The 57,671-nt window shown below is 63.5% G+C and carries 52 protein-coding genes (2 of these 52 cut by a window edge); 32 read left to right on the top strand and 20 right to left on the bottom strand.

Going from position 1 to position 57,671, the window contains the following annotated elements; all coding sequences use genetic code 11:
* Positions 1-331, top strand: partial view of a UxaA family hydrolase gene (locus DXH78_RS16070; RefSeq protein WP_115518234.1) — the final stretch only. Its footprint begins 1,187 nt before the window's first position; only the last 331 of its 1,518 coding nucleotides appear in the window; its start codon lies beyond the left edge, outside the window; its stop codon occupies positions 329-331.
* 9 nt (positions 332-340) lie between these two features.
* Here the strand turns inward: DXH78_RS16070 and upp are convergent, their stop codons facing one another.
* The 4 genes from upp to DXH78_RS16050 form a co-directional block, all read right to left on the bottom strand.
* A complete protein-coding gene (gene upp / locus DXH78_RS16065) occupies positions 341-970 on the bottom strand; it encodes a uracil phosphoribosyltransferase (RefSeq protein ID WP_115518233.1) in 630 nt (209 codons plus the stop codon).
* A gap of 12 nt (positions 971-982) precedes the next feature.
* Positions 983-2,215, bottom strand: a complete 1,233-nt coding sequence (locus tag DXH78_RS16060; RefSeq protein WP_115518232.1) for a URC4/urg3 family protein — start codon at positions 2,213-2,215, stop codon at positions 983-985.
* A gap of 38 nt (positions 2,216-2,253) precedes the next feature.
* Positions 2,254-3,510: a GTP cyclohydrolase II gene (locus DXH78_RS16055; protein WP_115518231.1), complete on the bottom strand. Its 1,257-nt coding sequence runs from the start codon at positions 3,508-3,510 to the stop codon at positions 2,254-2,256.
* Between the two features lie 252 nt (positions 3,511-3,762).
* Entirely contained in the window at positions 3,763-4,701 is a 939-nt protein-coding gene (locus DXH78_RS16050) for a LysR family transcriptional regulator (RefSeq protein WP_210209597.1), read from the bottom strand.
* Between the two features lie 253 nt (positions 4,702-4,954).
* Here DXH78_RS16050 and DXH78_RS16045 point away from each other — a divergent pair, with 253 nt between their 5' ends.
* The 8 genes from DXH78_RS16045 to atzD all read left to right on the top strand — a co-directional run bounded on the left by DXH78_RS16045 (position 4,955) and on the right by atzD (position 13,582).
* Positions 4,955-5,995: an ABC transporter substrate-binding protein gene (locus DXH78_RS16045; protein ID WP_245416905.1), complete on the top strand. Its 1,041-nt coding sequence runs from the start codon at positions 4,955-4,957 to the stop codon at positions 5,993-5,995.
* A 94-nt stretch (positions 5,996-6,089) separates the two neighbouring features.
* Entirely contained in the window at positions 6,090-6,884 is a 795-nt protein-coding gene (locus DXH78_RS16040) for an SDR family NAD(P)-dependent oxidoreductase (protein ID WP_115518229.1), read from the top strand.
* Positions 6,885-6,891: 7 nt separating this feature from the next.
* A complete protein-coding gene (locus tag DXH78_RS16035) occupies positions 6,892-8,319 on the top strand; it encodes a dihydroorotase (protein ID WP_115518228.1) in 1,428 nt (475 codons plus the stop codon).
* Between the two features lie 12 nt (positions 8,320-8,331).
* Positions 8,332-9,174, top strand: coding sequence for an ABC transporter ATP-binding protein (locus DXH78_RS16030; RefSeq protein WP_115518227.1), 843 nt, complete (start codon positions 8,332-8,334; stop codon positions 9,172-9,174).
* A complete protein-coding gene (locus DXH78_RS16025; RefSeq protein WP_115518226.1) occupies positions 9,174-9,947 on the top strand; it encodes an ABC transporter permease in 774 nt (257 codons plus the stop codon). The genes DXH78_RS16030 and DXH78_RS16025 overlap by 1 nt, the downstream gene beginning before the upstream one ends.
* Before the next feature lie 52 nt (positions 9,948-9,999).
* Positions 10,000-11,028, top strand: a complete 1,029-nt coding sequence (locus tag DXH78_RS16020) for an ABC transporter substrate-binding protein (RefSeq protein WP_115518225.1) — start codon at positions 10,000-10,002, stop codon at positions 11,026-11,028.
* A gap of 18 nt (positions 11,029-11,046) precedes the next feature.
* Positions 11,047-12,483 (top strand): amidohydrolase family protein, encoded by a 1,437-nt coding sequence (locus tag DXH78_RS16015; RefSeq protein WP_115518224.1) that lies wholly within the window; start codon positions 11,047-11,049, stop codon positions 12,481-12,483.
* A gap of 4 nt (positions 12,484-12,487) precedes the next feature.
* Positions 12,488-13,582, top strand: coding sequence for a cyanuric acid amidohydrolase (gene atzD / locus DXH78_RS16010; RefSeq protein ID WP_115518223.1), 1,095 nt, complete (start codon positions 12,488-12,490; stop codon positions 13,580-13,582).
* A gap of 111 nt (positions 13,583-13,693) precedes the next feature.
* On the opposite strand, the gene DXH78_RS16005 is transcribed toward atzD, so the two are convergent.
* Entirely contained in the window at positions 13,694-14,641 is a 948-nt protein-coding gene (locus tag DXH78_RS16005) for an acetamidase/formamidase family protein (protein WP_115518222.1), read from the bottom strand.
* Positions 14,638-16,182, bottom strand: coding sequence for a sigma-54 interaction domain-containing protein (locus DXH78_RS16000; protein ID WP_245416904.1), 1,545 nt, complete (start codon positions 16,180-16,182; stop codon positions 14,638-14,640). The genes DXH78_RS16005 and DXH78_RS16000 overlap by 4 nt, the downstream gene beginning before the upstream one ends.
* Before the next feature lie 200 nt (positions 16,183-16,382).
* On the opposite strand from DXH78_RS16000, the gene DXH78_RS15995 reads away from it, so the two are divergent.
* From DXH78_RS15995 to cynS, 4 genes are all read left to right on the top strand, one after another.
* The gene (locus DXH78_RS15995; protein WP_115518220.1) at positions 16,383-17,774 is read left to right on the top strand and encodes a CmpA/NrtA family ABC transporter substrate-binding protein; all 1,392 of its coding nucleotides are present in this window, start codon (positions 16,383-16,385) and stop codon (positions 17,772-17,774) included.
* Entirely contained in the window at positions 17,771-18,610 is an 840-nt protein-coding gene (gene ntrB, locus DXH78_RS15990; RefSeq protein WP_115518219.1) for a nitrate ABC transporter permease, read from the top strand. Before DXH78_RS15995 ends, ntrB begins: the two co-directional genes overlap by 4 nt.
* Positions 18,607-19,518, top strand: a complete 912-nt coding sequence (locus DXH78_RS15985) for an ABC transporter ATP-binding protein (protein WP_115518218.1) — start codon at positions 18,607-18,609, stop codon at positions 19,516-19,518. Before ntrB ends, DXH78_RS15985 begins: the two co-directional genes overlap by 4 nt.
* An 80-nt stretch (positions 19,519-19,598) precedes the next feature.
* A complete protein-coding gene (cynS, locus tag DXH78_RS15980; protein ID WP_115518217.1) occupies positions 19,599-20,087 on the top strand; it encodes a cyanase in 489 nt (162 codons plus the stop codon).
* 147 nt (positions 20,088-20,234) lie between these two features.
* On the opposite strand, the gene DXH78_RS20280 is transcribed toward cynS, so the two are convergent.
* On the bottom strand, positions 20,235-20,363 hold the full coding sequence (locus DXH78_RS20280; protein ID WP_283805642.1) for a hypothetical protein: 129 nt from the start codon (positions 20,361-20,363) through the stop codon (positions 20,235-20,237).
* 489 nt (positions 20,364-20,852) lie between these two features.
* Here DXH78_RS20280 and DXH78_RS15975 point away from each other — a divergent pair, with 489 nt between their 5' ends.
* Both DXH78_RS15975 and DXH78_RS15970 read left to right on the top strand, forming a co-directional pair.
* Positions 20,853-22,361 (top strand): Eco57I restriction-modification methylase domain-containing protein, encoded by a 1,509-nt coding sequence (locus tag DXH78_RS15975; protein ID WP_210209596.1) that lies wholly within the window; start codon positions 20,853-20,855, stop codon positions 22,359-22,361.
* A complete protein-coding gene (locus DXH78_RS15970) occupies positions 22,318-23,256 on the top strand; it encodes a BsuBI/PstI family type II restriction endonuclease (RefSeq protein ID WP_115518215.1) in 939 nt (312 codons plus the stop codon). Before DXH78_RS15975 ends, DXH78_RS15970 begins: the two co-directional genes overlap by 44 nt.
* A 50-nt stretch (positions 23,257-23,306) precedes the next feature.
* Here the strand turns inward: DXH78_RS15970 and DXH78_RS15965 are convergent, their stop codons facing one another.
* A complete protein-coding gene (locus DXH78_RS15965) occupies positions 23,307-23,972 on the bottom strand; it encodes a helix-turn-helix domain-containing protein (protein WP_115518214.1) in 666 nt (221 codons plus the stop codon).
* Positions 23,973-24,213: 241 nt separating this feature from the next.
* On the opposite strand from DXH78_RS15965, the gene DXH78_RS15960 reads away from it, so the two are divergent.
* Entirely contained in the window at positions 24,214-25,242 is a 1,029-nt protein-coding gene (locus DXH78_RS15960) for an LLM class flavin-dependent oxidoreductase (RefSeq protein WP_115518213.1), read from the top strand.
* 68 nt (positions 25,243-25,310) lie between these two features.
* On the opposite strand, the gene DXH78_RS15955 is transcribed toward DXH78_RS15960, so the two are convergent.
* Both DXH78_RS15955 and DXH78_RS15950 read right to left on the bottom strand, forming a co-directional pair.
* Positions 25,311-28,499 carry an efflux RND transporter permease subunit gene (locus DXH78_RS15955; RefSeq protein ID WP_115518212.1) on the bottom strand — a complete coding sequence of 1,063 codons (3,189 nt, stop codon included), beginning with the start codon at positions 28,497-28,499 and terminating at the stop codon, positions 25,311-25,313.
* 54 nt (positions 28,500-28,553) lie between these two features.
* Positions 28,554-29,753, bottom strand: a complete 1,200-nt coding sequence (locus DXH78_RS15950; RefSeq protein ID WP_115518211.1) for an efflux RND transporter periplasmic adaptor subunit — start codon at positions 29,751-29,753, stop codon at positions 28,554-28,556.
* Positions 29,754-29,947: 194 nt separating this feature from the next.
* Between DXH78_RS15950 and DXH78_RS15945 the strand changes: the two genes are divergently transcribed.
* Positions 29,948-30,490, top strand: coding sequence for a TetR/AcrR family transcriptional regulator (locus DXH78_RS15945; protein WP_245416903.1), 543 nt, complete (start codon positions 29,948-29,950; stop codon positions 30,488-30,490).
* Between the two features lie 4 nt (positions 30,491-30,494).
* Here DXH78_RS15945 and DXH78_RS15940 read toward each other — a convergent pair whose 3' ends face one another.
* The 5 genes from DXH78_RS15940 to DXH78_RS15920 form a co-directional block, all read right to left on the bottom strand.
* On the bottom strand, positions 30,495-31,490 hold the full coding sequence (locus DXH78_RS15940; RefSeq protein ID WP_245416902.1) for a sensor histidine kinase: 996 nt from the start codon (positions 31,488-31,490) through the stop codon (positions 30,495-30,497).
* Positions 31,491-31,665: 175 nt separating this feature from the next.
* Complete coding sequence (locus DXH78_RS15935; RefSeq protein WP_115518209.1) at positions 31,666-33,246, bottom strand: pyruvate, phosphate dikinase; 1,581 nt, start codon at positions 33,244-33,246, stop codon at positions 31,666-31,668.
* Between the two features lie 16 nt (positions 33,247-33,262).
* A complete protein-coding gene (locus DXH78_RS15930) occupies positions 33,263-35,191 on the bottom strand; it encodes a hypothetical protein (protein ID WP_115518208.1) in 1,929 nt (642 codons plus the stop codon).
* A 76-nt stretch (positions 35,192-35,267) separates the two neighbouring features.
* Entirely contained in the window at positions 35,268-35,900 is a 633-nt protein-coding gene (locus DXH78_RS15925) for an alpha/beta hydrolase (protein ID WP_115518207.1), read from the bottom strand.
* Positions 35,897-36,835: a ring-cleaving dioxygenase gene (locus DXH78_RS15920; protein ID WP_115518206.1), complete on the bottom strand. Its 939-nt coding sequence runs from the start codon at positions 36,833-36,835 to the stop codon at positions 35,897-35,899. Before DXH78_RS15920 ends, DXH78_RS15925 begins: the two co-directional genes overlap by 4 nt.
* Positions 36,836-36,977: 142 nt before the next feature.
* Between DXH78_RS15920 and DXH78_RS15915 the strand changes: the two genes are divergently transcribed.
* Entirely contained in the window at positions 36,978-37,862 is an 885-nt protein-coding gene (locus tag DXH78_RS15915) for a LysR family transcriptional regulator (protein WP_115518205.1), read from the top strand.
* A gap of 81 nt (positions 37,863-37,943) precedes the next feature.
* Entirely contained in the window at positions 37,944-38,333 is a 390-nt protein-coding gene (locus tag DXH78_RS15910; protein ID WP_115518204.1) for a RidA family protein, read from the top strand.
* 9 nt (positions 38,334-38,342) lie between these two features.
* On the opposite strand, the gene DXH78_RS15905 is transcribed toward DXH78_RS15910, so the two are convergent.
* From DXH78_RS15905 to DXH78_RS15895, 3 genes are read right to left on the bottom strand one after another with little or no spacing between them, the layout of a single operon-like run.
* The gene (locus DXH78_RS15905) at positions 38,343-39,437 is read right to left on the bottom strand and encodes a D-TA family PLP-dependent enzyme (RefSeq protein ID WP_115518203.1); all 1,095 of its coding nucleotides are present in this window, start codon (positions 39,435-39,437) and stop codon (positions 38,343-38,345) included.
* Between the two features lie 31 nt (positions 39,438-39,468).
* Positions 39,469-40,617 carry an amidohydrolase/deacetylase family metallohydrolase gene (locus tag DXH78_RS15900; RefSeq protein WP_115518202.1) on the bottom strand — a complete coding sequence of 383 codons (1,149 nt, stop codon included), beginning with the start codon at positions 40,615-40,617 and terminating at the stop codon, positions 39,469-39,471.
* Positions 40,618-40,664: 47 nt separating this feature from the next.
* A complete protein-coding gene (locus DXH78_RS15895) occupies positions 40,665-41,627 on the bottom strand; it encodes a MurR/RpiR family transcriptional regulator (RefSeq protein WP_115518201.1) in 963 nt (320 codons plus the stop codon).
* A 267-nt stretch (positions 41,628-41,894) separates the two neighbouring features.
* Between DXH78_RS15895 and DXH78_RS15890 the strand changes: the two genes are divergently transcribed.
* From DXH78_RS15890 to DXH78_RS15870, 5 genes are all read left to right on the top strand, one after another.
* A complete protein-coding gene (locus tag DXH78_RS15890) occupies positions 41,895-43,436 on the top strand; it encodes an ABC transporter substrate-binding protein (RefSeq protein WP_115518525.1) in 1,542 nt (513 codons plus the stop codon).
* Between the two features lie 92 nt (positions 43,437-43,528).
* The gene (locus DXH78_RS15885) at positions 43,529-44,473 is read left to right on the top strand and encodes an ABC transporter permease (protein ID WP_115518200.1); all 945 of its coding nucleotides are present in this window, start codon (positions 43,529-43,531) and stop codon (positions 44,471-44,473) included.
* On the top strand, positions 44,470-45,330 hold the full coding sequence (locus tag DXH78_RS15880) for an ABC transporter permease (protein ID WP_115518199.1): 861 nt from the start codon (positions 44,470-44,472) through the stop codon (positions 45,328-45,330). Before DXH78_RS15885 ends, DXH78_RS15880 begins: the two co-directional genes overlap by 4 nt.
* 3 nt (positions 45,331-45,333) lie before the next feature.
* Positions 45,334-46,308, top strand: a complete 975-nt coding sequence (locus DXH78_RS15875) for an ABC transporter ATP-binding protein (RefSeq protein WP_115518198.1) — start codon at positions 45,334-45,336, stop codon at positions 46,306-46,308.
* The gene (locus DXH78_RS15870; protein WP_115518197.1) at positions 46,305-47,267 is read left to right on the top strand and encodes an ABC transporter ATP-binding protein; all 963 of its coding nucleotides are present in this window, start codon (positions 46,305-46,307) and stop codon (positions 47,265-47,267) included. Before DXH78_RS15875 ends, DXH78_RS15870 begins: the two co-directional genes overlap by 4 nt.
* A gap of 70 nt (positions 47,268-47,337) precedes the next feature.
* Here the strand turns inward: DXH78_RS15870 and DXH78_RS15865 are convergent, their stop codons facing one another.
* Positions 47,338-49,251: a DEAD/DEAH box helicase gene (locus tag DXH78_RS15865; RefSeq protein ID WP_115518196.1), complete on the bottom strand. Its 1,914-nt coding sequence runs from the start codon at positions 49,249-49,251 to the stop codon at positions 47,338-47,340.
* Positions 49,252-49,534: 283 nt separating this feature from the next.
* Between DXH78_RS15865 and DXH78_RS15860 the strand changes: the two genes are divergently transcribed.
* Positions 49,535-50,896, top strand: a complete 1,362-nt coding sequence (locus tag DXH78_RS15860; protein WP_245416901.1) for a c-type cytochrome — start codon at positions 49,535-49,537, stop codon at positions 50,894-50,896.
* 7 nt (positions 50,897-50,903) lie between these two features.
* Here DXH78_RS15860 and DXH78_RS15855 read toward each other — a convergent pair whose 3' ends face one another.
* Positions 50,904-52,886: a 4Fe-4S dicluster domain-containing protein gene (locus DXH78_RS15855; protein WP_115518524.1), complete on the bottom strand. Its 1,983-nt coding sequence runs from the start codon at positions 52,884-52,886 to the stop codon at positions 50,904-50,906.
* Positions 52,887-53,069: 183 nt separating this feature from the next.
* Between DXH78_RS15855 and DXH78_RS15850 the strand changes: the two genes are divergently transcribed.
* From DXH78_RS15850 to DXH78_RS15820, 7 genes are all read left to right on the top strand, one after another.
* A complete protein-coding gene (locus DXH78_RS15850; protein ID WP_115518194.1) occupies positions 53,070-53,831 on the top strand; it encodes a biotin/lipoate--protein ligase family protein in 762 nt (253 codons plus the stop codon).
* Entirely contained in the window at positions 53,828-54,370 is a 543-nt protein-coding gene (locus DXH78_RS15845) for a DUF6505 family protein (RefSeq protein WP_115518193.1), read from the top strand. Before DXH78_RS15850 ends, DXH78_RS15845 begins: the two co-directional genes overlap by 4 nt.
* Positions 54,367-55,374 carry a DUF6352 family protein gene (locus DXH78_RS15840; protein WP_115518192.1) on the top strand — a complete coding sequence of 336 codons (1,008 nt, stop codon included), beginning with the start codon at positions 54,367-54,369 and terminating at the stop codon, positions 55,372-55,374. The genes DXH78_RS15845 and DXH78_RS15840 overlap by 4 nt, the downstream gene beginning before the upstream one ends.
* Positions 55,371-55,883: a DUF3305 domain-containing protein gene (locus DXH78_RS15835; RefSeq protein WP_115518191.1), complete on the top strand. Its 513-nt coding sequence runs from the start codon at positions 55,371-55,373 to the stop codon at positions 55,881-55,883. The genes DXH78_RS15840 and DXH78_RS15835 overlap by 4 nt, the downstream gene beginning before the upstream one ends.
* On the top strand, positions 55,880-56,569 hold the full coding sequence (locus DXH78_RS15830) for a DUF3306 domain-containing protein (RefSeq protein WP_115518190.1): 690 nt from the start codon (positions 55,880-55,882) through the stop codon (positions 56,567-56,569). The genes DXH78_RS15835 and DXH78_RS15830 overlap by 4 nt, the downstream gene beginning before the upstream one ends.
* 82 nt (positions 56,570-56,651) lie before the next feature.
* Positions 56,652-57,428: a Cro/CI family transcriptional regulator gene (locus DXH78_RS15825; RefSeq protein ID WP_115518189.1), complete on the top strand. Its 777-nt coding sequence runs from the start codon at positions 56,652-56,654 to the stop codon at positions 57,426-57,428.
* Between the two features lie 48 nt (positions 57,429-57,476).
* Positions 57,477-57,671, top strand: partial view of a twin-arginine translocation signal domain-containing protein gene (locus tag DXH78_RS15820; protein ID WP_115518523.1) — the 5' portion only. Its footprint extends 15 nt past the window's final position; only the first 195 of its 210 coding nucleotides appear in the window; the start codon lies at positions 57,477-57,479; its stop codon lies off the right edge, out of view.

Below are 57,671 nucleotides of genomic sequence, written 5' to 3'. Positions count from 1 at the left end.
GGACACGCCGGGCTATGACCCGGTCGGCGCCACCGGGCAGGTGGCCGGCGGTTGCAACGTGATGTGCTTCACCACCGGCCGCGGCTCGGCCTTTGGTTGCAAGCCGACGCCCTCCATCAAGCTGGCCACCAATCACTATGTCTACGAAACCATGATCGACGACATGGATATCAATTGCGGCGATGTCCTCGATGGCGTCTCGCTCGAAGCGAAGGGGCAGGAAATCTTCGACAAGGTGCTCAAGGTCGCCTCCGGCGAGCACACCAAGTCGGAGGAAATGGGTTACGGCGATCTTGAATTCGTGCCTTGGCAGATCGGCGCGACAATGTAGCGGGTTCGGTCAGCGCGTGCCGTAGGCCCGGTCGCCGGCATCGCCGAGACCGGGGACGATGAAGGCGTCGTCATTGAGGCCTTCGTCGATGGCCGCCGTCCAGACGTGGACGTCCGGATGGATGCCGCGGATACGTTCGAGGCCTTCCGGCGCGCTGACCAGGCAGACAAGGCGGATATCCTTGGCACCACGCTCTTTCAGACGGTCAACGGCGGCCACGGCCGTATTGGCGGTCGCGAGCACCGGAACGACGACGATGACGAGACGCTCGTCGAGATCGTGCGGCGTCTTCAGATAGTACTCGACCGCCGAACGGCTCTCCGGCTCGCGATACATGCCGATATGAGCAACGCGCGCCGCCGGCAGCAAGTCGAGCATGCCCTCGGCGAAAGTGAGGCCGGCGCGCAGGATCGGCGCGATCACCAGCTTCTTCCCGGCCAGCACGGGCGATTTCATCTTCGCCAGCGGCGTTTCGATGTCGATCATCTCCAGCGGCAGGTCGCGGGTGACCTCGTAGCCGATCAGCATGCCGACTTCGTTCAGCAGCTCGCGGAAGGATTTGGTCGATCGTTCCTTGTCACGGATCAGCGTCAGCTTGTGCTGCACCAGCGGGTGGTTGACGACGGTAACGCCTTCCATGACTTCATCTCCTTAGAATACTGTGCCGTCGCTGATGACGGTGATCGGCGGCGCGCCATCGACGCGCTTCTCGCGGGCGATGGCGCGGCCGGCAGCCCAGGTGCCGCCTTCAAGAATCTTGGCGAGAGGCAGCGTCTCGGCATCCATGCCGAGACGGGCACGAATGACCTCAGCCAGCTTGTCGAGCAGGGCGACGGTGAGGCTGCGCCATTCGACGACGAGCTCGGACGAGACATCGTGCGCTTCGAGAATCCGCAACGGCTCATGCAGTTCGAGCACGGCGGCATCGACGAACAGGCCGCCGTTTCGGTACTCGGCCAGCCCGGTGAGACCGTCGATATTGGAAACGGTGACGCCGGCGCGCTGCAGCGGCTCGATCAGCGAGTAGGACAGCCACTGCGACAGCTTGTGCAACGGGACCAGGCCGTTGGTTGCATCGGCGGTGACCAGCATACGGTGGCGCCAGCAATCGCCGAGCGGCACGTCGCCGAGCGACAGCCGCGACGGCCAGATCGGTCCGAGTTCACGGAGCAAAGCGACAAGGATGTCCGGCGCGGCGAGCGCCTTGCCATGGTCTGCGAGGAGATGATCGAACAGTCCGCCGGGGCGGGCGCTGTCGTTGCGCGCGAAGACGTCAGGTTTCGACAGCGCCAGGTCGCCGAGGCGTCGCAAAAGGGCAGCGCGGCCATCGAGACCGACAAGGGGATTGTCAGGCGCGACCTGAAAGCCGCGCGCCAGATCATCGCTCGTCAGAGCCGCCAGTTTGCCGGCATCGACGCGCAGCGGGTCCTTGGCATTCGCCGAGAAAGCGCCGGCTGCGAACATATCGAGGCTGGCCAGCGCCAGCCCTTCGGAACGGCCGACGGGCTCGCCGGTCTTCGGATCGGTGTAGTGCCACTGCGCGCCGGCACCGGCATCGAGGAAGACGCTGACGATGGCGAGATCGAATTCGGCGCGGGCGCGCGCCGCGGCATCCTTCCACGAAGCCTTCGCCACGAGCGTGGCGAAGCGGTCGTCGCCCTTGTAGACGAAATGGCGCCAGCGCGAATGAAACGGCACGTCGAGTGACGGATAGGCGGCGCGAGTCAGGGTGATGACGCGATCGGCCACCTTGTCGAGTCTCGCCAGATCGACGCGGAAATGCGGCAACCGGCCGTCAAGGCCGAGGGCCAGCAGCCGGTGCGCCCGTGCGCGCACCGCTTCGGCGGAAAGAAGAGAAATAGCGGCGTTGGTCTCCGAAGTCATCGGGTCCCTATGCTGTCAGGAGAAGGGGGAAAGCCCGCTCAGTATTTGTTGAGCGCACGGCCGACCGTATCGGTCAGGTCGTCGGGATTCACTGCATCGGGCGAGAAGTAGCCGGCCGCCTTCTTGGCCGCGATCTCGACATGGGCATCGGCCGGAATCATCTCGTCCGGGATCGACACGCGTTCGACAATCTCGACGCCTTGCGACACCAGCGCGTCGTGCTTCATGTCGCTCATCGAGATGAAGCGGTCGAGGCGCTTGACGCCGAGCCAGTGAATGATGTCCGGCATCAGTTGCTGGAAGCGCGCGTCCTGCACGCCGGCAACGCACTCGGTGCGCTCGAAATAGGCAGCCGCAGCATCGCCACCTTCCTGGCGTTTGCGCGCATTGTAGACCAGAAACTTGGTGACCTCGCCAAGGGCGCGGCCTTCCTTGCGGTTATAGACGATGACGCCGAGGCCGCCTTCCTGCGCGCCGCGCACGCATTCCTCGATGCCGTGAATAAGATAGGGGCGGCAGGTGCAGATGTCGGAGCCGAACACGTCGGAGCCATTGCATTCGTCATGCACGCGGCAGGTGATTTTCGTCGCCGGCTTGTTCAGCTTCGACACGTCGCCGAACAGATAGACGGTGATGCCGCCGATTGGCGGCAGGAACACCTGCAGGTCGGGCCGCGTCACCAGTTCGGGAAACATGCCGGCGGTCTGCTCGAACAGCACGCGGCGCAGCGCGCCTTCGTTGGTGCCGAAGCGCTCGGCAATGCCGGGCAGATACCACACCGGATCGACGGCGATCTTGGTGACGCCGACGCTGCCGTTCTCGCGCACCAGTTCGCCATCGGCTTTCAGGCGACCGGCGCGCAGCGCGTCCTGCATCTCGATGAGGTCGAGGCGCGCTTTGGTGATAGCGATGCTGGGGCGGATGTCGACGCCCTCCGCGATCTCGTCCTTGAAATCGTCGGCGACGCGATGGCCGAAGGGGTCGAGCGACACGATGCGCTTGGCGTCGGCCCATTGCGTGAAGGGGCCGATGTCCTCGGCCGGATGCGTGTTGGTGAGATCCGGGCGACGGATCGGGTCGAGTGCGCCGGACGATACGGCGAGTGCGCGGTAGAGCGAATAGGAGCCGCCATGCGTGCCGATGACGTTGCGGTCGCCGGGCCGCGACACGGTGCCGATGATCGGGCCGCGTTCGCGCGCTGTTGCCGCGCCCCAGTGAATCGGAAAGCGCGGCTTGCCGCCGGGAACGGGATGCGAGGTAAGGCGGATGTGGTCGGGTCGATTGGAGCGCGTCATGGGTCAAAACCGGGTTGTCGTCGCCTGATTGCAGAAGGCATCGAATCCAGAAGCACACGAATCCAAAATGCATTTGGCCCGCCTTCGACGACGGGCCAGCACATTCGGTTGCTTACTCGGTTTTAAAGGCCACCTCGGTTCTCCCGCCAGATCGAGCGATCCGGTCGTTGAGGACGTCCCTTAAAAGACAAATATAACGCCGATTTTAAATTCCGCAATCACCTTCGCGCATGTCTCTCATTCGGAAACTTGTCATGAAGGCTTAATCAATGCCTTCAAACGCTTGTTTATATGTTCGGCAAACACCGCTGTAGCAACTGGAAGGTTGCGCTCGCGCAACTGGCCGAACACCAGTTTAGCGGTCGGCATATCGCGGCCGTCGATTTCTTTGGCGACCAGGCCGAGCTTGTTGCCCTGTGGCATGGCGCCGATGGCGATCTGAAATGATACCAGGTTGGCGTGGAGCACCAGCCCGCGGAGCAATTCAAAGGAGTTGGATTCGGCCGCGACATTGAATTTCAATCCGGTGCGCGCCATCGCCTCCTCAAGCAGTTGACGGCCGCCGATCGAGCGTTCGGCCAGCGCAACCGGATAGTTCGCGCAGTCGCGCAGACGAACCTTGGCCATCTTCGCAAGCGGGTGGGTCCTGGTCATCACCGCGATCAGGTTCTGCTCCAACGTCATCAAGGGCTGGAAGTTCGCCAGAAAGGGCGGGCGGAATACAAGCACAAGATCGACCTCGAAAGCAGACAATGCCGCCATGGCGTATTCATGGTCGACTACCTTGACGTCGAACTCCACCTTGGAGTGGACCTTGCGGAAGTCGGCGATGGCGCGAGGTAGAAAATCGAGCGCCAGCGCCTGACTGCACGCGATCCTCACCGTACCGCGACGCAGTCCTTTCAGATCCTCAATCTGCGATTTCATTCGCTCGGCTTCGCCGCCTTGCTTGCGCAGGTAGTTGACGAAAACCTCGCCGGCGGCCGTCAGGCGAACGCCGCGCGGCTGTCGTTCGAACAGGATGGCGCCCAGCTCTTCCTCAAGATCGGCGATGCGGCGGTTGACCGCGGAGGCGGTGACGTTGAGGTGCTCGGCCGCCTTGCGGATCGAGCGGGCGCGGGCGACCTCGTCGACATAGTCCAGAATTCTTAGATGTTTCATACGGTTATCCCGATGCGGTGCGATCGCCACCTTGGCCCAAGCGGCACAGCCACGCGACGAGTGATGCCTTTTCAGCACCACTCTAGCAAAAAATCAGCAGCAGAAGGCAACGCTTGCCCGCGCTAGCTTCGGCATCGCGCTTGCATGGTTCGACGCATGGTCCGCGCCGAACGCTTCAACGAGATGAGTTCAGACGAAGAGCTTCGACGCATTCCGAAACGACAGCGGACGGTATGCCGGAACCGGGACCGCTTCTCGCCACCCTCCTGACAGGAGTTCGATCATGATGTTTTCGCCTCGCTCGTTCCTGGTCGCCGCCGCCGCGGTGATCGGATTGACTGCTCCACTGCTCGCGCCGGCGCCGGCCGCCGCGCAAACCAAGCTCAAGATGGTGCTGAACTGGAAGTATCAGGGCCCGCAGGGCTGGTTCTTCCTCGCCGAGGATCGCGGCTACTTCAAGAAAGCCGGCATCGACATTCAGATGGACCAAGGCAACGGCTCGGGCGCTCCGATTCCGCTCGTTGCCAACGGCACCTATGATGTCGGCTTTGGCGACATCAACGCGCTCATCCAGTTCGCCGCCACCAAGCCGGCCGAAGCACCGATCGCGGTTTATGTGATGTACAACCAGCCGCCGTTCACGGTGGCGGTGCGGGCTGACAGCCCGATCAAGTCGCCCAAGGACTTCGAAGGCAAGAAACTCGGCGGCGCCGCCGGCGACGGCGCGCTCAAATTGTTTCCGGCCCTCTGCAAGATCGCCAAGATCGACTGCACCAAGATCGAGGTCACCAACATGCAGCCGAATCTGCGCGAGCAGATGCTGATGAACAAGCAGGTGGACGGCGTGTTCGGCTACGTCAACACCATCCGCTTCTCTGCCAAGCTGATGGGCGTTGCCGACAAGGACATCCGCTACATCAACTTCGGCGACTACGGCATGAACCTCTATTCGAACGCCATCATCGTTTCGAAGAAACTGGTCGCCGAGAAGCCGGAGGTGGTGAAGGGCCTGATCGCCGCCATCAATCAGGGTCTCCAGGATGCGCTGAAGGATCCGGATGCCGCGATTGCCGCGGTTGCCAAGCGCGAGCCGCTCATCAAGCCGGATGTCGAGAAGGACCGCTTCATGGCAACCCTTCATGACGAGATGAACGCGCCGGAAATCGCCAAGATCGGTCTCGGTAACGTCGACAAGGAACGTCTGAAGAAGTCGATCGACATTCTGGTCGAAGCCAATGGTCTGACGCGCACGCCGACCGTGGATGAAATCTTTACCGACAAGTTCATTCCGCCGGTCGCCGACCTGCCGAAGAAACTGTTCTAACGACGACCCGCCGACTTGCCGTTCCTCCGTAAAAAGGGGAACGGCACCCTTCGGCCCGCGGGACCGATGCGGGCTGCGCTATTCAGGTGTCACGATGGATTTGAAGCTTGCCGGCCGCGTCGCCATGATCACAGGCCCGGCCAAGGGGATGGGTGCGGCCATTACCAAGGCCTTCGCGGACGAAGGCGCGAAGCTTTCGCTGCTCGGACGCGATACTGCGGCCATCGAGCCGGTTGCGGAGGAAGTGCGCCGTGCGGGTGGCGAAGCCATTATCGTTGCTTGCGACCTCACTGATGCCGCCCAGTGCGAAGCCGCGGCGCAGAAGACGCGCGAAGCCTATGCCGGCCGCATCGACATTCTCGTCAACGTCGCCGGCGGCTCGGGGCCTGTCGGCAAATCCGGCGTCGAGACCACGCCGGAGGAGTTCGACGAAATCATCACGCTCAATATGAACGGCTGCTTTCATACGATGCGCAGCGTTCTGCCCACCATGACGGCGCAGCGTTACGGCAAGATCGTCAATGTCGGCGGCACTTTCGGCATGCGCGGCCGGGCAGGGCGCATGTCTTATTCGGCCTCGAAGTGGGGCCTGCGCGGCATCACCAAGAGTTTTGCCCTGGAAGTCGGGCAGTACAACATTAACGTCAACTACGTTGCGCCGGGCATGGTCGATGGCCCGCGGTTCCGTGAAAAGGTGTGCGCCGACATGGCCAGGCGCCTCCACATCACCGTTGAGCAGGCGATGGAGCGGCACGCCCAGGAATATGCGCTGCGGCGTGTCACCGTCGACGCCGATGTGGCCAATGCCTGCCTGTTCTTCGCCAGCGACGTGTCGCGTCAGATCACCGGTGCCGACCTGCCGGTCGACGGCGGCTGGGCGGCATTGTGAGGTCAGTATGAGCGCAACGACAGCGGATCTCGTCATCGCCAACGGCAGGATCGTAACGCCGGACGGCGTGTTTGAGGGATCGATCGCCATCAAGGACGGCAAGGTGCTCGCGGTGGGCGACGCGCAGGCGATGCCGCTTGCCACCGAACTGTTCGATGCCGGCGGCCTCTATATCCTGCCGGGAGCCATCGACGATCACGTGCATTTCCGCGACCCGGGCTATCCGCACAAGGAAGACTGGGAAAGCGGTACGGCAGCGGCGGCCTTCGGCGGCGTCACCTGCGTGTTCGATATGCCGAACACAATCCCGCCGACCGCCAATGGCGAGATACTGGCAGCAAAGCACGCCATCGCCGCGTCGAAGGCCCACGTCGACTACGGCCTTTACGGGCTGCTGGGCGACAACACGATCGCGACGGTGCCCGAACTGATCGACGGCGGCATCATCGGTTTCAAGCTCTATATGGGCAATACCTTCGGCAAGATCCCGTCGCCAGACACCGGTGCCACGCTCGAATGCTTCGAAGTGGCGGCGGCGACCGGCAAACGCGTATCGCTCCATGCCGAGAACAACGAGATCATGGAGCGCCGCCAGAAGCGGCTGATGGCCGCCGGCAAGAAGGATCAGTGGGCGCATCTGGCGGCACGGCCCAATGTTGTTGCCGTCGAAGCCGTAAGTCGTGCCGCGATTCTGGCCGAATGGACGGGCGCGCGCATTCATGTGCTGCACATCTCGACCGCCGAAGAGCTGCGGCCGCTGCGCGAAGCCAAGGCGCGCGGCGTCGATATCACCGGCGAGACCTGTCCGCATTATTTCCTGCTGTCGACCGACGACTATGCGCGCGTGCCCGGCATTATCGCGGTCAATCCGCCGGTGCGCGAAAGGCAGAACCAGCAACCGATCTTCGACGCGCTGGTGGACGGCACGATCGACGTCATTGCCACCGACCACGCACCGCATGCTTATGAAGAAAAGACGCGCAACGACATCTGGACCGTCGATTGCGGGTTTCCGGGTGTTGAGACGCAGATGTCGCTGATGCTCACGCAGGTGAACGCCGGCCGCATGACGATCTCCGATTATGTGCGCATGAGCGCCTACAATCCCGCCCGGATATGGGGCCTGTTCCCGCGCAAGGGTGCCTTGCTGCCGGGCTCGGATGCCGACATCGCCATCGTGGATCTCGACCGCGACCACATTATCCGCGATGCCGAGACGCAATCGCGCTCCAAGGTGTCGCCGTGGGATGGCTACAAGGTAAAAGGCCTGCCCATTCACACACTGGTGCGCGGCCGCTTTGTCATGAAGGACCGCAAGCTTGTCCCAGCCACCAAGGGTTGGGGCCGCTCCGTTCACACGATCCAGGCGATGCCGGCGCCGGTCGTCAGGAACACGGAACACTCGATGCAAGCCATCACACAGGGCGCAGCCTGAAGGGGAAGGGCTATGAGTTTGGCGACGACCGGCGACAACCAACCGCGTACCGACGAAACCTTCGTCGAACTTGAAAAAGTCACGCTGGCCTACGGCCGCGGTGACAAGAAGATTGTGGCGCTTGGCGAGACCAGCCTGCGGGTGGACCAGGGCGATTTTGTCGCGCTCGTTGGCCCCTCCGGGTGCGGCAAGTCCACGATCCTCAAGCTCGTTACGGGGCTGATCAACGCGACCAATGGTTACGTCTATGTGGCAGGGCGCGAGGTTGGTGCCGCACCGGTGCGCGTCGGTATGGCGTTCCAGAACCCGACCATGCTGCCGTGGCTCACGGTGCGCGACAACGTCATGATGCCGCTGAAGATCGTGCCGCCGTTCCGGCAGGAATATCAGAGCAAGAAAAAGACGGAGTTTCGCGATCGCGCTGACGCGCTGCTCAAGGAAGTTGGCCTCGCCGGGTTCGGCGACAAGCATCCCTGGCAGCTGTCCGGCGGCATGTTGCAGCGCGCCTCGCTGTGCCGTGCGCTCATCCACGAGCCGCAGCTTCTGATGCTGGATGAACCGTTCGGTGCACTCGATCAGTTCACGCGCGAGGAGCTCTGGGCGGTCATGCAGGATCTGTGGCTGAAACTGCGCCCGACGGTGCTCCTGGTCACTCACGACCTGAAGGAGGCGGGTTATCTCGCCAACCGTATTTGCGTCATGCGCTCGCGGCCGGGTCAGATCATCGACGATGCCCCGGTGCCGTTCGCGCGGCCTCGCACCATCGATATGTCCTATACGCCCGAATTCGTTTCCATGACGCAGCGCCTGCGCGAGTTGATCGTGTCGGCCCGTCCCGTGAAGGAGACCGTGTGATGGATCCGCAATTGCGTCGTCGGTTCTGGTCGGTTCTTCTGATCATCGGTTTCTTCGTCGCGTGGGAGGCGTTCTGCTGGCTGTTCCACATCAGCGATATCGTCCTGCCGAAGCCGAGCCAGATCATTGTGACTCTGGTTCAGCGCTTTCCGGCGCTGTGGCCTCATGCGGTGCAGACGCTTTACACCACGCTCGTCGGCTTCGCGTTCGGCATCGTTGCTGGCGTGTTGCTCGGCGTCATGATCGGGTCGTCGCGCCTGGCCTATGACGTGGCCTATCCGCTGCTCATCGGGTTTGCATCGATCCCGAAAGTCGCTGTGGTTCCGATTTTCGTGCTGTGGTTCGGATCCGGCGCAGTGCCGGCGATCCTCACCGCGATGATCATGAGCTTGTTCCCGATCGTGGTGAATGTGGCGACCGGTCTGGCCACCACCGAGCCCGAGCTCGAGGACGTCATGAAGGCGCTGCGCGCCTCCAAGTTCGACATTCTCTGGAATGTCGGTCTGCCGCGTACCATGCCGTATTTCTTCGCCTCGCTGAAAGTCGCGGTGACGCTGGCCTTCGTCGGCACCGTCATCTCGGAGACGGTGGCCTCGAACCGCGGCATCGGCAACGTCATGATGATCGCGTCGTCGAACTTCGACGTGCCGCTGGTGTTCGCCGGCCTCATCATTCTCGCCATTATGGGTGTGACGCTTTATGCGGTGTTCTCGCTGATCGAGGGACGCATCACCGGCTGGGCGCACCGCAAGGACGAATTTGCGATGGGCTGATCGCCCGCCGCTCACAGGTTTGCCGGTCATTCGACTGAACAGGAGTACGAGAATGTCTCTTATCCGCCTCGGTATCGCGCTAGCGACGGCGCTGTGCCTTTCCGTGCCGGCTCACGCGCAGGAGCCGACCAAGATCCGATTCACGCTGGACTGGAAGTATCAGGGCTTGCACGCCTATATCTTCTGGGCCAAGGACAAGGGCTATTTCGCCAAGGAAGGCCTCGACGTCTCCATCGACCAGGGCACCGGCTCGTCCGCGACCGTGACGCGTATCGTCTCGGGCACCTATGACGCCGGCTTCGGCGACATGAACGCCATCATCCAGCTCGCCGGCACCAAGCCGGGCCAGCAACCGGTCATGGTCTACATGATCTACAACACGCCGCCTTTTGCGCTGATCGTGAAGAAGGATAGCCCGATCAAGACGCTCAAGGATCTCGAAGGCAGGAAGATGGGCACGCCTGCCGGCGGTGCGGCCGGGCAGCTCTTCCCGGCGCTGGCCGCCCTGAACGGCATCGACGCCAGCAAGGTCTCGACCGTGAACATGGCGCCTAACCTGCAGGAGCAGATGCTGGTGAAGGACGACGTCGATTTCTCCGCGATCTTCACAGTGACCAGCTATGCCAACCTTATCGGTATGAAGATGGACCCGCTCAAGGACTTCCGCTGGTTCTATTACTCCGACTACGGAGTCGACCTCTATTCCAACGGCATCATGGTGTCGAAGGCGCTCGTCACCGAGAAGCCGAAGGCGGTTGCCGGTCTTGTCCGTGCGCTCAACAAGGCCATGATCGAAGTCGCCGCCGATCCCGCCGCCGGCGTCAAGGAGATGCTCAAGGTCGAGCCGCTGATGGACCAGAACATCGAAACCCAGCGCTTGGTCTATGCGCTCAAGACGCACTTCGTTTCCAAGGAAACCGACGCCAACGGTCTCGGCGACGTGTCCGATGCGCGCATGGAAAAGGCGATCAAGCTGCTGGCCGACACCTACAAGCTGCCGAACACGCCGGCGGTGAAGGATGTGTTCGATCGTTCGTTCCTGCCGCCGAAGGCCGAGCGCGCGCTCAAGCTCAGCTTCTAGGCACGAGCGAGAACGGACATGAAGAGGACAGTCGCGGCCTCCTGGCTGCTTTCAGGAGCGGGTAGGGCCGCGACCGCCAACCAGGCCATCGCCATCGGCGATGGCCGCATCGAGAATGTAACGGCCGGCGAGGGGAAGGGATCCCTCGTCATGCCGGCGCTCGGCAATGCCCATGACCACGCCCGCATCGCGCGGCTCAGCCAGGTCGGCAGCTACGACGTGCCGCTCGAGGCCTGGCTGCCTTACCTGACGCTGCTGCCGACGGTCGATCCCTATCTGTCGAGCGCGGTGTCTTTCGCCCGGTCGGCGCGCGGCGGTGTCGGCGCCGTCATGGCGCACTACACGCGCGTGCAGGGCCTCACCGACTTTCCGACCGAAGCCCGCGCGGTGGCCAAGGCCGCGCGCGATGTCGGCATTCGCATGGCGCTCGCCGTACATTGCCGCGACCTCAATCCGCTGGTCTACGATCCGCACGAAAAACTGCTCGCCGAACTGTCGCCTGCAGCCTGCGAATGCGTGACGCGGCGCTTCCTGCGCAAGCCGGTGCCCGCGGCCGAGCAGGTGGCGATGGTCGAGGCAGTGGCAAGGGACATTGAGGGCGGCGGCGTCACCGTGCAATACGGTCCCGCCGGCGTGCAGTGGTGCACCGACGAGATGCTGCGGCTGATCGGCAAGGCCTCGGCGGCCTCGAACCGTCGCGTCCACATGCATCTGCTGGAAACCAAATACCAGCGCAACTGGGCCGACCGTACCTTCCCGCAGGGCATCGTGCGCTATCTCGACGACATCGGTCTGCTCAATGAGCGGGTGTCTTTCGCGCATTGCATTTATCTCAGGCCCGACGAGATGGATCTGATCGCCGAGCGCGGCGCCACCATCGTCGTCAACACTTCGTCGAATTTCATTGTCAGTTCGGGGCTGGCGCCGCTCGGCGAGTTCATCAAGCATGGCTGCCGGGTCGCCATGGGCCTCGATGGTTTGGCGATGGACGAGGACGAAGACGCCCTGCGCGAGATGCGGCTCGCCTACAATGTCCACAAAGCTTCCGGCTTCGACATTCGCGTGTCGCAGGCCGACCTGATGCGCTTTGCCACCACCAATGGCCGCTTTGCCGTCACCGGCATGAAAGATGAGGTCCTCGCGCCAGGCGCGCCGGCCGATCTTCTGACGCTCGACTGGGAGGCGCTTTCTGCGGAGCTGATCGAGCCCAATGTGCCGCCGTTCGATCTCGTGCTGGCGAAGGGGGTCAAACAGCACGTCGTGGATCTCATTGTCGCCGGCCGCGATGTGGTGCGGTCTGGCAAGGTGGTTGGCGTCGATCTTCCGGCGCTGGAGACCGAACTTCTCGCCGTGCTGCGCGCCAAATATCCGACCACAGCCGATGTGCGCGCCGCGATGCCGGAACTGAAGTCCGCGTTGCGCAAGCATTACACCGGCCCTCTCTACTGCGCGTGAAATCATGCCGATCGCCAGGGTTCATCGCATTTCCGCATCCGCGCCCAACGATGTCAGCGGCATCGAGACCGCCATCGCGGCCGGCCGCATCGATCCGACGGGCGTCGTCGCCGTGCTCGGCAAGACCGAGGGCAACGGCCTGGTCAATGATTTCAGCCGCGGTCTGGCGACCACTGCGCTGACGTTACTGTTCGAGCGCCATCTGCCCAAGGCGGACGCGGCGCAGATCTGTCTCGTCATGTCGGGCGGCACCGAAGGCGGCATGGCGCCGCACTGGATCGTGTTCGAGCGCGGGGAGGGTGAAGGTGGGGCTTCGCCCTCCCTCGCGATCGGGCGCGCGCATACGCCGGCTCTGCCATTCGAACATCTTGGTCGCGTTGCCGAGGTGGAACAGGTGGCGGCCGGCGTACGCGCTGCGATGCGCGATGCGGGCATCTCCGATCCGGCCGACATTCATTTCGTTCAGATCAAGTGCCCGTTGCTGACGGCGCAACGCATTGCGGAGGCGGACGCGCGAGGCGCATCGGTTGCGACGCGGGACACGTTGAAGTCGATGGGCCTGTCGCGTGCCGCGAGTGCGCTTGGCGTTGCCGTGGCGCTCGGCGAGATTGCGCGCGAGAAGATCACCGATGCGCAGGTCGGCGCCGACTGGTCGCTGTGGTCCGGCAGGGCCTCGACCTCATCCGGCATCGAGCTCGTCAATCATGAGATCGTCGTGCTCGGCATGTCGAAAAGCTGGTCTGGACCGCTCGCGATCAATCATGCGGTCATGGCGGACGGCATCGATATCGAGCCGGTGCGGGCGGCGCTGGCGCGGCTCGGCCTCGGCGCATCCGGACAACTCGACGTCGCCCAACGCGGGAAACTCGTCGCGCTGCTGTCGAAGGCCGAAGCCAGCCACGATGGCTTGTTGCGGGGCCATCGCCACACCATGCTCGACGACAGCGACATCGCCTCGACAAGGCATGCCCGTGGTTTTGTCTGCGGCGCGCTGGCCGGTCTTGTCGGCCACGCCGAGATTTATGTCTCCGGCGGCGCCGAGCATCAGGGCCCCGATGGCGGCGGCCCGGTGGCGGTAATTGTGGATCGATCAAACTAGTCATTCCGGGACGCGAACGAAGTGAGCGGACCCGGAATCCATACGCCGCAGCGTTGGGCTATGGATTCCGGGCGTGCGGACCTTTGGCCGCGCTCCGGAATGACAGATCAACTATCTTTTCAGCAACTCCTTCGCCATCATCACATGCACGCCCTTTGCGACGTTGACGAGTTGCGTCACGCAGCAGTCGCCGGCGACGCTGATCAGCGAGAAGGCATCTTCCCGAGACAGGCCGTTGATCTCGCCGATCTTCCGGATCATGGCGCGCAGCGCGAATTCGGCGGCGAGATCGAGGTCCTCGTTGAAACCCATGGTGATGATGTGGGTCGGCGTCTGGGCCCACGGATGATCGATGCCGGTCTGTTTCAGGAGCGACACCCGCAGCTTGCCGCGCAGCGCGGTCTCGATCGCGGTGACGCAAACCTCGCCGTCGCCCTGAACGGCATGGCCGTCGCCGACGGACAACAGCCCGCCATTGTTGAACACCGGCAGATGCAAGGTCGCGCCGACACCGAGATTCTTGTTGTCCATGTTGCCGCCGAACGAGCGGGGAATATTGGAAATGCAGGCGCCGTCGCCGGGCTTCGGCGCAACGCCCATGACGCCGAAGAACGGCGCCACCTTCAGTTCCAGTCCCCAGGGCATGGTGACGATGCCGCGCGCCTCGTCAATCGGCACGAAAATGGTGCGTATCTTGTCGAAATCGTTGGGCAGGGCGCCGAGACCTGGCTTGATCATGTTCCAGCCCCAGGGCTGGGCGAAGCCGAGCTCGAGGATCTCGATAACCAGTTCGTCGCCGGGCACCGCGCCAGCAACTTCGATCGGTCCGCTCATGAAGTGTGCGCCGATGCCGCGCGGTACTTGCGTGAGCACCCGGCGGTGCTCCGGCGTCAGAGCAAAGCCGGACCCCTCCGGCGGCAAGTTCTCGTCATTGGCCGAGAGCGTCGTCACTTCGACGGTATCGCCGGACTCGATCCGCAGAACCGGCTTGATCGAAGCATCGAACACGCCACGATGCACGGTGCCAACGTCGCCGCGAAGACTGTGATGCCTGCTCATTGAGTGCGCTGCTCCGTTTCCTGATGTCGGTGGTCGACTCGCACCGGGCGAATGCCGAGCGCCTTCATGCGTGAGGCGAGGGTGGTGGGTTTGACATCTAGCAGTTCCGCGGCCCCGCCGCGTCCGAAAACCTTGCCGCCGCTGGCGGCGAGGGCGGCCACGATGTTGTTGCGGTCGCGTTCGCGCCGGTCATCGTCGGTCAGAACCTGCGTTTTCGCCACGATAGTCGGACCGCGGCGGCCGCCGTTCGTGGCCGGCACGTCCGGCAGATCGAGACGGACGCGGCCGTTGCGAGCAAGAATGGCCGCGCGCTCGATAACGTTCTGCAGCTCGCGGACATTACCCGGCCAGTCGTATAGCGACAGGCGGCGCGCATCGCCTTGAGTCATTCGCAATTCACCGGTGTTGAGCTTCTTGCTGGCATTGCCGAGCAGATGCATGGCGAGCAGCGGAATGTCCTCGATGCGCTCACGCAGCGGCACGAGATGGATTGGAAACACATTGAGGCGGAAATACAGGTCCTCGCGGAAGTGACCGCGCCTCACTTGGGTTTTCAAGTCACGATTGGATGCGGCAATCACGCGGACATCGACCTTGCGTGTGCGCACTTCGCCAACGCGCTTGAATTGGCCCTCCTGTAGCACGCGAAGCAGCTTGCCCTGAAGTGCCAAGGGAATTTCACCGACCTCGTCGAGAAACAAGGTGCCGCCGTCGGCCAGCTCGAAATGCCCGGTGCGGTCGCGCAGCGCGCCGGGAAAGGCGGCTTTGGCGTGGCCGAAGAACTCGCTCTCGAACAGGTCGCTCGGGATGGCCGCACAGTTGACGCGGATCAGCGGCCGCTGTGCCCGGCGGCTCGCTTCGTGAATGGCCCGCGCCACCAGCTCCTTGCCGGTGCCGCTTTCGCCGGTGATGAGTACGGTGGCCTCTGTTGGGCCAACCAGGCCCACTTGCTGCAAGGTCTGCTGAATCGCGGCGCTGCGGCCGATAATGCCGTGATGATTGCCGTCAATCCTGATCTGCTCCTGCAGGTAGGCGTTTTCGAGTTCAAGGCGCTTGCGCAGCATGTCGACTTCCTCGTGCGCTGCGCGCAGCTTTTCCGCTGCCTCGTGACGTTGCGTCACGTCGCGAAAGACGATCACCGCGCCGATGAGCACGCCGTCGTCGCGGATCGGTGTCGATGTGTACTCGACCCAGAACGAACTACCGTCCTTGCGCCAGAACTTCTCGTGTTCGACGGTATGAACGGCACCGTCGCGAAACGCCGCATAGATCGGGCATTCATGGTCGTGGTAATGCGACCCGTCGGGATGGGTATGGTGCACCCGCGCATGCATGTCGTGCCCGACCAGTTCTTCCGCTGTCCAGCCGAGCATGCGTTCCGCCGCCGGATTGACGAAGGTGGTTTTGCCCTCGGCATTGACGCCATAGATGCCTTCGCCGGCGGCGCGGAGGATGAGCTGGTTCTCCCGTTCGATGCGACCGAAAGCGGCATCCGATCGCCCGTCTGCCTCATCCGCGTGCACAGGCCATAGGCCGCTCATACCGTCCTCCCCAAGATCGTGTGACATTCCGTCCCTGCGATTACGAAAGTTCGTGGACTACGAAATGTCGTAAGCAAGAAGTGCGCCAATCACAGGCACTTACGCGATCCGCGCTCCTGAGACGGCGCTGTCTCGACCACTTGGCACCGAAGTTGCTCTTTGTCCCGGTAATTGCCGATGACCAACTGGGAGCGACATTCATGTCAACTTTCGACAATCCCTTCGACGCCAGGCGCGGCCTCAACAACACCGGCTGCTCCTGCGGCCATCATGCGAGCCAGGTCGAACATGATCGTGCCGCCGATCTGCGTTTGCAGGCGGTGACACCGGATGTCAGCGAAGAGAAGGCTTACGAAAACATTGTCGCTTCCGCCGTGATGCGGAAGCTGTTTCCGCAGGATGTCGGCCGCCGTGCCTTCCTGCAATCGCTCGGCGCATCGACGGCGCTGGCCGCAATCTCGCAGTTCTTCCCGGTCAAGGCCGCGACCGAGGCGTTTGCCGCGTTCGGCCCGGTTGAAAAGAAAGATCTCAAGGTCGGCTTTATTCCGATCACCTGCGCCACGCCGATCATCATGGCGAAGCCGATGGGCTTCTATGAGAAGTACGGCCTCAATGTCGACGTGATCAAGACCGCCGGCTGGGCGGTGATCCGCGACAAGACTCTGAACAAGGAATATGACGCGGCGCACATGCTGTCGCCGATGCCGCTCGCCATCAGCATGGGTGTCGGTTCGCAGCCGATTCCCTATACGATGCCTGCGGTGGAGAACATTAACGGCCAGGCGATTACGCTGTCGATCAAACACAAGGACAAGCGCGATCCGAAGGACTGGAAAGGCTTCAAGTTCGCCGTGCCCTTCGACTTCTCGATGCACAATTATCTGTTGCGTTACTACCTCGCGGAACACGGCATCGATCCCGACAAGGATGTCCAGATCCGCGCCGTGCCGCCGCCGGAAATGGTCGCCAACCTGCGCGCCGACAATATCGACGGCTTCCTTGGCCCCGATCCGATGAACCAGCGCGCGGTCTATGACGGCGTCGGCTTCATCCATATCCTGTCGAAGGAAATCTGGGACGGTCACCCGTGCTGCGCCTTCGCCGCGTCGAAGGAGTTCGTCACGTCGATGCCGAACACCTACGCGGCGCTGCTCAAGTCGATCATCGACGCGACCGCCTTTGCGCATAAGGCTGAGAACCGCAAGCAGATTGCCGAAGCGATCGCGCCGGCCAACTACATCAACCAGCCGGTCACGGTGCTCGAGCAGATCCTGACCGGGACCTATGCGGATGGTCTCGGCACCGTAAAGAAGGACGCCAACCGGGTCGATTTCGACCCGTTCCCCTGGCAGTCGTTCGCGGTCTGGATCATGACGCAAATGAAGCGCTGGGGGCAGGTCAAGGGCGACCTGGACTATGACAAGATCGCCAAGGACGTCTTTCTGGCCACCGACACGGCAAAACTCATGAAGGAAGTGGGGCTTACGCCGCCGACCACGACGACGAAGACATTTGTCGTGATGGGCAAGCCCTTCGACCCCGCCAAGCCGGAGGACTACATCAAGAGCTTTAAGATCCGGAAGGAGTCATGAGTGTCTCGCTGACGTGGCGGGCGGCTATCGTCTCGGGAGCGCTTTTCGCTTGCCTCATTCTTGCGTGGCATGTTGCCACGCAAGGGTCGGGCACGGCCGCGACGATGGATCCGGAATATGCCAAACTGATGGGGGCAACCGCGACGCAGGGCAAGTCCGCCATGCCTGGGCCGCTCGAGGTTGGCGAGAAGCTATGGTCGCACATCAAGCGGCCGTTTTACGACAACGGGCCGAACGACAAGGGTCTTGGCATTCAGCTGGCTTACTCGATCTTGCGCGTGATGATCGGTTATTCGCTGGCGGTCTTCGTTGCGGTGCCGGCCGGCTTTCTTATCGGCATGTCGCCTTTGATGAGCAAGGCGCTCGATCCATACATCCAGGTGCTAAAACCAATTTCGCCTTTGGCGTGGATGCCGCTCGCGCTCTACACCATCAAGGATTCAAGCCTGTCCGCGATCTTCGTCATCTTCATCTGCTCGCTATGGCCGACCTTGATCAACACGGTGTTCGGGGTGTCCCAGGTGCGCAAGGAGTGGCTCAACGTCGCCAAGACGCTTGAGGTCGGCACCTTCCGCCGCGCTTTCACCGTCATCCTGCCGGCCGCAGCACCAACGATCCTCACCGGAATGCGTATCTCAATCGGTATCGCTTGGCTTGTCATTGTCGCGGCGGAAATGTTGGTTGGAGGAACAGGTATTGGATACTTTGTCTGGAACGAGTGGAATAATCTTTCGATTGTGAATGTGATCGTGGCGATCGTGGCGATCGGGGTGGTCGGCATGATCCTCGATCTGGTGCTGGCGCGGCTGGCCAAACTCGTGACGTTCCCCGAATGAGCCATTTCATCGCCATCGAGGGCATCTCGCGCCGCTTCGGCGCCACGGCGATCTTCGAGAATCTGTGGCTCGCCATGGCGCGCGGCGAATTCGTCTGCGTCATCGGCCATTCCGGCTGCGGCAAGACCACCATCCTCAACATCCTCGCCGGCCTCGACGCGCCGAGCGAGGGCACCGTGATCGTCGACAACAAGGCGATCGACGGCCCCAGCCTCGACCGCGCCGTGATCTTCCAGGGCCACTCGCTGCTGCCCTGGCGCACCGTGCTCGGCAATGTCGCCTACGCCGTGTCGTCGCGCCACCGCGGCTGGTCGCGCGGCGAGGTCAACGCGCACGCGCAGAAATTCATCGACCTCGTCGGCCTCACCGGCGCCGAGCACAAGCGTCCGTCCGAACTGTCGGGCGGCATGAAGCAGCGCGTCGGCATCGCGCGGGCGCTGTCGATCGAGCCGAAGATCATGCTGATGGATGAGCCGTTCTCCGCGCTCGACGCGCTGACGCGCGGCACGCTGCAGGACGAGGTGCGCCGCATCTGCACCGACACCGGGCAGACCGTGTTCATGATCACGCACGACGTCGACGAGGCGATCTATCTGGCCGACAAGGTGGTGCTGATGACCAACGGCCCCGGCGCGGTGCTCGCCGAGATCGTCGACAACCCGCTGCCGAAGGCGCGCGCGCGCCACGACTTCCACAAGCACCCGCTTTACTACGCGGTGCGCAACCACATTCTCGACTTCCTGGTCGAGCGCAGCCGCACCTTCAGGGCGCAGGCCGGCGCGTCCTACGATCCGCGGCGCGTGCCGCACATCACGCCGGGCCTGCCGGAGCCGGCACCTGTCCCGGACGCGGTGCAGCACGACGTGGTGCACCGCAGAGCCGGGACCGCGACAAACCACAGTTCGTAACGATCCCGGATCTGCGGTGCACCGCTCACGCGCTGCGCCGCGTCCGGGACAAGAAAGCAGTCCGCGAAAAGGAGCATCTCATGAAACGCGCCGACCTCACCGAAAAGCTGCTCGACATCAAGCGCGAGAAGGGCTGGACCTGGAAATACATCTGCGAGGCGATCGGCGGCATGTCGCCGATCCTGGTGACCGGCGCCGTGCTCGGCCAGCACAAGATGACCAAGCCGATGGCGGCGAAGGCGGCCGAGCTGTTCGGGCTGACGAAGGCGGAAGCGGCGCTGCTCAACGAGGTGCCGATGCGCGGCGCCTATGCGCCGATGCCGCCGACCGACCCGCTGATCTACCGCTTCTACGAGCTGATCCTGGTGAACGGCCCGGCGATCAAGCTGCTGATCGAGGAGGAGTTCGGCGACGGCATCATGTCGGCGATCGACTTCGACATGGACATCACGCGCAAGGCCGACCCCAAGGGCGACCGCGTGCAGATTGGCATGACCGGCAAATTCCTGCCGTTCAAGTACTACGGCGCCAAGGGCAACGAGATGCAGCTTGGGTTCAAGGAGGAGTAGGGGGCCGGCCTCATGGTGAGGAAGCGCGAAGCGCCGTCTCGAACCATGAGGGCCGCCCTCGTCCTTCGAGACGCGGCCACGCAGCCAAGTTTACGCAGGCTGCGCCTGCGAGGGCCGCTCCTCAGGATGAGGGCGGGTGAGGGGCCGTTACTCCGCCGCGCGATGCGGCCGCTGCTGGCGCTTGTCGAGATAACGGTGGAAGGCAAGGACGCAGGCGACCGCCAGGCCGATTGACACGAACGGCCACGCCAAAGCGAAGATGCCAAAACCGGTCATTGGTCAAACCCTGTCATTCGCGCGGTCTCCCGAGCAGGGCCAATCTCAAAAGATGTAGGACTGTGTCGCCGACGATACAAGCCAGCGCGATGGCCGGGCAGTTCGCGACCCTTAGTCATTTAAACCCACGTTCGCTGTTTGGTGCTGCGTCAAGTTTAAACTTGGCAAATTGCAGATTTGGGTGCTGTGGGCGCAGATGTCATTCGTAATGCCGCCTCGAAGGGCGCGCTCGTTCAGATCGGTTGGCCAGCAAGTTCCTGTCGTTCAACTAGTAGGACGAAGCTAACGCGGGAGGCAAAACAACAATGCATGACAGGAATCAAGGGGTGGCCATGTTTGCCCCGCTAACGGTATTGTGGATGACTATACTGAGCAGGCGAATTCTTCAGGCTGGAAAACTCCAGCAAATCCGTGACAGATTGTTGCCAATGGACTATCCAACGGAGCGCAGATAGCGACCGTTTTCCACGCTAACCCACTGATCGAGGTATGAAATTGACCATGTCCTCGGCGACCCAAAGGATCGACGTTCTCCGGAGAGAGGCGACGGAACAGCTGGACCCAGTCCGGCGGGTCGCAATGGGCCAATTTATGACGCCTTCGCCTATTGCCGATTTTATGGCCTCTCTGTTTCGCAAGTGGCCGGCCGAAGCGAGGTTGCTGGATGCTGGAGCGGGTATTGGCTCATTGACGCGAGCCTTCGTGCAACGCTTTAGCTCGGCGGGGCAGCGTGGCTCTCGCCTTTCGATTGCGGCGTATGAGATCGAGCCCGTACTGCTACCTTATTTGCGTGACCAACTTGCCGAATTGCAGGGGCCATCGGTCACTGCGTCGGTTGTCGAGCGAGACTTTCTCCGGGAAGCTGCTTTCGCGCTTTCTTTTGGTGACACGCAATTCACGCATGTCATTCTCAATCCGCCATACAAGAAGATCGGCGCTACTTCAGACTATCGTCTTCTCTTGCGGCAGGCTGGTATCGAGGCTGTTAATCTGTATGTAGCGTTTCTCGGTTTAGCCGTGGCGCTTACGAGGCCGGGTGGTGAAATTGTTGCTATTATTCCGCGAAGCTTCTGTAACGGAACATACTTCAGGCCTTTCCGTCGATGGCTCCTCAAAGAGGCGGCTATCACTCACATCCACGTTTTTGATAGCCGAAAAAAAGCCTTCCATGATGATGATGTTCTGCAAGAAAACGTAATCATCCGGCTAGAACGAAAAGCTCATCAAGGTGAGGTGGTGATTTCGACCTCGCATGGCCCGACCTTCTCAGATTATGCGGAGCGTAGCATTCCATTTTCCGATGTGGTTAAGCCTGGAGATGAACAATGCTACATACACATTCCCACCTTCACTCTTGCTGATGCGGGCCACCTGTTCGTAAGGTCGCTTTCGGATTTGGGGCTTGGGGTTGCGACGGGCCCTGTTGTTGACTTTCGTTTGCGCGAGTATTGGCGAGCGCAGGCGACTGAAAGCGAAGTACCGCTGCTTTACTCTCACCACTTTAAAGGCGGTAAGCTAACCTGGCCTCGCGAGCACAAGAAGCCAAACGCACTAAAGGTTAGCCACGCTACACAGAAATGGTTGATGCCCGCAGGCTGGTACGCCGTGACGAAACGTTTTTCATCGAAAGAAGAGCGTCGGCGACTTGTTGCTTTTGTCGTCGATCCAGGGTTGCTGCCATTTCCGTTCTTTGGCTTCGAAAATCATCTCAATGTCATTCACTCAGAGAAACGCGGTGTCGATCCGATTTTGGCGCATGGAATTGCTCTTTTCCTCAATGCGACGATAACTGACCAGTACTTCCGCAATTTCAGCGGGCATACGCAAGTCAATGCGACCGACCTGCGTACAATGCTTTATCCAGAAAGGCAGACATTGCTCGAATATGGAAAATGGGCGGTCACGCATGGCGAAGCGACTCAAGATCAAGTCGACGCAGTTGTGGAAGGGACGGATGTCAAAGTTGAACGAAGCGTTGGAAATTCTGACCGATCTTGACCTGCCGAGAAAGCAGAGAAATGAGCGATCGGCTCTTTGCCTATTGGCAATCCTCGACATGCGTCCCTCGCGAAAGTGGTCTGAGGCTGCGGCGCCACTTATGGGTATTACCCCTATTATGGAGTGGGCCCGCGACTATTACGACAAGCATTACGCTCCTAACACGCGCGAGACCATCCGGCGTCAGACTATGCATCAGTTCGTGGAGGCAGGTATCGCTCGTTACAACCCCGATGAGCCAACGCGCCCTGTAAATAGTCCCAAGGCAGTTTACCAAATTGAGGCTAGTTGCCTTGCTGTCTTACAAAGCTACGGCTCTGGTGAGTATCCGCTAAAGCTTAAGGGCTACATGGCGGCTCGTCCTGGGCTTGCTACGAAGTATGCCAAAGAGCGTGAAATGGTCATGGTGCCAGTGGTGATTGGAGCTGGGCAAGAAATTAGCCTCAGCCCTGGCGTTCATAGCGAACTGATCAAGGGGATTTGGGAACAGTTTGCGCCGCGCTTTGTACCGGGTGGGCAGCTGATCTACGTTGGAGATACTGGTGAAAAATGGGGATATTTTGACAAAGGCGCTCTAAATAAACTCGGTGTCAGCATCGATAACCACGGCAAAATGCCCGATGTAGTTATTTTTTATCCAAAAGAAAATTGGCTAATCCTTGCCGAAGCAGTGACATCGCATGGGCCGGTCGACTCTAAGCGCCACGATGAGTTGCAGCGTCTGTTCGAGAAGTCGAGCGCAGGTCTTGTCTTTGTTAGCGCCTTTCCCGATCGACGGACGTTCATGCGTTACTCAGAAGAAATTTCGTGGGAGACAGAAGTGTGGCTGGCAGATAGTGCCTCGCACCTTATTCACTACAATGGCACGCGCTTTCTTGGTCCGCACGATAAATAGGAGTAGCTCGAAATAAGCGCCGTGTGATGCGGGCATGAGATGGTGCTGTTTTATCTCCCCCTGACTCCAAACGCCGCACCCAGCGGCGGCAGGTTGGCGTCGATCACCATCTCCACGGCCTCCGGCGGCGCGGCGTCGATATTCACGCCGCCGCGGTGCATTTCCTTGAGCGCGGTGCGGATGGCGGCTTGCTCGTCCATCCATTGCTGGCCGGTTTTCGCCGGCGTGTCGAGCGGCTTGCGGCGGCGGCGCCGGCCCATGGCTTCAAGCCGCGCCATCTTCAGAAGCTGCAGCGCGGCCATCAGTTTGTCGGGGTCGATGGCGGCCGCGCGCTCCAGCTCGTCGATATGACGCTCGGCGAGCTGGCGCAGCCGCTCGGCCAAGGTGCGCAGCTTCTTGCGCTGCAGGGCGCGCCGCGTCGGCATCCGGTCGGTCGCGCGCGGCGCGTCGAACGGGCGCGTCCAGTTGAAATCGCGCGACCAGCGGCTGATCGAGGCGCGGCCGACGCCGGTCTGCGCCGCGATCTGGCTATAAGTGAGGGTGGTGGTTTCGATCAGGCGGCGCACTTTGGCCACCCGCGCGTCCGCATGCGGCCGGCGCGAGCGCTGGCCGTCCGGGCCGGGCGGGCGTGGCCGCTCGGGAATCGCGTCGGGATCGGCCGGCGTCACCAGGACGCGGCGCCACGGGTTGGGGTGAAAGAGGGGGCTGAGGGCCATGACTAGGAATATAGTCTAGGACGGCGCGCGGGGCAAGCCCCGCCCTCATCCTGAGGAGCATCGCGATAGCGATGCGTCTCGAAGGATGGGGCGGCCTCGTCCTTCGCGACGCGCCCTGCGGGCGCTCCTCAGGATGAGGCCGGGCGAGGGCTGGTATCAGTCTTGTTCCTTCCGCTCACGTTTGATCCTCCGCTGACAAGCGCGCGCCGCGCGCCTAGATAGGGCGCAAAGGACAGCACCCATGACCAACCGCAAATCGATCGGCTTTCTCTCCTTCGGACACTGGACCCCGGCGCCGCAGTCGGGCACGCGCACGGCCGCCGACGCGCTGTTGCAGTCCATCGAGCTGGCCGTTGCGGCGGAAGAGCTGGGGGCCGACGGCGCCTATTTCCGGGTGCATCATTTCGCGCGCCAGCTCGGCTCGCCGTTTCCGCTGCTGGCGGCGATCGGCGCGCGCACCAAAAAGATCGAGATCGGCACCGCCGTCATCGACATGCGCTACGAGAACCCGTTCTACATGGCGGAGGATGCCGGCAGCGCCGACCTCATCGCCGGCGGGCGGCTGCAGCTCGGCATTTCGCGCGGCTCGCCGGAGCAGGTGATCGACGGCTTCCGTTACTTCGGCTACGTGCCGCCCGAGGGGATGACCGATGCCGACATGGCGCGCAAGCACACCGAAGTGTTTCTCGAACTCCTGAAGGGCGAGGGCTTCGCCAAGCCGAACCCGCGGCCGATGTTTCCGAACCCGCCGGGCCTGCTGCGGCTCGAGCCGTTTTCCGAAGGCCTGCGCCAGCGCATCTGGTGGGGCGCCGGCACCAATGCCACGGCGGCGTGGGCGGCCAAGCTCGGCATGCATCTGCAGTCGTCGACCTTGAAGATCGACGAGAGCGGCAAGCCGTTCCATGTGCAGCAGGCCGAGCAAATCCGGCTCTATCGCGACGCGTGGAAAGAAGCGGGCCATGCAGGGACACCGCGCGTCTCGGTGTCGCGCTCGATCTTCGCGCTGGTGAGCGACCAGGACCGCATGTACTTCGATCGCGACGAGAGCGAGGACCAGATCGGTTTCCTCAGCGACAAGGAGCGCGCGATTTTCGGCCGCTCTTATGCGGCGGAGCCGGACAAGCTGATCGAGCAACTCAAAGGCGACGAGGCCATCGCCGAAGCCGATACATTATTGCTGACGGTGCCGAACCAGCTCGGCGTCGACTACAACGCCCATGTCATCGAGGCGATCCTCAAGCACGTCGCGCCGGGGATGGGCTGGCGCTAGGCGCGCTGCCAATAAAACGATGCGATGCCGCCTTCGGGGAAAGGCGGCATCGCACGTTGGTCGTCCGCTCAGGGGGCGTGAGCGGCGGCCGGTATTTCCTCAGGCGCGGCATTGTGATTGCGCAGCGGTTTGAAGCCGGACAGCGCTCGCACCAAGAGATAGAAGACCGGCGTGAGGAAAATGCCGAAGAAGGTGACGCCGATCATGCCGGCGAACACCGCAACGCCCATGGCGTGACGCATCTCGGCGCCGGCGCCTTCCGACGTGACGAGCGGCACCACGCCCATGATGAAGGCCATCGAGGTCATGAGGATCGGCCGCAGCCGCAGCCGGCTGGCCTCGAGCGCCGCTTCGAACGGTTTGCGGCCGGCGAATTCCAGCTCGCGCGCGAACTCGACGATCAGGATGGCGTTCTTGGCGGAGAGGCCGACCAGCACGAACAGGCCGATCTGGGTGAAGATGTTGTTGTCGCCGCCGGTCAGCCACACGCCGGCCATGGCGGCCATCAGGCCCATCGGCACGATCAGCATGATCGCCACCGGCAGGACGAGGCTTTCATAGAGCGCGGCCAGCACCAGGAAGACGAGCAGGATCGCGATCGGATAGATCAGCACCGCGGAGTTGCCGGCGAGGATCTGCTGATAGGTCAGCTCGGTCCATTCGTAGCTGATGCCGGCGGGCAACGTCTCCTTGGCGATGCGCTCGATCACCTCCTGCGCCTGACCCGACGAATAGCCGGGGGCAGGGCCGCCCGAGATATCGGCGGCGAGGAAGCCGTTGTAGCGCTGCGCGCGTTCGGGGCCGGCGGTGGTCTTCATCTTCAGCACGGCGCCGAGCGGCACCATCCGCCCGGTGGTCGAACGCACCTGAAGCCGGCTGATATCTTCGGCGTGGGCGCGATATTTGGCATCCGCCTGCACGCGCACCGAATAAGTGCGGCCGAACTTGTTGAAGTCGTTGACATAGACCGAGCCGAGATAGGCCTGCAGGGTCTCGAAGATGTCCGGCACGGCCACCGAGAGCTGACGCGCGGCGGTGCGGTCGATGTCGGCGTAAAGCTGCGGCACGTTCACGCGATAGCTGGTGAACAGGCCGGCGAGCTCGGGCGCGGCCATCGCCTTGCCGAGAAACGCCTTGGTGGCATCGTCGAGGGCCTTGTAGCCGAGACCGGCGCGGTCCTCGATCTGCAGCTTGAAGCCGCCGATGGTGCCGAGGCCCATCACGGGCGGCGGCGGGAACATGGCGATGAAGGCTTCGTCGATGCCGAAGAACTTCTGGTTCAGCGCCATGGCGATGGCGCCGCCCGACAGGTTCGGCGTCTTGCGCTCGGCGAACGGCTTGAGCGTCACGAAGACGATGCCGGCATTCGATGAGTTGGTGAAGCCGGCGATCGACAGGCCGGGGAAGGCGACCGCGCTTTCGACGCCCGGCTCCTTGAGCGCGATGTCGCTCATGCGGCGGATGACATCTTCGGTGCGGTCGAGCGTGGCGCCGTCGGGCAACTGCGCGAAGCCGACGAGATACTGCTTGTCCTGCGCCGGCACGAAGCCGCCGGGCACGATCTGGAACAGGCCGACCGTGACGCCGACCAGCACGGCGTAGACGCCCATGACCGCCGCCTTGCGGCCGAGCAGGCTCTTGACGCCGCCGGTATAACCCTGCGTGCCGCGCGTGAAGACCTTGTTGAACAGCCGGAAGAACGGCCCGAGCACCTTGTCCATGGCGCGGGTCAGCCTGTCCTTCGGCGCATCATGGCCCTTGAGCAGCATGGCGGCGAGCGCCGGCGACAAGGTCAGCGAGTTGATCGCCGAAATCACCGTCGAGATGGCGATGGTCAGTGCGAACTGATTGTAGAACTGGCCGGACAGACCGCTGATGAAGGCGAGCGGCACGAACACGGCGACCAGCACCAGCGCGATGGCGACGATCGGCCCCGACACTTCGCTCATGGCCTGGTAGGTCGCGGCCCGCGCCGACAACCCGTTCTCGATGTTGCGTTCGACGTTTTCGACGACGACGATGGCGTCGTCGACCACGATACCGATGGCCAGCACCAGGCCGAACAGCGTCAGAGCGTTGATCGAGAAGCCGAGAGCGTACATCACCGCGAAAGTGCCGACGATGGACACGGGCACGGCGAGCAGGGGAATGATCGAGGCGCGCCAGGTCTGCAGGAACAGGATGACCACGAGCACGACCAGCACGATGGCTTCGAGCAGGGTATGCACCACGGCCTCGATCGACGCGCTTATGAACTGCGTCGGGTCATAGACGATGGCGTAGTCGACGCCGTCCGGCATGGCGTGCTTCAGGTCGGCCATCACCTTGCGGACATTCTGGGAGATATCGAGGGCGTTGGAGCCGGGCGCCTGCATGATGCCGATGGCGACGGCGTCCTTGTTGTCGAGCAGGGACCGCAGCGAGTAATCGGCCGATCCGAGTTCCAGGCGTGCGACATCCTTCAGTCGCGTCACTTGGCCGTCGGCGCCGGTGCGGACGATGATTTCGCCGAAGTCATCGATGCTGTCGAGGCGGCCTTGCGCGTTCAATGAAAGCTGAAGATCGAGGCCGGGAACGCTCGGCGCGGCGCCGACGATGCCGGCGGCGGCCTGAACATTCTGCGCCCGGATTTCCCGGACAATGTCGCCGGCCGACAGGCTGCGCGCGGCAACCTTCTGCGGATCGAGCCAGACGCGCATGGCGTAGTCGCCCGCGCCGAACAACTGCACCGAGCCGATGCCCGGGATGCGCGACAGGCGATCCTTCACGTTGAGGATGCCGTAGTTGCGCAGATAGGTCATGTCGTAGCGACCGTTCGGCGACAGAAGATGCACGACCATGGTCAGGTCGGGCGAGCTTTTCGTCGTGGTAATGCCGAGCTGGCGCACTTCCTCGGGCAGGCGGGCTTCGGCCTGCGACACGCGGTTCTGCACGAGCTGCGTCGCCTTGTCGGGATCGGTGCCGAGCGCGAAGGTCACGGTGAGATTCATCACGCCGTCGGTCGTCGCCTGGCTGTTCATATAGAGCATGCCTTCGACGCCGTTGACGGATTCTTCGATCGGCGTCGCCACCGTCTCCGCGATGACGCGCGGGTTGGCGCCCGGATACTGCGCGCGCACCACGACAGAGGGCGGCACCACTTCCGGATATTCCGAGATCGGCATTGCTCGCATGGCCAGGAGGCCGGCGAGGAAAATCAACACCGACAGCACGCCGGCGAAAATCGGCCGGTCGATAAAGAAACGTGAGAAATTCATGACAGTACCAGCTGTTCGGCAGCGATCGGGAAAAGAAAGGGAATCGAACCGCCGTTACTGGCGGTTCGTCTGGTCGTTGGAGGCGAGCATCGGCACGAGCTTGGGCTCGACCGGTGCGCCGGGACGCACGCGCATCAGGCCCGAAACGATGACCTGGTCGCCGGCGGTCAGGCCGTCGGTGATGACGCGCAGGCCATCGACAGGCGAACCCAGACTGACGGCGCGGTAAGCGGCCTTCTTGTCCTTGTCGACGGTGAGGACATAACGCTTGTCCTGGTCCGTGCCGATGGCGCGTTCGTTCACCAGCAGCACCGGCTTGTTATCGGCGCGACCGAGAAAGAGGCGGGCGAACTGGCCCGGGATCAGGGCGCCATCGCTGTTGTCGAACACGGCGCGAACGCGCACCGTACCGGTCGTGGTGGCGATCTGGTTGTCGATGAGCTGCAGCTTGCCCTGCCGGGGCGTTTCGCTGTCGCCGAGGATCATTTGCACCGGAATGCGGTCGATCTCATTGCGTGCGGCTTGCGTCGGCAGCGAGCCGAGGGCGCGGAGCAGGGAGGCTTCGTCGGCATCGAAGCTGGCGTACATCGGATTGACCGAAACCAGCGTGGTCAGGACCGGACCGCTCGAGCCGGCGGCGACGAGATTGCCGACGGTGACATTGAGGCGGCCGACACGGCCGGCAACCGGCGCGCGGATCTGGGTGTAGTCAAGATTGAGCTGCGACGCCTCGAGGTTGGCCTGCGCCGCCCGCACATTGGCGTCGGCTTCGCGCGCCGCGTTTTCGCGCTGATCGAGATCGCGTTGCGACAGGGTGCGTGAATCGATGAGCTGCTTGCCGCGCTCGAGGTCGGTCTGCGTCAGCGCCGAGCGCGCTTGCGTCGCGGCGAGCTGAGCTTGCGCGCGCATGACTTCGGCCTTGTAGGGGGCCGGGTCGATGGTGATGAGGACATCACCCTTGTTGACCAGCGCGCCTTCGCGGAAGTTCACCGACTCGATGGCGCCCGCGACGCGCGAGCGGATATCGACGCGCTCGACCGCTTCGAGGCGGCCGGAGAACTCATCCCAGAGCTTGACGGATTTCGGTTCGACGATCGCGACGGATACCGGCACGGCCTGCGGTCCCGCCGCAGCCAGGGCCTTGTTCGGCGTGTTCGTCGCCGGCATCAGCAGGTAGACGCCTGCCGCCGCGACGACCGTGATGGCAACCAGGCCAGCGCCCCAGAGGCGCGCACGGTTCGGTCCCTTTTTCATTGCAATGTCTCCAGACGGCACGTATGTATGTTCTGTAACGGACGTTACAGATGTACCGGCTGGATCAGACTGTCAAGGCACTTATATAGCTCCTGTTACAAAAATAAAGCGAACGTTCGGCGGGGAACGGCTGAGAGGGAAATTCTTTAATGGCTACAATGGGAAGACCGCGGGAATTCGACACGGGAAAGGCGTTGGACAAAGCCTTGGACGTGTTCTGGCGCCATGGCTACGAGGGCGCTTCGATCTCCGAATTGACCCATGCCATGGGTATCAGCCCACCGAGTCTTTATGCCGCTTTCGGCAACAAGGAGAAGCTGTTCCACTCCGCGCTCGACCGGTATGCCGAAGTTCGCAAGCAGATCTGGGCCGAGTTGATGAAGGAGCCTACCGCGCGGGCGATGATGGAGCGCTTGTTTGATCGCGTCATCGAGTTCTACGCCGATGAAGGTAATCCGAACTGCTGCATGCTGGTGAAGCTGTCCACCGCCGAATCCGATAAAGTGTTGGCCGAGCAGCTCTGCGCCAAGCGTGCCGAGGCCGAAACGATGCTGATCGATCGTTTCAGCCAGGCCAAGACCGAGGGCGAGTTGCCGGGCGACATCGAGCCGGCGGATCTCGCCGGGTATTTCATGACGGTGCTGGATGGTCTGTCAGTGCGCGCTGCCGCCGGCGCCGGCCGCGAGGAATTGCACAAGGTGGCGAACCTGGCGATGCGCGGCTGGCCGTCTCCCTAGAAAATCAGGAGCTGAGCCGTTTCTTGTCGAGACGGAGCGTGATGATCGCGCCCTCGGGCGACCAGTCACGCTCGATCGATCCACCCAACTGATCTTCCATGACCCGCGTCACGAGCTTGGTACCATAGCCCGGCTCGCCAATAGGGCCGGCCACCGGCGGCCCGCCCCGTTCAGTCCAGACCAGAACCATATCGTCTTCCGAGGTGCAGGACACGTCCAGCATTCCGCTCGCGGACGATAGCGCGCCGTATTTCAGGGAATTCGTCGCCAGTTCATGCAGCACGAGGGCGAGGGTATTGGCAGCGCCTTCACCGACGCCCATGCGTGGAACGGAGACGCGGATTCGTCCACTGAAAGCGCCGAGATCGTCATACGGCGCGAGCAGCACCGAGATGAGGTCGCCGAGCAGCGCTGCTTTGCCTTGTTTATTCGGAATGGGGCGCACGCAATCATGCGCGCGGCCCAGCGCGGTGAGGCGCTGCGTCAGCTCGCGCGCCATATCCTGCGTCGTCTTCGTGGATCGCGAGGTGATATGCGTGAGGCCCGATGCAATCGCGAGCAGGTTTTTGACGCGGTGGCTCATTTCACCGGCCAGCAGTTCGTGGCCTTCCTCGGCCTGCTTGCGGCCGGTCACATCGAGGAAAACCCCGAACATGACACGGTTCTTGATGTCGGCGTCGTCGCCCTGACCGCGCGCCGATATCCAGCGAATTTCATCGCCAATCAGGATGCGGAAATCGATCTCATAGGGCCCGACGACCGCACGCGTCGCAGCGAACGCCGCGCGCACCCGGTCCAGATCCGCCGGATAAATATGGCTGGACAAATCCTCGAATGACACCGAAGGAGCCGGCGGCAAGCCCCACAACTCGTAGGCACGCTCGTCCATCGTCAGCTTGTCGGTATCGACGTTCCACGACCACAAGGAAACCCCGGCCGCGACGGTCGCCCGGCGCAGGTCGTTTTCAGACCAGACGACGGACTGAGGCTGATCACTCAAAACAGAGTCCTTTCAGGACCGGCTGCGTCGTTACTTATAGGCGCAGAAGGGCCCGAAAGGAACAAAGATCGCCTCAAGGCCGTCAATTGCCCCAATCGAGGGAACTTTCAGACTGCGGTTGCGCGTGCGGCCGCCGACCTCGACGTGTCCGGGAGGGTATCAAGACCGACGCCTGTCAGGCGACCTTGCTGCGCCAGCTTTCGATTTCGGCAAGTTCGGCTTCGGCGTGTTCGGTGATCACCGTGCCGCAGCCAAGGTAGATCGCACCGGTCTCGCCTTCGATCGATAGCCAGTCGCCTTCCTTAATCAACGTTTCGCCAAGTCTGGCGGCTTGTCCGTTGGTGTCGACGGTCAGCGCCGCGCAGCCGACGACGCACGGCTTGCCCATCTGCCTGGCGACCAGCGCTGCATGCGCCGTGCGGCCGCCGACAGCCGTGACGATACCGGCGGCGGCGGAAAAGCCGGCGACATCGGCCGTGCTGGTGTCGGGCCGCAGCAGGATGACGGGTGTTCCGGATTCGGCGAGGGCGACGGCTCGCTCGGCATTGAACGCCGCGCGACCGACGGCGATGCCGGGCGAAGCCGAAATGCCGCACGCAGCCGGTACGCCGACGTCGTTGAGGTGCTGGCGCGCCAGGCGTTCGAACGGCACGCCTTCGAGGCGTCGCAAGGCTTCTTCCCTGTCGATCAGGCCTTCATGAACGAGATCGATGGCAATTCGTAACGCGGCGCGGGGCGTACGTTTGGCGGCCCGCGTCTGCAAGATCCACAGCTTGCCGTCCTCGATGGTGAATTCGACGTCCTGCACATCGGCGAAATCGCGCTCGAGCAGGCCGAGTACCTCGCGCAATTGCCGCGCCACATCGGTCAAACGCCGTCCCAGTGCCGCTTCATTATCGGGTGTACGCTGACCGGAAACGACGTCTTCACCTTGCGCGGCAAACAGTACGTCAATCACCGGCTCGGCGGCGCCGGTCGAAGGGTCGCGCGAAAAGGCGACACCCGAGCCCGACCGGAAATTACGGTTGCCGTAGACCATCGCCTGTACGGTTACGGCGGTGCCCTTGAGATCGTCGAGGCCCTGAAGTCTGCGATAGGTCACCGCACGCGGACTCATCCAGGAGCGATAGACGGCGTGGGCTGCGGCTTCGAGTTGTTGCATTGGATCGTCGGGCAGCACGTCGTCTTCGCTTTCGACGATCTGCCTGTACTCCGCCGCAAGACGCTCAAGCGCCTCGCTGTCGAGACCATGCTCACCGCCGGCACGCTCGGCGGCAACGAGTTCATCGAGCTTTCTGGCGAAAGGCGCGGGATCAAGCCGGAGCACGACTTGGGCGAAGCTTTCGATGAAACGACGCCGGCAATCCCAGGCAAAGTGCGCATGACCGCTCATGCGGATCAGCCCATCGACGACGGCCGGCGCGCAGCCGACATTCAGAACGGTGTCGAGCATGCCGGGCATCGAGTGTGCCGCGCCGGAACGCACCGAGACGAGCAAAGGATTGCGCTTGTCGCCGAATTTCCGTCCCGTCGCCTGCTCCAGAAAGGCGATGCCGTCGCGCAAGGATTCGCCGACCGCGGCCCGCGCTTCGGATTCGCCGGCCACAATGGCCGCGCACAAGTCGATCGGCAGCACGAAAGCGGGCGGAACGGGCAGGCCGAGCGCTGCCATGCGCGCGAGATTGGCGGCCTTGCTGCCGATCATGTCTGCGGCGGGCTGTTCGACCGAGCCGCCGCCGATACGGGCAATGTGCATGGGCGCTTCTCCGGTCTCAGGTGGCGAGTTCGGCGAGCACGCGCTCGCGCAAGACATGGCCGAAAGCGGCCAGGCCGTCGGTCGCCCGCTCGATGGCGCGCGCCAGTTCGAGGACCGACAGGGCGGTCTTCAGATCGGTTTCCCCGCGCAGCACGCCGGTGGTGAGCGCGCGCTCGGCGCGGTCGCCGTCGTGCTCGGCCTCGATGAGCCGGGCCACGGCGGCGAAGGCGTCCTCGGAGTCGATGCGGCGTCCGTCCGGCACGTCTGACGCCGCGACGGCGCCCCGAGTCGCGGCTTCGGCGCCTGCGATCGCCGCATCGGCTAGATCGGCGAGGGGGCTCAGGAGGTCGCGGTCTATCGTCTCGGGCGCCAGCGAGGCGATGAACGCCGCCTGTTCGAGATCGTCGATGGTTTGCTCGGCGATATCGACAAGGCGCTTGATCGTGCCTTCGGCTTCGAAGCGATCGATTTCCTGTCGCGCTTCGTGCGCGATCCGGTCGGCCTTCTCTTCAATATGCCGTGCCCGGGCCGCAAAGGCCGCGCTGTCGAAGGGCCGTCCGGCCTGTCGCTCCGCAATGAACAGTGCGATTCCGGCGGCGATATCGTGCGCCAGCCCCAATTGGCGAACAACGATGGACAGCAGAATCCGATCGGCGCGCTGCAAATGCCGAACCAGCTCGGCCTCGATGCGATCGCGTGCGAGCCGGACCGAGCCGCCTTCGAGCAACGCTTCCGCCGATACACGCAGTACGCCCCGCAGGAATTCCACGGCGGCTTCGCGCCCGAGCGCGCGATCGAGTCTTTCGCCGAAGCCGATACGGTTTGGGGCGGCATGATGCACGGCGGAGGCGACCAGTTCGTCGCCGCCAAGCGCCAGAAAGCCGCGGTGGCCGAATCTGTTGCGAGCGCCCCAATCGAGAATGCCGATGGCGTCGCTTTTGGACACCCAGTTGCGCAGCACCTTGCGGGCCTTGTTCCAGTCGATGAGGAACACCAGCGAGGCGCCGAGCGCCTCGAGGAAGGAGTCGCGCAGCCCGGCGCCGTCGGCGGCGAGACGCCCACTGACGAGATAGAACACGCCATCGTCGCCAAGGCCTTCGGCGCTCTTGCGGTCCAGCCCGCTCCACTCGACCGGGAAATCGCGCAGCAGAGCGGTGAAGAATTTGGCCCGCGGCAGGTGCACGTCGGTATAGGTGACGGTCACGGCGCGATCCTCGACGGCGATTACGACGACGTGCGCGTCGGTCTCGCCGATGTCGTTCTGGATCACGAGGCGATTGCCGGTCCGCGCGGCGGTGGTCGACAGGCCTGGATGATCGAACTTCAATTTGCGGGTGGCATCGAGGCCGCGCATGAAGGCGGCGACGGCCGTACGGTCGTCGGCATGAAGACCGTGAACATGGGCGCCGGCGAAGTCTTCCTCGGCGTGCGCGGCGGCGAGCCGGTTGAGGGCCTTGTGCAGTTCCATGACCAGCCGATGCAGGCTGCCGCCATTGCCGCTCGAGACGCTGGCGAGACGGGTTACTTCGCCAAGTTCGATCGTGTCCGCCGCTTGCGCCGTGCCGTCGGCACGCAAGGCGGTTGCGCGTTCGCGGGCACGAGCGGCTTCATCCGGATCGCCTGCGGCGACCGCGTCGATCATGGCATCGACATCGCCCCAGATGGCGTCGCGCAGGACGCTCAGGCCCGGTGCAACGAGAATGTCGCGCGCGGTCAGCGTGGCGCCGTTCACCAGCGCTTCCAGCGGCAGGACATCGAGATTAACGCAGCGGCATTCTTCGCCCAGGTTGAAGGCCGCGCTTTGCGGGTCGCAGGCGTGCCGTACCGCCGCCTGCAGCACGCTCAAGCGCACCTTGACCCGGTCGTTGGCGGCAAGCCCTTCCGCGATGCGGGACGGCAAGAGGATCTCGCCTTGTCCAAGATGTTCGACGATTTGCGACTTCATGACCGTGCCCGTTAATCGCGGGCATTACCGCACGGGCCCGTGTCACGGACTTTGCGCTAGATCAGTCACAATTCCGTCACGCGGGCGCGGCCGCCGCGTGACGCGCCGCCGCCTTCATGAATGCCGCCGCCAGCGTAACATCTATCTGCGTCAAACCATGGCCACCGGGCACGATGCGTTGTTCGGCCTTTGCGCCGCGTTCGTTGAGTTGCGCCGCCAGCCGCGCCGGATTGTCCGGCGATGCCAGCGGGTCCTGCGCGCCGGACAGAATGAGCACCGGCGTGCCGGGGATCGGCAGCTTCGGCGGATCGGTGAGCGGCACCATCGCGCGCAGCAGCACCGCACCGGACAGAACCTCCGGCCGTTGCAGCAACATCGCGGCGGCGATGTTGGCGCCGTTGGAGAAGCCGAGCGCGACCGGCGCCGCGATGCCGTAGCGCTCGCGCGCTGCGACAACGAAATCCGCCAGCTCATCGGCGCGACGCTTCACATCGGCCTCGTCGAACACGCCTTCGGCGAGACGGCGGAAGAAGCGCGGCATGCCGTTCTCCAGCACTTTGCCGCGCGGCGACAGCAAAGCGGAGCCGGGCGCCACGGCGCGGCCGAGATCGATCAGATCGTTCTCGTCGGCGCCGGTGCCGTGCAGCAGGAGGACCGGCGGCGAACTCGCCGCCGACCCCTTTTCAAAGCGATGAATGAAGTCGGTCACGACGCATTCTCCTCTTCGAGCACCGGCAGCACCTTCTCGATCTCGGCGCGGTGGCCTTCGAGGAAGGCCGGCAGCTTCAGATCCTTGCCGAGCGTCTCGACCGGCTCATCGACGGCGAAACCGGGAACGTCGGTCGCGATCTCGAACAGCACGCCGCCGGGTTCGCGGAAGTAGATCGAGCGGAAGTAATTGCGATCCTTCTGCTCGGTCGGATGCATGCCGTGCTTCTCGATCAGCTTCCTCGCCATTTCGTTCTGCTCGGCGTCGTCAGCCGCGCGGAAGGCGATGTGATGCACCGAGCCGCGGCCCATGCGGCCCGGCAGGAAGCCGCCGGCTTCGTAGATATCGACATAAGCACCTGGCGTTGCGCTCGCCTGATAGCGGATGATCGCGCCTTCACGCGCGACTTCCGCGTAGCCGAGCACGTCGGTGAGGATCGCGCCGGTCCTGGTAGCCTTCTCCAGCAGCAAGGTGACGCCGTGGAAGCCACGGATGGCATGCTCCGCCGGAATGCCGCCGGCGGCCCAGGCCTTCTCATTCTCCGCACCGGTGACGCCGACGAGCGCCAGACTCATCCCGTCCGGATCGCTGAAGGCGAGCACCGGTTCGCCGAAGCGCTTTTCCAGCGGCTGATAGGCGACGCCCTTTTCGGTGAGGCGATGCGTCCACCAGCCGAGCGACGACGCCGGCACGCGGAACGCGGTCTGGTGCGTCTGGCCGACGCCGCTGCGGCCGGGGGCGGCATGCTCCCACGGGAAGAAGGTGAGGATGGTGCCGGGCTGGCCGGCCTCGTCGCCGTAATAGAAGTGATAGGTGCCCGGATCGTCGAAATTGACCGTGCGCTTGACGAAGCGCAGGCCGAGGTCGCGGGTATAGAAGTCGAAATTGCGCTGGGCGTTGCCAGCGATCGCGGTCACGTGGTGGATGCCGGACATGGCAGGCTCCTTTCCTGAGGGGCATCGCTCGCCCCGTTGAATTCGTGCCGCTAACGTGGCCCGTCCTCCATGAAACGACAATCTGGCAATTCGTGGCAGCATTGTCTATGAATTGGCGACAATTGGAGACGCCAGTACCGCCATGGACAAGCTCGCCAGCCTCAGGGCCTTCGTCAACGTCGTCGAACTGAGATCCTTCGCTGAGGCCGGCCGCAAGCTGCGGCTGTCGCGCTCGGCGGTCAGCAAATATGTCGGCGAACTGGAGCGCGACCTCGGCGTCCAGCTTCTCAACCGCACCACGCGGCAGGCGAGCCCGACCGAGACCGGCCAGACTTATTACGAACGCGCCGTCGCGGTGCTCGCCGACCTCGACGCCGCCGACCAGGCGGCGACGCAGCTGCAATCGACGCCGCGCGGGCTGCTGCGCGTCAACGCGCCGATGTCGTTCGGCACCATCAAGCTCGGCCCGGTGCTGGCCGACTTCATGGAGCGCTACCCCGATCTGCAAATCCAGCTCGTGCTCACCGACGAGCAGGTCGATCCGGTGCAGGAAGGTCTCGACGTCACCTTGCGCATCGCCGAACTCGAGCCGTCGTCGCTTATCGCGCGCAAGCTCGTCGACATCGATCGCGTGGTTTGCGCGTCGCCCGGCTATTTCAAGAAGCACGGCCAGCCGAAGCAGCCGGCCGATCTGCGCCAGCACGAATGCCTCACTTATGGCTTTCTATCCACCGGCAACCAGTGGAAGTTCACCGGGCCCGATGGCGCCGATCACTGGATCGCGCCGAAGTGGTCGCTCTGTGTCAACAATGCCGAGGTATTGCGCGACGCCGCGATCAAGGGCAGGGGCATTGCCGTGCTGCCGGTGTTTCTCGCCGAGCGTGAACTCAAGAGCGGCGCGCTGGTCACGGCGCTCGACGATTACAAGCCGCCGCAATTGACGCTCTACGCCATCTACGCACCGACGCGGCATCTGTCGGTGAAGGTGCGGCTGTTCATCGATTTCCTGGTCGAGCGTATGCGCTGATCGCACCGGGCTGGGAAATGTCTATACGGCCGGTTTCAACTTTGGCATGGTGACGCCGCAACGCATGCAAGGTGACGCACCATGACCATCAAGCGCTTCGGGACCGGCAGCAAAGGGGCGGGCGGTCAGCCGCTGCCTTTCGCCCGTGCCGTGCAGGCCAATGGCTGGCTCTATGTATCGGGTCAGGTCGCGATGGAAAACGGCGAGATCGTGCGGGGCGGCATTGTCGCCGAGACCCGCAAAACGATTGAGAACGTGATCGCGATCCTGAAAGAGGCCGGCTACGGACTTGAGGACGTCGTGCGCGTCGGCGTCTGGCTGGACGACCCGCGCGACTTCTGGAGCTTCAACGGCGTCTACGCCGAGTATTTCAAGGATCACCCGCCGGCGCGCGCCTGTGTGCAGTCGAGCATGATGGTCGATTGCAAGGTTGAAATCGATTGCGTGGCCTTCCGGGCCGACAAGATGTGATGCGAGCGGTTATGTAATGCGGCCGCGGGCGGCGACGGGCCAAACATCCCACATTGTGCCGCCTGCATTCGCATCGTCCGCCGATGTCACATACACCTGATCGACCAGGTTGCTGACAACGCAGGCGTGATTGGGCACGATCCGGATGCGGTCGCCGACCTTGAGACCGATCGGCCCATCGCTCACCAGCCGGCCGTGTTCTTCGGACAACTGATCGATCCGGATGTCGTCGCGGCCGAGGACATGGCCGTAGTCCGGCAGGCCGAGCAGGTCCGATGTCAGCGTCTTGCTGCCGGCATCGATGATGGCGCGATTGTCCGCTGGCACCGACACCACGGTTGCCAATACGGTGAGGGCGCAGTCGTCCCAGCCGCATGCACCGCGCGCGACCAGCGAGCGGTCGTTGTAGACATAAGTTCCGGCGCGATATTCGGTTGTTACCGGCGCATCGCCGGCCTTCGCCATTGACGGCGTGCCGCCCGAGGTGATGACCGGCACCGTAATGCCTTTGGCCTCAATCAAGGCTTTGGCGCGAGACATAAAGCTCTGCACATTGGCCGCGCCATCCGGCGGCGGATAGGTCATCAGACCGCCGAAGCTCAGACCTGGCGAATGGGCAATGACGTCGGCAAGCGCCGCGGCGTCATCCGGCGTCGCCACGCCGCAGCGATGGGCGCCGGTGTCGCATTCGACGAGTACGGCAAGCGGGCTTGCTTCCGCGGCGAACCGCTGGCTGAGGCCGGCGACAACTGTCTTGTTGTCGGCAACGACGCTGAGTTTCACTTTTCGCGCCAGCGCCGCCAGCCGGTCGAGCTTCTCCGCGCCGACGATGTTGTAGGTGATCAGGACGTCCTGAATGTCCGGCGTGCCGGCGACCATGGCCTCGGCTTCCGAGACCTTCTGGCAGGTCACGCCGATGGCGCCGGCGCGCAGCTGCATCGCGGCGATCTGCGGCAGCTTGTGGGTCTTGATGTGCGGGCGCAGCTTCAGGCCATGGCGGTTGGCATAGTCCTGATGGCGCCTGATGTTGCGCTCAACCTTGGCGAGGTCAATCAGGACCGCCGGCGTCGTCAGTTGCGCCCGTGTCTGTGTTTTATTGTCCACATCCGCCTCCCAGGCCGAGCGATGCGCGATCCTACAGATTGCCGGCGGGGTGCCACCAGTGGCCGCCGAGCGCCATGCCTTCGATCAGGATTCGCTTGTTGCCGTTCATCCGTTCGCCGGTTGAATCGGTGTAAGGGAAGCTGCCGTCGCCAACGGTGAAGATGGTGGCGTCGCCGGCCGAGCCCGGCCGCAAGGTGCCGAGTTCGGGCCGGCGGATGGCGGCGGCGGCGTTCGCGGTGGTGGCGCGAATGACGTCGGTCAGCGATGTGCCGAGGCACAGGAACTTCGACAAGGTGGTGGCCTGGTCGAACACCGGGCCTTCGAGGTTGAGGCTGTGAACGTCGGACGAGATCGTGTCCGGCATGAATCCGGCGTCGAGCATGGCGCGGGCAACCTTGAACGAGAACGAGCCCATGCCGTGGCCGACGTCGAACAGCACGCCGCGCTTGCGCGCTTCGAGCACGGCGGTCTTGATCGCGCCTTGGCCGGTGATCGGCGAATTGGGGAAGGGGCGGAAGCAGTGCGTCAGCGTGTCGCCGGGACGCAACCGCGCCAGAACGTCTTCGTAGTTCGGCGGCGGCTCGTCGATATGCACCATCAGCGGCATCGACACTTCTTCGGCGACCTGCAGCGCGATATCGAGCGGCGCAATGCCGGAGGTGCCGCTGGCGTTGCGGCCAACGCGGACCTTGATGCCGACGATGGTGTCCCGGTTCGCGTTAGCGACCTCGACCGCGTCGGCCGGGCTCATCAGACGCATGTCGCTGCTCTCGCCGACCATGATGCGTTTGGAGAAGGCATAGATGCCGGCGAAGGACACGTGGATATAAGCGAGGATGCGCGGCTCGCTCGGCTCGATGACGTGTTTGAGGAACCCCTTGAAATTGCCGGGGCCGGCGCTGCCGGCGTCGATCAGCGTCGTCACGCCGCTGCGCCGGGCGAAGTCGGTCGCATCGACCCCCAATGACGTGCCGCCCCAGTAGACATGCGTGTGGAGATCGATGAAGCCGGGCGTCACGATCCGTCCGCTGACATCGCGGACATCGGCGCCATTGGCCGCGGCGATTCTGGGTTCGATCGCTGCGACCTTGCCGCCGGCGAAAGCCACGTCGGCGACGCCATCCAGCCCCTGGGCCGGATCGAGGACGCGACCGCCCTTGAGAATGAGATCGTAGCTCATGTCACTGTCGTCCTGTTGTCGTGGTTTGCGCGGCGCGAAGGGCGGCTCTAGTCACCGAGAGGGCCGTCGGCTCCCTCGTTGGTCGCCTTCATCAACTCGAATTTGATGCGCCGCATGCGCTCCTGCGCCTCGCGCGGCTTGAGATAGGCGGTCGAGGTTGCGAGCAGGTCGATGATCGCCAGCAGGGCAAAGCGCGATGCAGTCGGTTTGAGCGCGTCGGGCGCCTCCGGCACATGGAAGCCGAGCGCGATATCGGCGATGGCGGCGAGCCGGCTTTGCGGCTTGGTGATCGCAATGACCGTCGCGCCATATTGCTTGGCGACTTTGGCGGCCTCGATCACTTCGGTCATGTTGCCGCTGGTCGAAATCGCGAGGACGACGTCGCCGCGGCCGAGCGTCGCCGCGATCATGCGCATCAGGCGCGGATCGGACGAATGGTTGACGGCAATGCCGAGGCGGAAGAAGCGGTTCTCGACTTCGCTCACCGCGACGGTCGAGCCGCCGCCGACGCCGAAGGCGGCCAGCTTCGAACATCGGGCGATGGCCTCGGCCGCCTTTTCGACGTCGTCTCTCTGCAATTGCTGCTCGACGGCGTTGATGGCGTTGCGGATTTCCTGAAACACCGACCGCCAGAGCGCCGGGCGTGCCAGATCGGTGCCGACATGCGGCGGGAGTTCAAGATAGATGCGGCCGACCGCCATCGCCTGAGCCAGCTTCACCTTGAGTTCGCGCACGCCGCGACAGCCAACCGACCGGCTGAAGCGCGTGACCGTCGGCTCGCTGACGCCGGCGCGGCGGGCAAGTTCGGCGTTGCTCGAATGAACGGCGAAATCCACGTCGACAAGCAGGGCGGTGGCGACCCGTTGTTCGGAAGGGCTGAGCGTCGGCCCGATCTGCCGGATCACCGACACAATATCGCCGGCGCCAAAACCGTCGCTGGCGGACGGCGTCGTGGCAGGCCCTTTGGCTTTGCCGGTGGCCCGCTGAAGCCGCTTTGCCGGACGTGTCATGGGTTGCCTTTTCGCCTGTCGAGCCACCGCTTTGTCCTTCCCGGGAGGGATCTGCAGTTTGGTAATAAAGTTACGAGCGTGACCGGATGCACTGCAAAAGTCGTTATTAGATGCAACTTTGAACTTGAACTTTAGCACACAGTGTATGTAACTTTCAAACAAAGGATCAAAAAGATGGTGGAAACCACCGTTGGTGGACCCACGCCACGACCTGAGACTGGACTTGCGAAGCCGGCTTGTAGCGTTCCGCAAAAGGGGAGGATGACCATGAAATCCGCAATCGGGCTTTTGGCGCGCGGCGCCGCTGCCATCGTCACGACATTGTTTCTGAATGCCCAGGCCAACGCGGCCGGGACGCTTCGGGAAGCCACGATCGGCGAGCCGCCGCCGCTGGACGTCATGGTAACGACCGCCGACGTCGCCACGGCGATCGGGCGCCACATGTTCGAAACGCTTTATGCTTGGGATTCGTCCTATAAATCGCAGCCGCTGCTGGCCGACAGCGAGCGTCTCGAGGACGGCGGCAAAACCATCGTCATCAAGCTGCGCGAAGGCGTTCAATTCCATAACGGCAAGGAAATGACCGCAAAGGACGTCGTTGCGTCGATGGAGCGCTGGGGCAAGTTTGGCGCCCGCGGAAAGCTGCTGATGGCGAGTGCCACTTCGGTCGAGGCGACCGGGAAATATGAAGTAACGCTCAAGCTGTCATCGCCAAACGGCGCCTGGAAGAACCTGGTGTCGGACGTCAACGGCGGACTTGCAATCTATCCGGAGGAAATAGCCTCGAAAGCCACCGGTCAGCCGATCGAGCAGAAGGACTACGTCGGCACCGGGCCCTACAAGTTCAAGGAATGGCGGCCGAACCGCTATGTCGAACTCGAAAAGTTCGCCGGCTACAAGCCGCGCAAAGAAAAAGGGGACGGCTTTGCCGGCGCGCGTGTCGCGAACTTCGATGCGATCCGCTTCATCCCGGTGCCGGATGTCGGCACCCGCGTCAGCGGCGTGCAGGCCGGCGACTACGATTACGCCGAGATGATCTCGGGCGATCTTTACGACACGCTGAGCAAGGACAAGTCGGTCCAGGTGCAGCGGACCAATGCGCCTATCTTTGGCCTGTTCTTCATGAATTCGAAGGAAGGCATCCTGAAGGACAATTACAAGCTGCGCCGCGCCATCCAGACCGCGCTCGACAAATCGCAGGCACTGCGCGTCTCCTTCGGTTCGAAGGATCTGTGGAAGGCAGAAGGCTCGATCGTCCCCAAGGACACGCCGTGGTACTCGACCGCGGGCATCGACGGTTACAGCCCGCATGATCCCAAGAAGGCCAAGGAAATGGCCAAGGAAGCCGGCTACACAGGTCAGCCTATCCGGCTGCTGGTCTCGACCAACTATCAGGCGCATTACGACCAGGCGGCCGTGTTCACGCGCCAACTGGCGGATGCCGGCATCAACGTGCAGATGAACGTCGTTGACTGGGCGACGCTCATCAAGATGCGCGGCCAGCCCGAACAGTGGGACATCTTCGTCACGCACCATTCGTTCTTCCCCGACCCAATTCTGTTCACCTTCCTTAATGCCAGCTATGCCGGCTGGTGGGATACGGCCGAGATCAAGGCGCTGCGGGCCGAACTGGTGAATTCGTCCGATCAGGCCGCGCGCAAGGCCACTTGGGACAAGATCCAGGCCCTGATCTACGAGCAGGTGCCGGTAATGAAGGTGGGCGACGCTTACACCTACGACATCGCTTCGCCGAAGCTGAAGGGACTGAACCCGAACGGCCCCGCGTTCTGGAATGTCTCCAACAAGTAGGCCGTCCATGTGATCGCGGCGGTTCAGAGGCTTTCACGGCGCCTGAACCGCCGCGGCATGACCATTCGTCGCGGATCACCCGGCAGGTTTGAATGTGGGCATTTGCACTGAAGCGGGCAGGGGCGACGTTGGTGACGCTCTGGGCGGCGTCGGTGATCATCTTCGCCTTCATTCATGTCATCCCCGGCGATCCGATCTATGTGCTGCTCGGCGATACCGCGACGGCGGACCAGGCCGACCGATTGCGCACCGAACTCGGCCTCGATGAGCCGATCGTCCTGCAGTATTTGCAATGGGCCGGCCGCGCGCTGAGCGGCGACCTCGGCCGCTCGATCTTCTTCCAGGCGCCGGTCGCCGCGGTGATCGCCGACGGCGCCGAGACCAGCATTCTGCTCGCGACCATGACGATGGTGTGGGTGGTGCTGATCGGCGTGCCGATCGGCACCGTCGCGGCGATGCGTCACGGCACCTGGCTGGACCAGGGCCTGTCCGGCGTCGCCATGCTGATGGCTTCGGTGCCGACCTTCTGGGTCGGGCTCTACCTGATCTTGATTTTCGCGGCGACGCTCGGCTGGCTGCCGAGTTCGGGCTATCCGTCGATCTTCGAGGGCGGCCTTGGCAATCTGCGCTATCTGCTGCTGCCGAGCCTGACCCTGGCGGCGCCGAATGCGGCGCTGATCCTGCGCCTGACGCGCGCCAGCATGCTCGACGTGGCGCGTGAGGACTATGTGCGCACCGCGCGCGCCAAGGGCATCCGGCCCTGGCAGGTGGTGACCCGGCACATTCTGCGCAACGCGCTGCTCACCGTCGTGTCGGCCTTCGGCTTTACCTTCGCCGCGCTGATGTCGGAAGCGGTCGTCACCGAAACCGTGTTCGCGCTGCCGGGCATCGGCCGGCTGGTGGTGCAGTCGATCTTGCGCCGCGATTATCCGGTCATCCAGGGCATCATCCTGGTCATCGTGGTGCTGTACCTCGTCATCAATCTGCTCGTCGATCTGGCCTACCGTTTTCTCGATCCGCGGGTTGAGCTGCAATGAGCCGCGCCAGCATCACCTTGTGGCTTACGCCGTTCCTCGCGCGGCCCATTGCCTTGATCGGGCTCGGCGTGCTGCTGGCGATGGTGTTCGCCGCGGCTTTCGCGCCGTGGCTGGCGCCTTACGACCCTTACGCCATCGAGCCGATGGCCCGTTTGATGCCGCCCGACGCCACGCACTGGTTCGGCACCGACCAGTTCGGCCGCGATACGCTGTCGCGTGCCATCTACTCGGCGCGCATGGCGCTGCTGATCGGTGCCGGCGTCGTGTTCTTCGCGCTGGCCACGGGCATTCCGGTCGGCGTGTTGTCGGCGCTGTTTCCGCGGCTCGGCCATGTGCTGATGCGCATTGTCGATGTGCTGATGGCGTTTCCATCGCTGCTGCTGGCGCTCGGCCTGATCGTCATCCTCGGCCCGAGCGTCGCCAATTCCATTATCGCCATCGGCGCCGGCTACATGACGACCACGACGCGCATCATCTACGGCCTGACCTTGCGCCTGCGCGCGGAGACCTATGTCGAGGCCGCGCGCAGCATGGGCTCGGGGACGGGATGGCTGGTGTTCAAGCACATCCTGCCGAACCTGATCTCGCCGCTGCTGGTGCAGGCGAGCTTCGTGTTCGCCTTCGCCCAGCTTGGCGCGGCCTCGCTTGACTTCCTCGGTCTCGGCGCGCCGCCGGACATTCCAAGCTGGGGCAACATGCTGGCGGAATCGCGCACCTTCATCACCCGGGCGTCGTGGCTGTTGTTCTTTCCGGGCTCGCTGATCGTTCTGACCGCGTTCTCGCTCAATCTTGTTGGCGATGCGCTGCGCGACCGGCTCGATCCGCGCTTCCGTGACGTCTTTAGCGGCGAGGGCTGAGCGGTGCTGTCGGTTCGCGACCTCACAGTGTCCATTGGTGCGGAGGCGGCGCCGGTCGATATCGTCTCCGGCATATCGTTCGACATCGGCAAAGGCGAGATTCTCGGTCTGGTCGGCGAGAGCGGCTGCGGCAAGAGCATGACCTCGCTGGCGGTGATGGGGCTGCTGCCGCAACCGGGCCCGCGCGTCCGCGGCGGCCGTATCGAACTTGCCGGCGCCGATGTGACGGCGCTGCAGCCGTGGCAGCGCGTCGAGGCCGGGCATGGCCGCATCGCCATGATCTTCCAGGAACCGATGACCTCGCTCAATCCGGTGCGCCGCATCGGCGACCAGATTGCAGAGGCGGTGCGCGTGCATGACGGCGTTTCCGGCACGGCGGCGCTGGCGCGCGCGCGCGAACTCCTCGAACTGGTGCGCATCCCGGACGCCGCCTTGCAGCTCTCGGCCTATCCGCATCAGCTGTCGGGCGGCCAGCGCCAGCGCATCATGATCGCCATTGCGCTGGCCTGCCGGCCGCAGGTGCTGATCGCCGACGAGCCGACCACGGCGCTCGACGTCACCATCCAGATCCAAATCCTCGGGCTGCTGCGCGACCTGTGTAACCGCCTCGACATGTCGATCCTGTTCATCACCCACGACATGGGTGTGATTGCGCAACTGGCTGACCGCGTTGCCGTCATGTATGGCGGCCGCATCGTCGAAACCGCCGATGTGGGCGCGCTGTTCAATGAGCCGCGTCACCATTATACGCGCGGCCTGATGGACTGCATGCCGGCGCGCAATCTCGGCGTTCGTCGTCTGCCGACGATTCCCGGGCAGGCGCCGCGGCCGGGCGCGATCAGGATCGGCTGCGTTTTTGCGCCGCGCTGCGCGGCCGTGCAGGATGTCTGCCAGACCGCCGCGCCGCCGCGGCTCGTTGTTGGCCAAGGGCACGAGGCGCTGTGCGCTTTCCCGCTGCAAGGGGGGAGGCCGCTGTGAGTCAGACCATTCTTCAGGTCGACGATCTCCGCACGTCGTTCAACGTCAAGCGTTCGGGCCGCAAATATCGCGTCCAGGCGGTCGATGGCGTGTCGCTGTCGCTTGTCGCCGGCGAGGTGCTGGGCATTGTCGGGGAATCCGGTTGCGGCAAGACCACGGTCGGCCGCTCTATCGTCCGGCTGGTGAAGCCCGACAGCGGCCTCATCCAGTTCAGGGGCGCGGACGTTATCGGCGCCAGCGGCCAGGCGCTGCGCGACATGCGGCTCAATCTGCGGATGGTGTTCCAGGACCCGTATGCTTCGCTGAACCCGCGCCGGTCGATCGGCGACTCGGTGGCCGAGGCCGGCGACATCAACAAGGTGTTCAAGAGCCGCGCCGACCGCGCCGCGCGGATTGCCGAGACCTTGAGCGCGGTCGGCCTCAACCCGTCTTTTGCCACGCGCTATCCGCACGAACTCAGCGGCGGTCAGCGCCAGCGCGCCGGCATCGCCCGCGCCATATTGCCGGCGCCGGCGGTGATCATCGCCGACGAGCCGGTGTCGGCGCTCGATGTTTCGGTGCAGGCGCAGGTGCTCAATTTGATGATGGACCTGCGCGAGCAGCTCGGATTGTCGATGCTGTTCATCTCGCACGATATCGGCGTGATCGGCCAGATCAGCGATCGCGTTGCCGTGATGTATATGGGCCGCGTCGTCGAACTGGCGGATACGCGCGGTATTCTCGACCGCGCCCTGCATCCTTATACGCAGGCGCTGATGGCGGCCGTGCCCAAGCCGGATCCGTCGCAGCGCATCGTCGGGGCCGTCGAGACCGGGGAGCCGCCGAGCCAGTTCAAACGGCCGACCGGCTGCGCCTATGCGGCGCGTTGCCCGCTGGTGCACAGCCGCTGCCATGCCGAAGTGCCGGCGCTAAAACCCGTGGCAGAGGGGCTCAGGCTGGCGGCCTGCCACGCGCTCTAAGGGAGCGGTGGTCGACATGGTCGCCCGGCTGGGCCTCAAGGCCGGGGCAGCCGGCTTCGACGCCGGTTGTTCAGGGCTGGTGACGATGTTTTTCTTTCTTCGACTTTTTGAATTTCTGCCGCTTGAAATCGCCTTTCTTGAAGTCCGGCTTTTTGTTCGGCTTGTCGTCGCGCTCCCGGCTTTCGACGGCGGCCTTGTGCTCCTGCTGCCGCTTTTTGAAATGCGGCTTGTCGGCCTTCTTGTCCGGCCTTTTGGCGGGTGCGCTCCGCTCGTCCCGGGTTGATGGCGCGCTGCCGCCTTGCGGGCCTTGCGGCAGCGGCTCGATGCGAATGTTTTCTTCCGCGTCGGGCGCCTGAACCTTCGTTGCAAATGTGTCGGCGACCTTGCCGGAAATCTCGAATTCGGTGACGGTGTCGTAAATCTTGATGGCGCCGATATCGCCTTTGGCAATGCCGCCGCGCCGGCAGATCATCGGCAACAGCCAGCGGGCTTCGGCATTCTTGCGCCGTCCGACGCTGGCCTTGAACCAGACGCTGCCGCCTTCCATCGGCCGGCGGAAGCTGGCGCGTTTTCCCGTTTCGCGCGGCGCCGTGTCATCGCCGGCAGGAGATTCACGGTCGCGCGCGTAAGGCCTGTCATTGCGTTCGTCGCGGAAGCGGACGCCGCGATCCGAACCCGGATCGATGATGTCTTCGGGCGAGGGCAGGCGCGCGCGATAAAGCCGCGCCAGCGCCGCTGCAATCGCCTCGGCGGATTTTTCGGCGAGCAAGGTGCGCGCCAATGCCAGGTCCTCGTCGGTCGGCGCGTCGGTGAACAACTCGTCCTGCATCATGCGCTGCTGATCGAGCTTGCGAATTTCGTCGGCCTGCGGTGCGGCGGCCCAGACCGCGTTGACGCCGGCTTGCTTGAAAAACATCTCGACCCGGCGGCGCCGCGAATTCGGCACGAGCAGAACGCTGATACCTTTCCTGCCGGCGCGGCCGGTGCGGCCGGAGCGATGCTGCATCACTTCCGGGTCATTCGGCAGCTCGGCGTGAATGACGAGGCCGAGATTGGGCAGATCGATGCCGCGCGCGGCGACGTCGGTCGCGACGCAAACACGGGCGCGGCCATCGCGCAGCGACTGCAGCGCCGTCGTGCGTTCGTTCTGCGTCAGTTCACCGGACAAAGCGACCACAAGGAAGCCTCGCTCCAGCAGGGCGGCCTGCAAATGCCGCACGGCGTGACGTGTGTTGCAGAACACAATGGTGCTCGGCGCTTCATAGAAGCGCAGGATGTTGACCACGGCGTGCTCGGAATCGTGGGCGGCAACGCGAATGGCCCGATACTCGATATCGGCGTGACCTGACTCGTCACCGAGGACTTCGACGCGAAATGCGTCCTTCTGGTATTGCTTGGCCAAGGCGACAATGCCGCGCGGCAAGGTCGCCGAAAACAGAAGCGTGCGCCGCTCCTGAGGCGTGGCTTCAAGAAGAAATTCCATGTCCTCGCGAAAGCCGAGATTGAGCATCTCGTCGGCCTCGTCGAGCACGATGGCTTTCAACTCGGACAAATCGAGACGATTGCGCCGCAAGTGATCGCACAGGCGGCCGGGCGTGCCGACGACGATGTGCGCGCCATCGGCCAGTTCGCGCTGTTCGCGGCGCGGGTCCATGCCACCGACGCAGGACACGACGCGTGCGCCGCAATATTGATAAAACCAGGTCAGCTCGCGCTGCACCTGGATCGCCAGTTCGCGTGTCGGCGCGACGATCAGCGCCAAAGGTTTGCCGCTGCGGCCGAAGCGCTCGGCGCCGCCCAGAAGATCGGTGGCGAAGGCCAGACCATAAGCGACGGTTTTGCCCGAGCCGGTCTGCGCCGAGACCAGCAAATCGCGCCCGACGGCGTCGTCGGCCAGCACCGCCTTCTGCACCGGCGTCGGCTGGGTGTAATTGCGTTCCGCCAGAGCGCGGGCGATCTGGGGAGAGTCGGGCATAAACGTCATGAACGGGCAGGCCTTGAAGTTCGCAAAAACGGGAACGCGGCGGGTCGAAGCCCGCGGTCCTGTCAAAAACGTCGGAAATACTGCCTGCCGTCTATTCTTTTAGGCGACCGGCGTAAAGGGGCGGGCGGCTCGAAGGGGCACCGCAGGGTACCGGCGAAATGAGCCGAAATCGGCCGCAAGCGGAAGCGAAGCAAGGGTAGGCGCCGAGAATTCGGCTCCGTCGAGTCTTAATGAGTGCTTTTTCGTCGATTCAGAGCTCTGGTAAGGTCGCGGGCGCGAGACCATGCGTGAGAATTCAATGATAAGCGAGCGTCCGGCCCAAAAGCCACAAGTCGATCTTGTTGCGCTGGCGCGCGTGCGGGTTCGACGTTCCTGGGTGTTGCTGTTGCTGTGGCTGCTGATACCCGGCGGCGCGCAGGCGCAGTTGCGCGGCCATGGCGGGCCGGTGCGGGCGCTGGCGATTTCGTCCGACGGCACGCAGGTGCTGTCGGGCAGTTTCGATACGTCGGCGATCCGCTGGTCGATTTCACGCAACGCCGCCGAGCAGGTGATGCGTTTCCACGAGAATGCGGTGAACGCTGTCGCCTTTCTCCAGGACGGCCGCATGGTCACCGCTGGCGCCGATGCGCGCATCGCGGTCTGGTCGGCCGGGAAATCGCAACCCAATGCGGTGTTCGAAGGTCACACCGCGCCAGTCGCCAGTCTTGCGGTGTCACCGGATGGCGCGTGGCTGGCATCGGCGTCGTGGGATCACACGGTTCGGCTTTGGCCACTCAACGGCGGTACGCCGCGCGTCCTTGAAGGGCACAGCCAGAACGTCAATGGCGTCGCGTTCTCGCCGGACGGCCGCGCCGTCATCAGTGTCGGCTACGACGCGGCGGTGCGTATCTGGCCGGTCGCGGGCGACGGCAGTCCGATCGTGCGGCAACTGCCGACGCCGCTGAATGCTGTCGCTGTGACACCCGATGGCGAGATCGTCGTCGGCGGTGCCGATGGCAAAGTCTACTTTCTCTCGCCCGAAGGCGAGATGCGCGCTGACGTGCAGGCCTCCGCGACGCCGATCATTGCGCTCGCGGCGGCGAAGGATGGTGCGCTGGTGGCTGCGGCCGGCATCCGCGGCACGGTGACCGTGGTCGAGCGCAAGACGCGCCACGTTCAGAAGTCTCTGGTCGGACCCGGCCTGCCGGTGTGGTCGGTGGCGTTCTTTCCCGACGGCCGCACTCTATTGACCGGCGGTGCCGACCGGATGCTACGGCGCTGGAACGCCATCAGCGGCGAACCGGTCGACATCGTGCTGGCTGGCGCGCCGGACGATCCATTGGCCGCCTATGCCGGCGACCGCGGCGCCGAGGTGTATCGCGCCTGCATCGCCTGCCATGCCTTGATGCCGGATGATGGCAACAAGGCCGGGCCAAGCCTCGCAGGCGTGTTTGGCCGCAAGATCGCGACGCAGCCTGGCTATCGTTATTCGGATGCGCTGACCAAAATGGACATCGTCTGGACGCCGGAGACGGTGGCGAAGATGTTCGAAGTCGGGCCAGCCACTTATACGCCGGGCACCAAGATGCCGGAGCAAACCATCGGCTCCGCGGAGGACCGCAAGGCGCTGGTCGACTTTATCGCAAGAGCGACCGTCACGAAGTGAGGCCGCACTAGCTTTCGTCTTTTTGCTCGCGTTCGCGCAGATAGTCTTCCGTGGTGCGCGTCAGCGGACGCGGCGTTGCGGCGAAGGGATCGAAATTCTCCTTCGCCATCGCGTTGACGCGGCAATCCGCGCACATGCGGATGACATCGAGCCGCTCCTTGGAGTTCTTGAACATCCAATGCTGGCCTTCCAGCTTGGCGACGACGCGCTCGACGGTGCTCTTCACGCCGAACGGCGCGTCGCAGGCGATGCAGTGGAACGGTTCTTCCTGCTTGATAACGCGGTTCATCGCCGTTGGGGCGAGGAAGTTGATCTGCGGCGTCAGGCTGATCACCTTCTCCGGGCAGGTCGCCTTGCACAGTCCGCATTGCACGCAGGCATCTTCGGCAAACCGTAGCAGTGGCCGCTCAGGATCGTCCGACAGCGCGCCGGTAGGGCAGGCGGAGACACAGGACAGGCAGAGCGTGCAGCCTTCGACCTTCACTTCAATGGTGCCGAAGGGCGCGCCTTCCGGCAGCGGCACGACATCGACCGGCGTTGGCGCCACCGCATGCATCTCGCGCAGCGCGAGCCGCATCACTTCGCGCTTGCCGCCGACGACGGAGAAGGTGGCGGGCTTGGCCACGCCGTCCATCGCCGCGATGGCGCGCAATGTGCTGCCGAGAATGTCGGGATCGTCGGTTTCGACGGTGCCAACGCGCGCGCCAGCAAAACCAAGACCGGCAAGGATCGGCTCCGCCAATGCAATGGTCCTGGCGAGGCCGGCAACGTCGTGGCGCGGTTTGGCGCGCAGGAGAAAGCGCACGGCGGCGGCGCCATAGGCAAAGGCGGCGGCGATTGCTTCCAACCCGAGTTGCGTTACCTCGTTGACCTTGACCGGCAATACATTGGCCGGCAAGCCATCGCCGTGCCGTGCCAGCGCGTCGATCAATGCGCCGCCGTGCTCGGCATCGTGAAACAGCACCACCGCGCGCTTGCCGCCGGCGAGGCGGTAGGCGCCGAGCAGGGCCCGCAGCTGACGCAAGCTGGCATCGACCGGCGGCACCGCATAGGCCGCCGCCCCCGTCGGGCAGGCGGCCGCGCATTGACCGCAACCGGCGCAAATGTGGGGATCGATGCTGACGTGATTGCCGTCCGGCACGATCGCACCGGTCGGGCACAAATCGAGACAGCGGCGGCAGCCGACGATCTTCGAGCGCGAATGCGCGCAGATATTCTCATTGAATGTGATGTAGCGTGGCTTGTCGAAGCTACCGGTCAGATCGCGTGCCTTGAGCACGGCGCGCAGCACGGCCGCCGGATCGGCCGGATCGGCGCGCAGATAGCCGTCGCGCAAATCGGACGCAGGAAACAGCGGTGCGCCGCCCGACAGGTCGATCAGAATATCGCAGCGCGAGACGGCGCCATTGCGCGCAGCGCCGAAGGTAAGTTCGCGACGCGACGACGGATGCGGTGCGGCATAGTCATCGACCGCCAGTTCGAAAGCGCCAAGATAACCTTTAGCCGAACGGATCGAGCCCTTGACGACGGGGAAGTCGGTGACGCTAGCGGGCGCTATACCTTCGGGCCGCTTGATCAGAACCGTGACATCAAGATGATCCTTGAGCAATTGAGCGGCTTCGATGACGCGTTCATCGTTGCCATAGAGTAATGTGACGCCGTCGCTGGACAGGCTGACCGACGGATAGTCGGGCACCGGTTCGGCCGCCGCTGCGGCAATCAGCGCCGCCATCTTCGGCCCACTCGCCGCAGCCTCCGACGACCAGCCGGCGTTCTCGCGGATATTGACGAAAGACAGCGCGCCGGCATCGTCAAACTCGCCCGCCACCTCGGTGAAGACCGGCGCCTCCTGCGTGCAGGCGACCAGCATGTCCGTGCCGGCTGCAGCCACCTTGCGGAAGCGGTCGAGTTCCGCGCGGCAGAGCTGGCGACCCTCGAGCACCACGCTGTCGCGGCAGACCGAGCGTACAGCCGCGCCGTCGAGAGGCATGGTGCCTTCGCAGGAACAGATCAGAACGTGATGCGCCCTGTCGGCCATCGGTTCGTCGCCTTTTTCGCGGGGTGACGCCTGCTGTATCGGACGTCACCCGTGCGCCGGTTGCGCGGGACTGGCTTTAAAGCCTTATGACGCGTTACTATAGTTATTCGAATGAAAATGTAATAGCGAGGACGAATGCCGCTGGAGAACCGGGCCAGCACCCGCAATGCCTCAGGGTCGGAGTTGCTGCTGCCACCGCCATTCACGGCGGTGCGTCTGCGCGAACTCGGCGATGCCTACGCGCACGCCATGGCGATCGCGCCGGAACAGGGCGCCGGCACATTAGTCTATGTCGGGCGCTTCGACCTCGCGGAATTCGCTGTGGTGGTGGAGCCGGACGAACCGCTCATTGAGGCGCGGCGCGTCTTCTATGCCGGCATGGTCGCGCTGGCCGACGCGCTTTCCTCCTATGCGCAGCCCGACACCGCCATTGGCTTTGCGTGGCCGGGTTCCGTTCTGGTCAATCAAGGGCTGGTTGGCGGCGGGCGACTCGGTTGGCCGCAGGGCACCGCTGAAAACGACGTGCCGGAGTGGCTGGTGTTCGGCGCCATGATCCGCACGGTGACGATGACCGAAGCGGATCCGGGCCTCAATCCGCTGGTCACCGCGCTGGAAGAGGAAGGTTTCAGCGACGGGCTGTCCAACCGCGTGGTGGAGAGCTTTTCGCGTCATTTCATGGTCGCCCTCGATGCCTGGCAGGAGAGCGGTTTCGGTGCCGTCGCGAATAATTATCTCGCGCGATTGCCGATCGAAAAAGGGTTGCGGCGCGATATTGACGTCAACGGCGATCTGCTGCTGCGCCGCATGGGTAAGGCGGAGGTCGAACGCGCGGTCCTGCTGCCGCAGCTTGCCGAACCGGCATGGCGCGATCCTGTCACGAAGGGGCCGCGCGCGTGAAGCTTTTGCGCACCATCCGGCTCGATACGTCCGATACGTTCGTTTTCGAGAAAGCGGCGGAGCCTGGCGAGTGGGCCGTTTCCGGCGCTTTCGTGTTCTGGACCGTCGATCCGTCGACGCTGCAGGGCAAAGCGCGGTCGGCATTCCGCAGCGGCTTCCTCGGTGTGGAAACGCTCGGCTGGTCGACTTTGGTGCAGATCGTTGAAGTCAGCGACGACGACCGCGCGCGCGTCGTGCATCTGCTGGCCGAAAAACTGGTCGCGCATTTTGGTGCGCCCGACATGGATGCGGCGCGCGCGGCGGCGGCGGAAGAGGTCGCGTTCGCCGAGTCGCTGTGCAACCAGCCGAAGGACATTCTCGTCGGCGTGCATCGCAGTTTCGAGGATGGCGCGGTGCGCGAGACGTTTCGCACACTTCGGCCGCGCGAGGGGGCAAAACCCAACCGCGTGTTCGCCTTTCTCGAAGTCGAGGGCGCGGACGAAGAGCAGCCCGCGGATCAGGTCGACCTCATCGCGATGGCCGGCAGAGAACAAAAATGAAAGATTTCTGGATTTCCTGCGGTCATCATCTGCTCGATCGCGAGCCCGGCAACGGTCTGTTGCTGACCGACGATTTTTTGAAGGTGTATCTGGCGCGGCCGGAGCTCATTCCGCCGCCGGAGGCCTGCGTCGTGGAGAAAACGCTCTACAACGCTTTGCTCGCCGATCCGCGTCTGCCGGTTTCCGCTTCGGACATCGCCGCCATTGCCGATGCCGACGCCTCCGAGAACTGGCAGGTGCTGATCGCCTTCAGGGATCTGCTGCTGCGGCACCGCACGCTGGAAGGCGCCTATGCCGAGTTGATGCGCAAGGGACCGGGAAAAACGCCGCTGCTGTTCGTCAACCAGCTGGTGCATGTGATCATGCGCAACGCGTTGGAGGGTGTCGAAGACCCGCAGGTCATACGCGCCGCCGAATTGTTCTTCCGCACCCAGCGCGTCACCTTGCATGACGGAGCGCTGCTGGCCGCAGACGAGGAGGTCATTGGCGGAATCAATCCGGCGCCGCAATCGCCGCTGGTCTCGATGCTGGGGATTCCGGCGGACGCTCATATCCATGTTCTCAACGAAGAGACTGCATCTGGCTATTGGGACCGCAGCGATCAGTTCGACATGGCCATCGATCTGACCACGGGACGTTCCGGTCTCGTTGCGCTTGCCGAAGCAATGCGACGCTGGATTGCTCATGTGCTCGGCGTCGAGGTGACCATCGAGCCGCTCTCCGAATTGCGCGAGGTCAATCTCGCCTGGTATGTCGGCCTCGACGCCGAGGCCACCAAAATCGGCGACATGATGTGGAACGGCGAGGCGATCGACGAGGCGACAATGTCTCGGGTCGTTGGGCTGTTCGCGCTGACCTTCCGCGACCCATCGATCGTTCTCGACAAAGTGAAGGGCGAGCCTGTCTATCTGATCCTGGCGATGTCGCCGGAAAAAATCATCCGTATGAAACCGCAGAATTTGGCGACCGGGTTGCCGATCCGGCATCTGGAGGTGGTTGGATGAGCGCGCCGAATTTTGTCATTCCGGTCGGCGTTATTGTAGAGCGCATCAGAAGCTCGAATCCGTGGGCCGAATTTTACTGGCGGGCCGCCGGCGTTCTTGCCGGCCAGCCGGAAACGCCGGCCTGGACGATATTGAGCGACGACGGGCAGCGGGTCACCTTTTATGCCGGTACGGCTGACGTCGCGCTGTACAGCAGCGACACCGGATTTTATCGAGACAACCTCAATTCCGGCGCGCCTGCGCTGTGGGTTGCATTGCGCGCCACCGAGGGGGAGCCACCTTACAAGATCGCCGCGGTGACCGCCGATCCGGCGGAAGGCGAGAGCTTCACCGAAGCGGGCACCGATCTGATCGAACAGGTACCGATGCCGGCGCCGATCCAGCAAACGATCGCCGCATTCGTCGCCGAGTTTCATGTCGAGCGTCCGTTTGTTAAGCGCAAACGTGACCGCGCCGACCCTGAAGCCATGGCGCGGCGCGGCAGAGCTTCCGGAGACGATGTGGAATGACCGAGCCGGAAAATTTCCTCCAGCGATGGTCGCGCCGCAAGCTGGACGCGGGGGAAACGGTTGCGCAGCCGGCGGCGGAAGTTGTCCCGCAAAAGCCGACGGTGGACGGGGAGGATGTCGAGAAGCGACCCACTACGACAAATGAAACGTCGGACGCGGTCCCGGCCTTCGACGTCGCCAGCCTGCCATCGCTGGATTCAATTGGCGCGGAAACCGACGTCTCGGTGTTCTTGAAAGCGGGGGTTCCGGGCGATCTGCGCCTTGCGGCGCTTCGCCGCGCGTGGGTGGCCGATCCGGCAATTCGTGATTTCAAAGGTCTCGCGGAGAACGATTGGGACTTTACGGTTCCTAACGAGACAATGGGATTTGGCGAAATCGATCCCGGCCTCGACATGAAAAAAATGCTGGCCGACGTTTTTGGCGACACGCCGCGCACCGAGCCTGCCGTAGCCGAGGCGCCACACGCGACTGAAGAGCCGACGCCTGCGCCCCTTGAATTGAATGCACCGGCGAATCGCGTGGCGTTTCAGGCCAGCGAAGTTCCTTCGCAGGAGAAGAACGTCGCGAGCGATGAGCAAATTGTGCGTCGCAATAATGACACCGCAATGCACGCTGATGACGAACAGATGCAGGATACGTCACTTCCGACGCAAAAGCGGCGTCAGGGCGGTGCGCTACCGCAATAATGGTCAGCCTATAACCTCCGGCTATTGACCGGCGCTCGCGCGGGGCATTACTCTCACATTGTAACCATTTGAAAGAACGCGAATGCGTGACCCCGGCCTCAGACAAGCAATTCGTGCTGCGGGCAGTGTCAGCGAGCTCGCGCGGCAGCTTGGGATTTCACAACCCGCAGTTTCAAATTGGACCCGCGTTCCGGCGGAGCGGGTGGTGTCGGTGGAGAGCCTGACCGGCGTCAGTCGTGTCGTGCTGCGGCCCGATCTGTTCGGCGAGGCAAGAATGACCGGCAATGTCGATGAGATCGATACGGCGCGGGCGCAGGAATATGCGTTGCTGGCGGCGTTGCTCATGCGCGCGCCGGACGCGGCATTGCTCAAGCGCCTTGCCGGGTTGCGCGGCGACAGCAGCCCGCTCGGCATGGCGCACATTGCGCTGGCGGAAGCAGCCGAGCGCGCGACCCTCCAGCAGGTCGAGCGCGAATTCTTTGCGCTCTTCATCGGCGTCGGCCGCAGCGAGTTGATGCCTTACGCTTCTTACTATCTCACTGGCTTCCTGCACGAGCGACCGCTGGCGCGGTTGCGCGACGATCTCGGCAAGCTCGGCATCGAGCGCGTCGAGGGCAATGTCGAACCGGAAGATCATGCGGCCACGCTCTGCGAGATCATGGCCGGATTGATCGGCGGCCAGTTCGATGCGCCTCCCGGCAGCGACCAGGAAATTTTTGAGAAACATGTGACGTCGTGGATGGGGCAATTTTTCAGAGACCTTGAAACGGCGGAATCCGCGAAATTCTATCGCCCGGTCGGAACGATTGGACGTCTGCTGATGGACATCGAGACGGAAGCTTTCGCGCTGAATGCGTAAGCAAAACGTACGGCGCGCGACGACATATAGGGATCAAGGAGGATGGCGATGAAGTCGGAACCCAAATCCAAACTAGGACGACGTGATTTCCTGCGCGCGCTCGGCGCTGGCGCGGGCGTCGCCGTGACGACCGCCGCGCCGCTTGCCACTTCGGCCGTGGCGGACTCTGAGACCAACGATGAGAAGCGCAAGGCGCGCTACAAAGCGGATTCGGCCGAAGTGCAGACCTACTATCGCGTCAAC

The sequence above is a fragment of the Undibacter mobilis genome, assembly GCF_003367195.1.
In the GTDB taxonomy this organism is placed as follows: domain Bacteria; phylum Pseudomonadota; class Alphaproteobacteria; order Rhizobiales; family Xanthobacteraceae; genus Pseudolabrys; species Pseudolabrys mobilis.
Note: the sequence above shows the minus strand (reverse complement) of the source record. Positions and strands in the feature narration are given on the sequence as shown.

Bases quoted from the DNA above. Each gene is read 5' to 3' on its own strand.
- DXH78_RS15985 (WP_115518218.1), top strand. From the start codon at position 18,607: ATGAGCCATTTCATCGCCATCGAGGGCATCTCGCGCCGCTTCGGCGCC.
- DXH78_RS16020 (WP_115518225.1), top strand. From the start codon at position 10,000: ATGTCTCTTATCCGCCTCGGTATCGCGCTAGCGACGGCGCTGTGCCTT.
- DXH78_RS15965 (WP_115518214.1), bottom strand. From the start codon at position 23,972: ATGGCCCTCAGCCCCCTCTTTCACCCCAACCCGTGGCGCCGCGTCCTG.
- cynS (WP_115518217.1), top strand. From the start codon at position 19,599: ATGAAACGCGCCGACCTCACCGAAAAGCTGCTCGACATCAAGCGCGAG.
- DXH78_RS15830 (WP_115518190.1), top strand. From the start codon at position 55,880: ATGACCGAGCCGGAAAATTTCCTCCAGCGATGGTCGCGCCGCAAGCTG.
- DXH78_RS15950 (WP_115518211.1), bottom strand. From the start codon at position 29,753: ATGAAAAAGGGACCGAACCGTGCGCGCCTCTGGGGCGCTGGCCTGGTT.
- DXH78_RS16040 (WP_115518229.1), top strand. From the start codon at position 6,090: ATGGATTTGAAGCTTGCCGGCCGCGTCGCCATGATCACAGGCCCGGCC.
- DXH78_RS16030 (WP_115518227.1), top strand. From the start codon at position 8,332: ATGAGTTTGGCGACGACCGGCGACAACCAACCGCGTACCGACGAAACC.
- DXH78_RS15910 (WP_115518204.1), top strand. From the start codon at position 37,944: ATGACCATCAAGCGCTTCGGGACCGGCAGCAAAGGGGCGGGCGGTCAG.
- DXH78_RS15895 (WP_115518201.1), bottom strand. From the start codon at position 41,627: ATGACACGTCCGGCAAAGCGGCTTCAGCGGGCCACCGGCAAAGCCAAA.
- DXH78_RS16000 (WP_245416904.1), bottom strand. From the start codon at position 16,182: ATGAGCGGCCTATGGCCTGTGCACGCGGATGAGGCAGACGGGCGATCG.
- DXH78_RS15920 (WP_115518206.1), bottom strand. From the start codon at position 36,835: ATGTCCGGCATCCACCACGTGACCGCGATCGCTGGCAACGCCCAGCGC.
- DXH78_RS15915 (WP_115518205.1), top strand. From the start codon at position 36,978: ATGGACAAGCTCGCCAGCCTCAGGGCCTTCGTCAACGTCGTCGAACTG.
- atzD (WP_115518223.1), top strand. From the start codon at position 12,488: ATGCCGATCGCCAGGGTTCATCGCATTTCCGCATCCGCGCCCAACGAT.
- DXH78_RS15835 (WP_115518191.1), top strand. From the start codon at position 55,371: ATGAGCGCGCCGAATTTTGTCATTCCGGTCGGCGTTATTGTAGAGCGC.
- DXH78_RS15975 (WP_210209596.1), top strand. From the start codon at position 20,853: ATGAAATTGACCATGTCCTCGGCGACCCAAAGGATCGACGTTCTCCGG.
- DXH78_RS15880 (WP_115518199.1), top strand. From the start codon at position 44,470: ATGAGCCGCGCCAGCATCACCTTGTGGCTTACGCCGTTCCTCGCGCGG.
- DXH78_RS15890 (WP_115518525.1), top strand. From the start codon at position 41,895: ATGAAATCCGCAATCGGGCTTTTGGCGCGCGGCGCCGCTGCCATCGTC.
- DXH78_RS15885 (WP_115518200.1), top strand. From the start codon at position 43,529: ATGTGGGCATTTGCACTGAAGCGGGCAGGGGCGACGTTGGTGACGCTC.
- DXH78_RS16035 (WP_115518228.1), top strand. From the start codon at position 6,892: ATGAGCGCAACGACAGCGGATCTCGTCATCGCCAACGGCAGGATCGTA.
- DXH78_RS15930 (WP_115518208.1), bottom strand. From the start codon at position 35,191: ATGAAGTCGCAAATCGTCGAACATCTTGGACAAGGCGAGATCCTCTTG.
- DXH78_RS16060 (WP_115518232.1), bottom strand. From the start codon at position 2,215: ATGACTTCGGAGACCAACGCCGCTATTTCTCTTCTTTCCGCCGAAGCG.
- DXH78_RS16025 (WP_115518226.1), top strand. From the start codon at position 9,174: ATGGATCCGCAATTGCGTCGTCGGTTCTGGTCGGTTCTTCTGATCATC.
- upp (WP_115518233.1), bottom strand. From the start codon at position 970: ATGGAAGGCGTTACCGTCGTCAACCACCCGCTGGTGCAGCACAAGCTG.
- DXH78_RS15825 (WP_115518189.1), top strand. From the start codon at position 56,652: ATGCGTGACCCCGGCCTCAGACAAGCAATTCGTGCTGCGGGCAGTGTC.
- DXH78_RS15860 (WP_245416901.1), top strand. From the start codon at position 49,535: ATGCGTGAGAATTCAATGATAAGCGAGCGTCCGGCCCAAAAGCCACAA.
- DXH78_RS15855 (WP_115518524.1), bottom strand. From the start codon at position 52,886: ATGCCTCTCGACGGCGCGGCTGTACGCTCGGTCTGCCGCGACAGCGTG.
- DXH78_RS15995 (WP_115518220.1), top strand. From the start codon at position 16,383: ATGTCAACTTTCGACAATCCCTTCGACGCCAGGCGCGGCCTCAACAAC.
- ntrB (WP_115518219.1), top strand. From the start codon at position 17,771: ATGAGTGTCTCGCTGACGTGGCGGGCGGCTATCGTCTCGGGAGCGCTT.
- DXH78_RS16055 (WP_115518231.1), bottom strand. From the start codon at position 3,510: ATGACGCGCTCCAATCGACCCGACCACATCCGCCTTACCTCGCATCCC.
- DXH78_RS15955 (WP_115518212.1), bottom strand. From the start codon at position 28,499: ATGAATTTCTCACGTTTCTTTATCGACCGGCCGATTTTCGCCGGCGTG.
- DXH78_RS15935 (WP_115518209.1), bottom strand. From the start codon at position 33,246: ATGCACATTGCCCGTATCGGCGGCGGCTCGGTCGAACAGCCCGCCGCA.
- DXH78_RS15840 (WP_115518192.1), top strand. From the start codon at position 54,367: ATGAAAGATTTCTGGATTTCCTGCGGTCATCATCTGCTCGATCGCGAG.
- DXH78_RS20280 (WP_283805642.1), bottom strand. From the start codon at position 20,363: ATGACCGGTTTTGGCATCTTCGCTTTGGCGTGGCCGTTCGTGTCAATC.
- DXH78_RS15865 (WP_115518196.1), bottom strand. From the start codon at position 49,251: ATGACGTTTATGCCCGACTCTCCCCAGATCGCCCGCGCTCTGGCGGAA.
- DXH78_RS15850 (WP_115518194.1), top strand. From the start codon at position 53,070: ATGCCGCTGGAGAACCGGGCCAGCACCCGCAATGCCTCAGGGTCGGAG.
- DXH78_RS16045 (WP_245416905.1), top strand. From the start codon at position 4,955: ATGATGTTTTCGCCTCGCTCGTTCCTGGTCGCCGCCGCCGCGGTGATC.
- DXH78_RS16005 (WP_115518222.1), bottom strand. From the start codon at position 14,641: ATGAGCAGGCATCACAGTCTTCGCGGCGACGTTGGCACCGTGCATCGT.
- DXH78_RS16015 (WP_115518224.1), top strand. From the start codon at position 11,047: ATGAAGAGGACAGTCGCGGCCTCCTGGCTGCTTTCAGGAGCGGGTAGG.
- DXH78_RS15970 (WP_115518215.1), top strand. From the start codon at position 22,318: ATGTCAAAGTTGAACGAAGCGTTGGAAATTCTGACCGATCTTGACCTG.
- DXH78_RS15900 (WP_115518202.1), bottom strand. From the start codon at position 40,617: ATGAGCTACGATCTCATTCTCAAGGGCGGTCGCGTCCTCGATCCGGCC.
- DXH78_RS15960 (WP_115518213.1), top strand. From the start codon at position 24,214: ATGACCAACCGCAAATCGATCGGCTTTCTCTCCTTCGGACACTGGACC.